The 53,985-nt window shown below is 71.5% G+C and carries 60 protein-coding genes, 1 pseudogene and 1 riboswitch; of the genes and pseudogenes, 30 read left to right on the forward strand and 31 right to left on the reverse strand.

Annotation, left to right across the window (positions count from 1 at the left end):
• The 4 genes and pseudogenes from AF1_RS12115 to AF1_RS12125 all read right to left on the reverse strand — a co-directional run.
• Positions 1–602 (reverse strand): annotated as a pseudogene (locus tag AF1_RS12115) (MFS transporter); the annotation flags it as partial.
• Positions 599–751, reverse strand: a complete 153-nt coding sequence (locus AF1_RS34260; protein WP_157419172.1) for a hypothetical protein — start codon at positions 749–751, stop codon at positions 599–601. The gene AF1_RS34260 and the pseudogene AF1_RS12115, both read right to left, overlap by 4 nt.
• Positions 752–767: 16 nt before the next feature.
• Positions 768–1,163 (reverse strand): hypothetical protein, encoded by a 396-nt coding sequence (locus AF1_RS12120; RefSeq protein ID WP_067796785.1) that lies wholly within the window; start codon positions 1,161–1,163, stop codon positions 768–770.
• A 72-nt stretch (positions 1,164–1,235) separates the two neighbouring features.
• Positions 1,236–2,987, reverse strand: a complete 1,752-nt coding sequence (locus AF1_RS12125) for a DUF2207 domain-containing protein (protein ID WP_067796788.1) — start codon at positions 2,985–2,987, stop codon at positions 1,236–1,238.
• 216 nt (positions 2,988–3,203) lie between these two features.
• On the opposite strand from AF1_RS12125, the gene AF1_RS12130 reads away from it, so the two are divergent.
• From AF1_RS12130 to AF1_RS12150, 5 genes are all read left to right on the forward strand, one after another.
• Positions 3,204–4,088: a neutral zinc metallopeptidase gene (locus AF1_RS12130; protein WP_067796791.1), complete on the forward strand. Its 885-nt coding sequence runs from the start codon at positions 3,204–3,206 to the stop codon at positions 4,086–4,088.
• Between the two features lie 168 nt (positions 4,089–4,256).
• Positions 4,257–4,688 (forward strand): helix-turn-helix domain-containing protein, encoded by a 432-nt coding sequence (locus AF1_RS12135; RefSeq protein WP_067796794.1) that lies wholly within the window; start codon positions 4,257–4,259, stop codon positions 4,686–4,688.
• Positions 4,685–5,116, forward strand: a complete 432-nt coding sequence (locus AF1_RS12140; RefSeq protein ID WP_067796797.1) for a hypothetical protein — start codon at positions 4,685–4,687, stop codon at positions 5,114–5,116. Before AF1_RS12135 ends, AF1_RS12140 begins: the two co-directional genes overlap by 4 nt.
• A 164-nt stretch (positions 5,117–5,280) precedes the next feature.
• Positions 5,281–5,646, forward strand: a complete 366-nt coding sequence (locus AF1_RS12145) for a DUF2516 family protein (RefSeq protein ID WP_242608584.1) — start codon at positions 5,281–5,283, stop codon at positions 5,644–5,646.
• Between the two features lie 16 nt (positions 5,647–5,662).
• Complete coding sequence (locus AF1_RS12150) at positions 5,663–6,397, forward strand: alanyl-tRNA editing protein (protein ID WP_067796800.1); 735 nt, start codon at positions 5,663–5,665, stop codon at positions 6,395–6,397.
• Between the two features lie 67 nt (positions 6,398–6,464).
• Here the strand turns inward: AF1_RS12150 and AF1_RS12155 are convergent, their stop codons facing one another.
• Entirely contained in the window at positions 6,465–7,106 is a 642-nt protein-coding gene (locus AF1_RS12155; protein WP_067796804.1) for a TetR family transcriptional regulator, read from the reverse strand.
• A 71-nt stretch (positions 7,107–7,177) separates the two neighbouring features.
• On the opposite strand from AF1_RS12155, the gene AF1_RS12160 reads away from it, so the two are divergent.
• Positions 7,178–9,493: an MMPL family transporter gene (locus AF1_RS12160; protein WP_084262811.1), complete on the forward strand. Its 2,316-nt coding sequence runs from the start codon at positions 7,178–7,180 to the stop codon at positions 9,491–9,493.
• A 12-nt stretch (positions 9,494–9,505) separates the two neighbouring features.
• Here the strand turns inward: AF1_RS12160 and AF1_RS12165 are convergent, their stop codons facing one another.
• From AF1_RS12165 to AF1_RS12180, 4 genes are read right to left on the reverse strand one after another with little or no spacing between them, the layout of a single operon-like run.
• On the reverse strand, positions 9,506–10,063 hold the full coding sequence (locus AF1_RS12165) for a hypothetical protein (protein ID WP_067796809.1): 558 nt from the start codon (positions 10,061–10,063) through the stop codon (positions 9,506–9,508).
• 40 nt (positions 10,064–10,103) lie between these two features.
• The gene (locus AF1_RS12170) at positions 10,104–10,493 is read right to left on the reverse strand and encodes a hypothetical protein (protein ID WP_067796812.1); all 390 of its coding nucleotides are present in this window, start codon (positions 10,491–10,493) and stop codon (positions 10,104–10,106) included.
• Complete coding sequence (locus AF1_RS12175; RefSeq protein WP_067796816.1) at positions 10,490–10,729, reverse strand: ribbon-helix-helix domain-containing protein; 240 nt, start codon at positions 10,727–10,729, stop codon at positions 10,490–10,492. The genes AF1_RS12170 and AF1_RS12175 overlap by 4 nt, the downstream gene beginning before the upstream one ends.
• A 40-nt stretch (positions 10,730–10,769) precedes the next feature.
• Complete coding sequence (locus AF1_RS12180; protein WP_067796820.1) at positions 10,770–11,093, reverse strand: hypothetical protein; 324 nt, start codon at positions 11,091–11,093, stop codon at positions 10,770–10,772.
• Positions 11,094–11,278: 185 nt separating this feature from the next.
• Between AF1_RS12180 and AF1_RS12185 the strand changes: the two genes are divergently transcribed.
• Positions 11,279–12,118 carry an SMP-30/gluconolactonase/LRE family protein gene (locus AF1_RS12185; RefSeq protein WP_067796943.1) on the forward strand — a complete coding sequence of 280 codons (840 nt, stop codon included), beginning with the start codon at positions 11,279–11,281 and terminating at the stop codon, positions 12,116–12,118.
• Between the two features lie 138 nt (positions 12,119–12,256).
• A riboswitch (cobalamin riboswitch) is annotated at positions 12,257–12,450 on the forward strand.
• Positions 12,451–12,484: 34 nt separating this feature from the next.
• Complete coding sequence (gene bluB / locus AF1_RS12190) at positions 12,485–13,099, forward strand: 5,6-dimethylbenzimidazole synthase (protein WP_067796945.1); 615 nt, start codon at positions 12,485–12,487, stop codon at positions 13,097–13,099.
• On the opposite strand, the gene AF1_RS12195 is transcribed toward bluB, so the two are convergent.
• The gene (locus AF1_RS12195; RefSeq protein WP_131732337.1) at positions 13,008–14,195 is read right to left on the reverse strand and encodes a glycosyltransferase 87 family protein; all 1,188 of its coding nucleotides are present in this window, start codon (positions 14,193–14,195) and stop codon (positions 13,008–13,010) included. The two genes, bluB and AF1_RS12195, sit on opposite strands and share 92 nt — an antisense overlap.
• Before the next feature lie 133 nt (positions 14,196–14,328).
• Here AF1_RS12195 and AF1_RS12200 point away from each other — a divergent pair, with 133 nt between their 5' ends.
• From AF1_RS12200 to AF1_RS12215, 4 genes are read left to right on the forward strand one after another with little or no spacing between them, the layout of a single operon-like run.
• Positions 14,329–15,444, forward strand: a complete 1,116-nt coding sequence (locus AF1_RS12200) for a sensor histidine kinase (RefSeq protein ID WP_067796826.1) — start codon at positions 14,329–14,331, stop codon at positions 15,442–15,444.
• Complete coding sequence (locus tag AF1_RS12205) at positions 15,441–16,100, forward strand: response regulator (RefSeq protein ID WP_067796828.1); 660 nt, start codon at positions 15,441–15,443, stop codon at positions 16,098–16,100. Before AF1_RS12200 ends, AF1_RS12205 begins: the two co-directional genes overlap by 4 nt.
• A gap of 38 nt (positions 16,101–16,138) precedes the next feature.
• Positions 16,139–16,522: a BlaI/MecI/CopY family transcriptional regulator gene (locus tag AF1_RS12210; protein ID WP_084262814.1), complete on the forward strand. Its 384-nt coding sequence runs from the start codon at positions 16,139–16,141 to the stop codon at positions 16,520–16,522.
• Positions 16,519–17,427 (forward strand): M56 family metallopeptidase, encoded by a 909-nt coding sequence (locus AF1_RS12215; RefSeq protein WP_067796834.1) that lies wholly within the window; start codon positions 16,519–16,521, stop codon positions 17,425–17,427. Before AF1_RS12210 ends, AF1_RS12215 begins: the two co-directional genes overlap by 4 nt.
• Here the strand turns inward: AF1_RS12215 and AF1_RS12220 are convergent.
• Entirely contained in the window at positions 17,384–18,865 is a 1,482-nt protein-coding gene (locus AF1_RS12220) for a DHA2 family efflux MFS transporter permease subunit (RefSeq protein WP_242608583.1), read from the reverse strand. The two genes, AF1_RS12215 and AF1_RS12220, sit on opposite strands and share 44 nt — an antisense overlap.
• 48 nt (positions 18,866–18,913) lie before the next feature.
• On the reverse strand, positions 18,914–19,402 hold the full coding sequence (locus AF1_RS12225; protein ID WP_067796840.1) for a MarR family winged helix-turn-helix transcriptional regulator: 489 nt from the start codon (positions 19,400–19,402) through the stop codon (positions 18,914–18,916).
• A 222-nt stretch (positions 19,403–19,624) separates the two neighbouring features.
• Between AF1_RS12225 and trpS the strand changes: the two genes are divergently transcribed.
• A complete protein-coding gene (gene trpS, locus AF1_RS12230; protein ID WP_067796843.1) occupies positions 19,625–20,656 on the forward strand; it encodes a tryptophan--tRNA ligase in 1,032 nt (343 codons plus the stop codon).
• Here trpS and AF1_RS12235 read toward each other — a convergent pair.
• Positions 20,653–21,270 (reverse strand): TetR/AcrR family transcriptional regulator, encoded by a 618-nt coding sequence (locus tag AF1_RS12235; protein ID WP_067796845.1) that lies wholly within the window; start codon positions 21,268–21,270, stop codon positions 20,653–20,655. The genes trpS and AF1_RS12235 overlap by 4 nt on opposite strands.
• Before the next feature lie 91 nt (positions 21,271–21,361).
• Positions 21,362–22,174: a class I SAM-dependent methyltransferase gene (locus AF1_RS12240; protein WP_067796848.1), complete on the reverse strand. Its 813-nt coding sequence runs from the start codon at positions 22,172–22,174 to the stop codon at positions 21,362–21,364.
• A gap of 559 nt (positions 22,175–22,733) precedes the next feature.
• Between AF1_RS12240 and AF1_RS12245 the strand changes: the two genes are divergently transcribed.
• Positions 22,734–23,825, forward strand: coding sequence for a winged helix DNA-binding domain-containing protein (locus AF1_RS12245; RefSeq protein WP_067796851.1), 1,092 nt, complete (start codon positions 22,734–22,736; stop codon positions 23,823–23,825).
• A gap of 49 nt (positions 23,826–23,874) precedes the next feature.
• Here AF1_RS12245 and AF1_RS12250 read toward each other — a convergent pair whose 3' ends face one another.
• On the reverse strand, positions 23,875–24,741 hold the full coding sequence (locus tag AF1_RS12250; protein WP_067796854.1) for an NAD-dependent epimerase/dehydratase family protein: 867 nt from the start codon (positions 24,739–24,741) through the stop codon (positions 23,875–23,877).
• Between the two features lie 237 nt (positions 24,742–24,978).
• Here AF1_RS12250 and AF1_RS12255 point away from each other — a divergent pair, with 237 nt between their 5' ends.
• On the forward strand, positions 24,979–25,491 hold the full coding sequence (locus AF1_RS12255) for an O-acetyl-ADP-ribose deacetylase (RefSeq protein ID WP_067796856.1): 513 nt from the start codon (positions 24,979–24,981) through the stop codon (positions 25,489–25,491).
• 45 nt (positions 25,492–25,536) lie between these two features.
• On the opposite strand, the gene AF1_RS12260 is transcribed toward AF1_RS12255, so the two are convergent.
• The 3 genes from AF1_RS12260 to AF1_RS12270 all read right to left on the reverse strand — a co-directional run bounded on the left by AF1_RS12260 (position 25,537) and on the right by AF1_RS12270 (position 28,506).
• Positions 25,537–25,998, reverse strand: coding sequence for a universal stress protein (locus AF1_RS12260; RefSeq protein ID WP_067796859.1), 462 nt, complete (start codon positions 25,996–25,998; stop codon positions 25,537–25,539).
• Positions 25,999–26,060: 62 nt separating this feature from the next.
• Positions 26,061–26,849 (reverse strand): TIGR03084 family metal-binding protein, encoded by a 789-nt coding sequence (locus AF1_RS12265; protein WP_067796862.1) that lies wholly within the window; start codon positions 26,847–26,849, stop codon positions 26,061–26,063.
• A 55-nt stretch (positions 26,850–26,904) separates the two neighbouring features.
• On the reverse strand, positions 26,905–28,506 hold the full coding sequence (locus AF1_RS12270) for an AMP-binding protein (RefSeq protein ID WP_067796865.1): 1,602 nt from the start codon (positions 28,504–28,506) through the stop codon (positions 26,905–26,907).
• Positions 28,507–28,631: 125 nt separating this feature from the next.
• Between AF1_RS12270 and AF1_RS12275 the strand changes: the two genes are divergently transcribed.
• Entirely contained in the window at positions 28,632–29,489 is an 858-nt protein-coding gene (locus AF1_RS12275) for a methylase (RefSeq protein WP_067796868.1), read from the forward strand.
• A 4-nt stretch (positions 29,490–29,493) separates the two neighbouring features.
• On the opposite strand, the gene AF1_RS12280 is transcribed toward AF1_RS12275, so the two are convergent.
• Positions 29,494–30,252, reverse strand: a complete 759-nt coding sequence (locus AF1_RS12280) for an SDR family NAD(P)-dependent oxidoreductase (protein ID WP_067796871.1) — start codon at positions 30,250–30,252, stop codon at positions 29,494–29,496.
• A 134-nt stretch (positions 30,253–30,386) separates the two neighbouring features.
• On the opposite strand from AF1_RS12280, the gene mshA reads away from it, so the two are divergent.
• From mshA to AF1_RS12295, 3 genes are read left to right on the forward strand one after another with little or no spacing between them, the layout of a single operon-like run.
• Entirely contained in the window at positions 30,387–31,697 is a 1,311-nt protein-coding gene (gene mshA, locus AF1_RS12285; protein WP_067796874.1) for a D-inositol-3-phosphate glycosyltransferase, read from the forward strand.
• A complete protein-coding gene (locus AF1_RS12290; protein ID WP_067796877.1) occupies positions 31,694–32,212 on the forward strand; it encodes a type III secretion system chaperone family protein in 519 nt (172 codons plus the stop codon). Before mshA ends, AF1_RS12290 begins: the two co-directional genes overlap by 4 nt.
• A gap of 29 nt (positions 32,213–32,241) precedes the next feature.
• Positions 32,242–33,069 carry a phosphoglyceromutase gene (locus tag AF1_RS12295; RefSeq protein ID WP_067796880.1) on the forward strand — a complete coding sequence of 276 codons (828 nt, stop codon included), beginning with the start codon at positions 32,242–32,244 and terminating at the stop codon, positions 33,067–33,069.
• Positions 33,070–33,156: 87 nt separating this feature from the next.
• Here AF1_RS12295 and AF1_RS12300 read toward each other — a convergent pair whose 3' ends face one another.
• Positions 33,157–34,245, reverse strand: a complete 1,089-nt coding sequence (locus AF1_RS12300) for a beta propeller repeat protein (RefSeq protein WP_207393924.1) — start codon at positions 34,243–34,245, stop codon at positions 33,157–33,159.
• A 59-nt stretch (positions 34,246–34,304) separates the two neighbouring features.
• The gene (gene phoU / locus AF1_RS12305; protein ID WP_067796883.1) at positions 34,305–34,967 is read right to left on the reverse strand and encodes a phosphate signaling complex protein PhoU; all 663 of its coding nucleotides are present in this window, start codon (positions 34,965–34,967) and stop codon (positions 34,305–34,307) included.
• Positions 34,968–35,143: 176 nt separating this feature from the next.
• On the opposite strand from phoU, the gene AF1_RS12310 reads away from it, so the two are divergent.
• A complete protein-coding gene (locus tag AF1_RS12310; protein ID WP_067796886.1) occupies positions 35,144–36,349 on the forward strand; it encodes a sensor histidine kinase in 1,206 nt (401 codons plus the stop codon).
• The gene (locus tag AF1_RS12315; protein WP_067796889.1) at positions 36,346–37,026 is read left to right on the forward strand and encodes a response regulator transcription factor; all 681 of its coding nucleotides are present in this window, start codon (positions 36,346–36,348) and stop codon (positions 37,024–37,026) included. Before AF1_RS12310 ends, AF1_RS12315 begins: the two co-directional genes overlap by 4 nt.
• Before the next feature lie 70 nt (positions 37,027–37,096).
• Here AF1_RS12315 and AF1_RS12320 read toward each other — a convergent pair whose 3' ends face one another.
• Positions 37,097–37,963, reverse strand: coding sequence for a hypothetical protein (locus tag AF1_RS12320; protein WP_131732336.1), 867 nt, complete (start codon positions 37,961–37,963; stop codon positions 37,097–37,099).
• A 131-nt stretch (positions 37,964–38,094) separates the two neighbouring features.
• Positions 38,095–38,868, reverse strand: coding sequence for a hypothetical protein (locus AF1_RS34265; protein WP_067796894.1), 774 nt, complete (start codon positions 38,866–38,868; stop codon positions 38,095–38,097).
• A 349-nt stretch (positions 38,869–39,217) separates the two neighbouring features.
• On the opposite strand from AF1_RS34265, the gene AF1_RS12330 reads away from it, so the two are divergent.
• Both AF1_RS12330 and ispF read left to right on the forward strand, forming a co-directional pair.
• A complete protein-coding gene (locus tag AF1_RS12330; RefSeq protein ID WP_067634555.1) occupies positions 39,218–39,700 on the forward strand; it encodes a CarD family transcriptional regulator in 483 nt (160 codons plus the stop codon).
• A 34-nt stretch (positions 39,701–39,734) separates the two neighbouring features.
• Positions 39,735–40,196, forward strand: a complete 462-nt coding sequence (gene ispF / locus AF1_RS12335; RefSeq protein WP_067796896.1) for a 2-C-methyl-D-erythritol 2,4-cyclodiphosphate synthase — start codon at positions 39,735–39,737, stop codon at positions 40,194–40,196.
• A 44-nt stretch (positions 40,197–40,240) separates the two neighbouring features.
• On the opposite strand, the gene AF1_RS12340 is transcribed toward ispF, so the two are convergent.
• Positions 40,241–41,302, reverse strand: coding sequence for a DUF2637 domain-containing protein (locus tag AF1_RS12340; protein WP_067796899.1), 1,062 nt, complete (start codon positions 41,300–41,302; stop codon positions 40,241–40,243).
• A gap of 214 nt (positions 41,303–41,516) precedes the next feature.
• On the opposite strand from AF1_RS12340, the gene AF1_RS12345 reads away from it, so the two are divergent.
• The 6 genes from AF1_RS12345 to AF1_RS12370 all read left to right on the forward strand — a co-directional run bounded on the left by AF1_RS12345 (position 41,517) and on the right by AF1_RS12370 (position 47,409).
• Positions 41,517–42,254 (forward strand): DUF6585 family protein, encoded by a 738-nt coding sequence (locus AF1_RS12345; protein WP_067796902.1) that lies wholly within the window; start codon positions 41,517–41,519, stop codon positions 42,252–42,254.
• Between the two features lie 100 nt (positions 42,255–42,354).
• The gene (locus AF1_RS12350; protein WP_207393933.1) at positions 42,355–42,711 is read left to right on the forward strand and encodes a YciI family protein; all 357 of its coding nucleotides are present in this window, start codon (positions 42,355–42,357) and stop codon (positions 42,709–42,711) included.
• The gene (locus tag AF1_RS12355; RefSeq protein ID WP_067796908.1) at positions 42,708–43,961 is read left to right on the forward strand and encodes an RNA polymerase sigma factor; all 1,254 of its coding nucleotides are present in this window, start codon (positions 42,708–42,710) and stop codon (positions 43,959–43,961) included. The genes AF1_RS12350 and AF1_RS12355 overlap by 4 nt, the downstream gene beginning before the upstream one ends.
• Before the next feature lie 63 nt (positions 43,962–44,024).
• Positions 44,025–45,419: a cysteine--tRNA ligase gene (cysS, locus tag AF1_RS12360; RefSeq protein ID WP_067796911.1), complete on the forward strand. Its 1,395-nt coding sequence runs from the start codon at positions 44,025–44,027 to the stop codon at positions 45,417–45,419.
• Between the two features lie 124 nt (positions 45,420–45,543).
• A complete protein-coding gene (rlmB, locus tag AF1_RS12365; protein ID WP_067796913.1) occupies positions 45,544–46,461 on the forward strand; it encodes a 23S rRNA (guanosine(2251)-2'-O)-methyltransferase RlmB in 918 nt (305 codons plus the stop codon).
• Between the two features lie 63 nt (positions 46,462–46,524).
• The gene (locus AF1_RS12370) at positions 46,525–47,409 is read left to right on the forward strand and encodes an EamA family transporter (RefSeq protein WP_067796916.1); all 885 of its coding nucleotides are present in this window, start codon (positions 46,525–46,527) and stop codon (positions 47,407–47,409) included.
• 71 nt (positions 47,410–47,480) lie between these two features.
• Here the strand turns inward: AF1_RS12370 and AF1_RS12375 are convergent, their stop codons facing one another.
• The 4 genes from AF1_RS12375 to AF1_RS12390 form a co-directional block, all read right to left on the reverse strand.
• Positions 47,481–48,653, reverse strand: coding sequence for an RNA polymerase sigma factor (locus AF1_RS12375; RefSeq protein ID WP_067796919.1), 1,173 nt, complete (start codon positions 48,651–48,653; stop codon positions 47,481–47,483).
• Positions 48,650–48,997 carry a YciI family protein gene (locus AF1_RS12380; RefSeq protein WP_067796922.1) on the reverse strand — a complete coding sequence of 116 codons (348 nt, stop codon included), beginning with the start codon at positions 48,995–48,997 and terminating at the stop codon, positions 48,650–48,652. Before AF1_RS12380 ends, AF1_RS12375 begins: the two co-directional genes overlap by 4 nt.
• Positions 48,994–49,569, reverse strand: a complete 576-nt coding sequence (locus AF1_RS12385) for a dihydrofolate reductase family protein (RefSeq protein WP_067796925.1) — start codon at positions 49,567–49,569, stop codon at positions 48,994–48,996. Before AF1_RS12385 ends, AF1_RS12380 begins: the two co-directional genes overlap by 4 nt.
• A 99-nt stretch (positions 49,570–49,668) precedes the next feature.
• Positions 49,669–50,220, reverse strand: a complete 552-nt coding sequence (locus AF1_RS12390) for a Type 1 glutamine amidotransferase-like domain-containing protein (RefSeq protein WP_067796928.1) — start codon at positions 50,218–50,220, stop codon at positions 49,669–49,671.
• Positions 50,221–50,670: 450 nt separating this feature from the next.
• Here AF1_RS12390 and AF1_RS12395 point away from each other — a divergent pair, with 450 nt between their 5' ends.
• Positions 50,671–51,360 carry a hypothetical protein gene (locus AF1_RS12395; protein ID WP_131732334.1) on the forward strand — a complete coding sequence of 230 codons (690 nt, stop codon included), beginning with the start codon at positions 50,671–50,673 and terminating at the stop codon, positions 51,358–51,360.
• 272 nt (positions 51,361–51,632) lie between these two features.
• Here the strand turns inward: AF1_RS12395 and AF1_RS34270 are convergent, their stop codons facing one another.
• The 3 genes from AF1_RS34270 to AF1_RS12400 all read right to left on the reverse strand — a co-directional run bounded on the left by AF1_RS34270 (position 51,633) and on the right by AF1_RS12400 (position 53,438).
• On the reverse strand, positions 51,633–51,845 hold the full coding sequence (locus AF1_RS34270; RefSeq protein WP_131732333.1) for a hypothetical protein: 213 nt from the start codon (positions 51,843–51,845) through the stop codon (positions 51,633–51,635).
• A gap of 429 nt (positions 51,846–52,274) precedes the next feature.
• Positions 52,275–52,595, reverse strand: coding sequence for a hypothetical protein (locus AF1_RS34275; RefSeq protein WP_131732332.1), 321 nt, complete (start codon positions 52,593–52,595; stop codon positions 52,275–52,277).
• 570 nt (positions 52,596–53,165) lie between these two features.
• Positions 53,166–53,438, reverse strand: a complete 273-nt coding sequence (locus AF1_RS12400; protein WP_131732331.1) for a hypothetical protein — start codon at positions 53,436–53,438, stop codon at positions 53,166–53,168.
• Positions 53,439–53,985: the final 547 nt, after the last annotated feature.

Below are 53,985 nucleotides of genomic sequence, written 5' to 3' on the forward strand. Positions count from 1 at the left end.
GGGGCCGCCGGGGGCGGCGCCGACCGGGCCGCGTGCGCCGCGCGCCGAGCCCGCGGCACCCACAGCAGCCCGGCGAGCGCCGCCGGAATCGTGAGCAGGCCGAGCGGCAGCCGCCACGTCGCGCCGAAGAGGTGCTCGACCGGCACGGCGACCCCGGACGACAGGGCCGCCCCGCCCGTCACCGCGACCGTGTAGACGGCCGTCACCGTGGTGATCCTGGCCGGATGGTCCCGCTTGATGATCGAGGGCATCGCGATGTTGCCGATGCTGATCGCGATGCCGGCGACCAGCGACCCGGCGAACAGCGTGACCGGGCCGTCCAGCAGCCGCAGCGCCAGCCCGGCCACGAGCAGCGCCATCGCGCCGACCAGCAGTGTCTCGCCGCGGGGGGCGCGCGGCAGGAACGCCGCGACGAGCCCGTAGGAGCCGAAGAAGGCGAGCGGAAGCGTGGTCAGCGCGCCCGCCGCCGTCCCGGACAGGTCGAACGCGTCGCTGATCTCGGTCAGCAGCGGCCCGACCGCCGCGACCGCCGGCCGCAGGTTGACCGCCACCAGGACGATCATCAGCAGCGAGCCGGCCACCCCGGCACGCCGTGCGGTCACCGCGCGTCCTCCTCACCGGGCGCCTCCTCCGGCCGCGCCGGGCCTGTGTCCGTGCGCCGCCGCGCCGCGAGGCGGGCCACCCGGACATCGTAGGCGAGCCGCATCCTCAGCACCCCGGCGTGCGACAGCGCCCGGTTCGTCTCCCGCACCGCCGTGTCAGATGCGTCAGCGGGGCTTACGGAGGCCGAACAGGCGTCTCCGCGGTCTCCCGGTCGCTCCCGCGGCCACCTCGGCCGCCCTGCGCGCCTCGGCCTCCTCCTCGCGCTCCTTCTCGCGGACGGCCTGCTCACCGGCGCGTCCGTACTCCACGCGTGCCGTGACCTCGCGATGCGTCACCGAGGGCGCCGGGTCGCGGCGCGACCGCTGGGACGGGCTGCCCTTGATGATGCCGCCCTGGACGGGCCCGCGGTTCGGGAGGCCGCCCCTCGGCATCCGGCCGCGCGGGCGCCTGCGGGACGCCGTCAACGTGACCACGACCCAGAAGACGACGGCCAGGAAGATGAGGGCCGGGCCGATGGCCATGAAATAGGCGTCCCCGAGGCGGGTGGAGCTGGCGAGCATGAGGCGACACCTCCTCGCCCCAGCCCTACCCGGTGCCGCGCCGTTAACCGCCCGGCGACCGCGCGGCGCCGGTCACATGCCGCGCGACTGGGAGATGGACCCCGACGTGGCTAGCGTGAACGTCCGCATCGACTCAGCGAACTTGGACAGGTCCCATTCGGCCGGGCCCTCGTACCAGTAGAGGTTGTCGGCGCCCTCGGCCCGCTCGCCCGCGTCCTTCACCGTCTCCGCCCACTTCGGGACGGTGTCGAATATGACCGCGTACGGCAGGAAACGGGAGAACAGCGCGATCCGCTGGCGGGAGGCGATGGTGTCGCCGTCCGGGATGGCGCCGCGCTCCAGGAACGCGCGGAAACCGATCGTGTGCGCGAGGACGGTGGCGCCGCGCGCGGTCTTCGCCGGCATGTACTGCCCGCCGTAGGCCAGCGCCGCGCCCGCGATGATCAATGCGAGGCCGGCGAGCGCCCACTCGGTGGTGAGGGCGAGCGCGACTGTCGCCGCGATGCCGAGCACCGTCACCAGGATGCCCGTGACCGTCCAGCGGGACCGGACGGTGTCGGGACGCCGCGCGAACCAGCCCTGCTTCACCACGTCGTCGTACATCGCGGACCTGACCTGCGCCAGCTTCGTCGCGAACGTTCCGCCGAGCTCCGACAGCTTGACCGCGTCGCGGCCGGTGCCGTCCGGGGCGGTGAGCAGCGCGTCCAGCAGGATCCGCTCGTAGGGGAGCAGGTCGGTCTGCGGGCGGTCGAGGCGGCGCAGCGTCCAGTCCAGGCGGCCGGTGACGGCCCTGTCCTCCTCCTCGATCAGCAGGTAGCCGCGCACGGCGAGGTCGACGATCGTCGCGGTCACGTCGATCACGTCGGCCTGCTCGTCGATCAGCGTGCCGATCTGGCCGGGCCGCACCCCGTCCGGCGGCTCGAACTCCGCCCCGGCGATCGGCGCCTGGTCGCCCTCGGCTGCCTTCTTGCCGACGACCCGGGCGTCCCGCCCGCGCAGCAGGTAGAGGACGGCGACGCCGCCGACCAGCAGCACCAGCAGGCCGGCGAGCGCGGCCCCGGTGACGGCGTTGACGGAGAACGCGGTCGCGACCGTGTGGCGGCGCTCGTAGATCGCGCGGCCCCCGGTCGTGCCGGCGGGCAGGCCCGCGACGACGGTCAGGTACTCGCCCGGCAGCATCCCCTGCTGGGCGTAGACGCCCTGCGTGTGCGTGTGGTTCGTGTAGTACTGGGTGCAGCCGATCATGCTGCCGATCGGGCCGGTGAAGCAGTTGACGCTGCGGATCATCGCACCGGCGTCCACGGTCGCCTTCGCCTCGTCCACCGGGACCTTCCAGCCGCCGACCACCGGCCAGCGCAGCTCCTCCGACGCCCCCATCTGGGTGATCGCGCCGCGCAGGTCGTACTGCAGCACGACCGTGCGGTCACCGGTCAGGTTCTTGGCGCCGGTCACCTTCACGGTCGTCCTGGTGCCCCCGCTGGACGCGGCGACCTGTGTCGGCCCGCCGTCCGGGCTGGACGCGCGCAGGTCCGTGAGCTTGTAGACGCGGTCCTCGGACAGGCTCTCGTGGCTGCGGGTGGGGAACGTCCGCTCGAAGCCCCTGTGCCCGGCGAACCGGTAGACGATCGTCTCCTTCACCTTGGTCGTACCGCCTTGACCCGCGGTGAGGACGACCTCGTCCTTGAGAACCCGCTCCGCCGCGGCGGTCCCCGCCGACGCCGCGGAAGGGGTGGCCGTCACCGGCAGCAGGGCCACGGCCGACACCGCGGCCGACATCGTCAGGGCAACCGGCCGGAACCGGAACAACGCCGCAAGAGCAGACATGGCCGCAAATAGTATCGGCAACGCGTGCGATGATTCTGCGCTATGGCAGGTCATTACCCCCCGCCGCCTCCTCCGCCGCGGCCTCCGGCACCGCCCTACGGCGGGCCTCCCCACGGTGGTCCCCCGTACGGAGGGCCGCCCTACGGGGCCCCGCCCCCGCGCGGGGCGGGTTACGGGCCCCCTGCCTACGGGCAGCCGCAGTACCGGTATGTCCCGATGCGGCCACCGCCGAGGCGCAGCGCCGGCGGGACGATCGCGGGCATCTTCGGCGGGCTGACCGCGCTCGTCGTCCTCGCCATCCTGGGGTTCTCCGCGCTCGGCGGGATGCAGACCGCGGCCGGCGGCACGCGGACGCCCACCTCGTCCGGCGGCGCCGCGGTGTCGCCGAAGGAGAAGGCCACCAACAACAGGCTGTACAAGACGGGCCCGCTGACCTCGGTGAGCTGCCGGCTGCCGGGCATCCTGCCGTCCACCGAGTCGATGCGCGGCTTCATGGACACGCTGAGCGACTGCCTCGACCAGGCGTGGACGCAGCAGTTCAGGAAGGCCGGGATCGCGTTCGACAAGCCCGACCGGGTGTTCTGGACCGAGCCCGGACGCAGCCCGTGCGGCAGCTACCCGGCGCCCGGCGCCTCCGCGTTCTACTGCCCGGCGAACAACACGATGTACGTCGGGCTCCGGCACGTCGTGGAGACCTCGGGCGGCGAGCCGCTGTCCCACTACGCCGTGTACGCACGGGTGATCGCGCACGAGTACGGGCACCACGTCCAGGACCGCGCCGGAATCCTCCTCTACGGGGACCGGCAGATCGAGACCGGCGACACCGCGACGCGCAACGCCGCGAGCCGCCGCATCGAACTGCAGGCGCAGTGCTTCGCCGGCGCGTTCCTCGGCTCGGAACGCGCCACGCTGCCGATGACGCGCGAGCAGTACGTCGCGATGATCGTGGACGTCCGGGGCCGCGGCGAGGACCGCAAGCCGCCGGACGAGCGCGACCACGGCTCGGGCAACCACTACGCGGGCTGGGTGGTCGCCGGCTTCGACGGACGCGACCTCACCGTCTGCAACACCTGGATCGCGCCGCCTGCCAAGGTGAGCTGAGCGCTGCGCGAACTCGCGGCTGAGCACCCGTCTTCGTGACCTGCGGCCCGGCGCCGTCCACCCGGACGGTGCCGGGCTTTTTCGACCTTTCCAGCATGTGAGGCGACTCACCGCGAAGTGCTAGCTGGCCTGCTTGCAATTGCAAGCATCATGACGCAGTGTGGAGGTATGGCAAGTTCGAAGGTCGGCTCCATCGGGGAGTACATCCGGGAACAGCGGACGCGCGCGAAGATCTCGCTGCGCCAGCTCGCGGACGTCTCGGGGATCTCCAATCCGTACCTGAGCCAGATCGAGCGCGGCCTGCGCAAGCCGAGCGCCGAGATCCTGCAGCAGATCGCCAAGGGGCTGCGGATCTCCGCCGAGGCGCTGTACGTGCAGGCGGGCATCCTTGAGGATCGCGAGGCCGACACCGACGTCCAGGCCGCGGTCCGGGCCGACCTCCTGCTCACCGAACGGCAGAAGCAGGTCCTGCTCGACATCTACGCGTCGTTCCTCAAGGAGAACGAGGCCACCGGCGTGCTCGCCACCGAGCCCGCCGGCGCAGCCGGCGCAGAACCGCAAGCGCCACACGAACAGAACGGAAAGGATGAGGTCGGATGACGCTGGCCAACAACCTCCGAGAGAACAAGGCCGTCTACGCCGTGGCCGGCGCGGGCGACTTCGCGGTGGAGAAGCTCCGTGAGGTCCCCGGGCAGGTGGACCGCTACCGCGAGCAGGTCCGCGAGACCGTGCAGCGCTACCGGGGCGAGGTCACCCGGTACCAGGAGCGCGTGGACGCCAAGGACCTGCCGGGCGCGGCCGTCGCCTACGCCACGCACTTCGGCACCCGTGCCGTCGAGTTCATCGACGAGCTCGCCGAGCGCGGCAAGAAGGTCGTCAACCGGCAGGCCGTCGAGATCGCCGAGATCACCGACACCGAGTCCAAGCCGGCCACGAGGACCCGCACCCCGCAGCCGCGTAAGAGGACCACGTCCACGACCGCGACCGCGACCGCGCGGCGGCAGACCCGGACCACCGCCAAGAAGTGACGCCGTGGGCCGCCGAAGGAGCTCGGCCGGGAACACCCGGCCGGGCTCCTTCGTCTGTTCCAACAGGCTGCCCAGGCGGACGGTGCGCATAGGGTTGGGGCAGCAAGACGCCGTGTGAGCGACAAGGGGTCGCCGTCCGAGACGAGCAGGAGCGCTGATCGCCGATGTCGGGCTTCAACGTGCTGGACTACTTCTTCTGGCTGCTGCTGATCATCGCGTTCGCGATGGAGGCGTGGGCGCTGATCGACTCGCTGACCGTGCCCGTCGGCGCGTACTCGGCCGCCGGCAAGCAGAGCAAGAAGCTCTGGATGATCATCTTGATCGTCGCCACCGTCGTCGGCGGCGCCTACGCGGTCGCGCCGGCCGCGCTCGGCGCCAGCCCCATCGCGCTGCTGCTCGGCATCCTCCCGGTCGCCGCGTTCATCGCCGCGGCCGTCTATCTGGCGGACGTCCGTCCGGCCGTCGGTCCGTACAAGAAGAACAACGGCGGGCGCGGCGGCTCCCGATCGGGACCCTACGGCCCCTGGTGACCCCTAGTGTGAGGTCATGAGCACGGAGACCCTCGGACGCACCACCCGGCTGGAACTGGGCGACCAGGCACTGCGGGAATGGGAGGCCGTCGTCCTCGACGCCGGACCGGACGGCATCGTCCTCGACCGGTCGGCCTTCTACCCGGGCGGCGGCGGCCAGCCCCCGGACCACGGCGTCCTGCTCTGGCAGGGTGTGCAGACCCGCATCGGCGGCGTTCGCAAGGGCGACGACCTGGCGCTCATCCCCGTTGAGGGCGACCCGCTGCCGCCCGCCGGCACCGTCGTGCGGGGCGCGGTGGAGGACGAGCGCCGCACCGCCCTCATGCGCACCCATTCCGGCCTGCACCTGCTGTGCGGGGTGGTGTTCCGCGACTACGGCTGCCTCGTCACCGGCGGGAACATGGAGCCGCTGACCGCCCGCATGGACTTCGACCTGCGCGAGGTCCCGCCCGGCTTCAAGCAGGCCGTCGAGGACGCCTGCAACGCCGAGGTCGAGGCCGACCGCCGCATCGACGTCAAGACCCTGCCGCGCGCCGAGGCGTTCGAGATCCCCGACATCATCCGGACCGCGACGAACCTGGTGCCGCCCGAGGTGCAGGACGTCCGCATCGTCGACATCGTCGGCCTCGACACCCAGGCCGACGGCGGCACCCACGTGGGCTCCACCAAGCAGATCGGCCGCATCACGGTCGCCAAGGTCGAGAACAAGGGCCGCGGCTTCCGCCGCCTCCGCATCAAGATCAGCGACTAGCGGACCGGGCACCGGCGCGGCGGGCGCCTCCGCCGTGCCGGTGCCCGGCGGTCCAGGGACGGGCGGTCTAGGGGGACGGGCGGGACAGGGCGTCCACGGAGACGAGGCCGTGTTCGACGATGTCCACGGCGCGGTCGAGGGCCGTCCGCATCGAGAGAGGGTCGTAGCCCTCGCGGCGGCAGTGCGCGACGACCGCCTGCATGCCGCCGATCGCTATGCCGGACGCGGCCACGGCGTCGATCTCCGAAATGTCGGGGCAGAGGTCGCGTAGCAGCGCTTCGATCGCTTCCTGGGCGCCCGTCATCCGCTGGAGCGCGCGGGCCCGCAGGCCGGGACGTTCCAGGACGAGCGCGACCTGCACGGCCCCGTACTCGCGGTGCTCCGCCACGACCGCGTTGAGGACGTCCACGATGCTGCGCCGGATCGTCTCCATCGGCGTCTCGCCGGGGGTGCGGCGCAGCCGCTCGGCGACCTCGGCGAGCCGGTCGTCGATCTCGGCGAAGACCACGTCCTCCTTGGACGGGAAGTAGCTGAAGAACGTGCGGGGCGACACGTCCGCGGCGGCGGCGATGTCGGCGATCGTCGTCTCCTCGTAGCCGCGCTCGGCGAACAGGCGGAGCGCGGCGGTCGCGATGGCCTGCCGGGTGCGCCGCTTCTTGCGTTCCCGCAGGCCCGTCGGCACCTCCGGCCGCTCCGCCTCGTCGTCCATGTGACGGACGTTACCATGTCTGCAAAGTTGCATCTATTGCAAATATGCAGCGATAGGTGTTCTCTGCGACCATGGCGCGATTTCTGGACGCACTGGGGCGTCTCTGCGTGCGGAGGCGGCGCACGGTCTTCGAACTGTGGGTCGCCGTCATACTGGGCGCGGGGGTCCTCGGCATCATGCACGGGGGCATGTTCGTCCAGCAGAGCACGCTGCCCGGCACCGAGACGCAGCGCGCCATCGACGCGCTCGGCCAGGACTTCCCGGCGATGACCGGGCCCACCGCGACCGTGGTCTTCCACGAGACGCCGCAGGCCGGCCCGGCGGACTGGCGGGTCGCGCTCACGATCGGCCAGTCGATCGAGAACATCGCCAAGCTGAAGCGGGTCGCGTTCGTCGAGAACCCCTATGTCCCGGGCATGGGCGGGTTGAAGGACGACAACGCGGTCGTCGTCCGGCTCAACTTCACCGGGACGATGAGCGATGTCGGCCCCGCCGACCTCGACGCGCTGAACCGGGCCGTCGAGCCGGCCCGGATGGCCGGGCTGGAGGTGAAGTTCGGCGGCATCGTCGCAATGATCCTCAACCAGCCGAAGGGCGGGCCGCAGGAGGGCGTCGGGATCATCCTGGCGCTGGTGGTGCTGCTGCTGGCGTTCGGGTCGTTCCTCGCGGCGGGCATCCCGATCCTGGTGTCGCTGTGCGGGATGGCCGTCGCCTATTCGCTGATCCATTTCTCGGCGTCGCTGTTCCAGATCGCGCCGACCGCGCCGATGGTCGCCGCCATGCTCGGCATCGGCGCCGGAATCGACTACGCGCTGTTCATCGTCACCCGCTACCGGCAGCAGCTCGCCGAGGGCGACGACGTCGAGACCGCGGTCGGCCGGGCCATGGCGCATTCGGGGCACGCCGTGGTCTTCGCGGGCGGCACCGTCGTGTTCGCGATCTGCGGGCTGTTCCTGTCCGGGATCGAGTTCATCGGACGCATCGGAATCGCCACCGCGCTGGCCGTCGCGATCATGGTCGTGGCCGCGCTGACGCTGCTGCCCGCCGTTCTCGGCGCGCTCGGGCACCGCATCGACCGGTACCGGCTGCCGCGCGTCCGCCCCGACCGGAGTTCGCATCGCTGGACGGCGTGGGGGCGCCATGTGGACCGGCACGCCTGGCCTTACGCGATCGTCGCCACGCTCGTCCTGCTGGCGCTGTCCGTTCCGACGCTCAGCCTGCGGTTCGGCGTGATGGCGGACAGCATGTCGTCCCCGAAGATGGAGGCGCGGCAGGCCTACGACATCGTCGCCCGCGAGTTCGGCGCCGGTCACTACAGCCCGTTCGTCGTCGTCGCGAAAGTGCCCGGCGAGGAGAAGCGCGTCAAGCCGAAGCGGGTGGTGCCGACGGTGGACGGCCAGGAAGGGCTGTCGGGCCTGACGGGGCCCGCCGCCGTGGCCGCGCCCAGCCCGTCTCCCCGGCCCGCCCGCCCCAAAGGCGCACCGGATCCGGACAAGAAGCCCGACAAGGACGCGCTCCTCATCGGCCGGCAATTGCAGCAGCGCCTGTCCGAGGCGCCCGGCGTCGTTTTCGTCGGCGAACCGGTGGTGACCGGGAAGACGGCGGTCCTGCAGGTCGTCCCCCGCGACGCCCCGCACGCGCAGTCGACCACCGACCTCGTCCACCACCTGCGGGACGTGGAGATCCGCGCGGTCCGCGACGCGCACCCGGGCACCGAGATCTACCTGGGCGGCGAGAACCCCGCGATCATCGACCTGGCCACCACGGTCGGCGACCGGATGCTCACCGTCGTCGTGGCGGTCGTGGGCGTCGCCCTGCTGCTGCTCGTGATCGCGTTCCGGTCGGTGGTCGTCCCGGTGAAGGCCGCGCTGATGAACCTGCTGTCGATCGGCGCCTCGTTCGGCGTCGTCACCGCCGTCTTCCAGTGGGGCTGGGGCGTCGAGCTGTTCGGCGTCGACCAGGCCATCCCGATCATGTCGTTCATCCCGCTGTTCATGTTCGCCCTGATCTTCGGGCTGTCCATGGACTACGAGGTCTTCCTGCTCTCCCGGATCAAGGAGGAGTACGAGCGGACGGGGGACCCGCACGAGTCCGTGGTGACCGGTATCGGGGCCACCGCGCGGCTCATCACCTCCGCCGCGCTCATCATGATCTTCGTGTTCGCGAGCTTCGTCCCGCAGCCGGACCCGACGGTGAAGATGATGGCGCTCGGCCTCGCGGTCGCCGTCGCGATGGACGCCACGATCGTCCGGCTCGTCCTCGTCCCGGCCCTGATGAGCCTGCTGGGCCACGCCAACTGGTGGTGGCCGGGCCGCGGCCGCCCGGTCGCGCCCCCGCCGCCTCCGGAACCGGTCAGCGAACAACTGGAACTGGAGCTGACGAGCTGACCGCGAGAGGGCTCACCGGTCGACGTCGTGAGCCTCGGCGTGCTCGCGCCGGACCGTGGCGGACCGGCCGGTCGCCGTCTCGCGGAACACCGTGTCGACGGTCTTCATGCGTATTTCTTCCAGGACCGCGACCTGCGCATCCGCGCGCTCCAGCAGAGTGCGCAGCCGGCCGGCGTCCAGCCCCGGTTCCTGGTCGGCGAGGGCGAGCAGGGTGCGCCACCCGGCGGCCTTGCCCTCGACGGCCAGGCGCAGCATTTCCACTTCCACGAGATCGCTCAGGGGCGAGCGGCTGAGCAGCCGGCCGTTGAGCTTCAGCCGGCCCGCCTTCTCGGCTCCCCATGCCACCAGGCTCTTGGCCCGGTTGACCGGCAGCTCCAGCGACCGCATGATCGCCAGCAGGGCCCCGCGGTCGGCGGCGATGTCGTCCGCCAGCCGTCTCAGGCGCTCGGCGTCGCCGGAGTCGCGGTGCGCCCGCGCGACCCGGCGGGCCAGTTCCACCCCGCCGGCCGCCCCGGTCAGATGGTCGTTCAGATAGATGCGCAGCAATCCGCGGTCGTCACTTGTCGGCATCTGTCTCTGGTACCCCGAGCCGGCCGCGTAAACGGCGCTTTTACGGGATCTGCTCGACCCGGACGCCGGGGACGGCCTCGTAGACGTCGGGATCGGCGGTGATCAGCGGCCAGCGCCGCCAGCGGGCGGACCACGCGGCCTGCGCCGCGTCGATCCCCAGGTTGGGGATCGTGGTGACGAGGAGGCCGGTCTGCTGCGCGATCACGTGGTCGAGGTCGTCCACGTGCACGACCTGCATGCCGGGCAGCCGCTCCAGGACGGTGCGGCCGTGGTCCGGGACGATCTGCCACGCGCGGGCGAGCGCGGTGGCGGGGATGACGATGGTCGCGTGCTGCGCGATGGACGCGCGGAGCCGGGCACGGACATAGATGGTCTTGCCGGTGGCGAGGTCCAGGAGGGCGGTCGCGTCGAAGACGTGACCGGTGATCACGCGACGTCCCTGCGGTCCGGCGTGCCGCGTTCGACGAGACGGTTCACCATCGCCTGCTCGTCGGGGCTCGGCGGGCCGAACAGGTCGTCGATCGTGGAGGCGTCCCGCAGGTAGGCCAGCTTGAGGCGCGCCCCGTCCGCGAGGAACCCGGACACCGAGGCGATCTTCTTGTCCTCGGCGAGCCCCTGCAACGTGGCGGCAAGCTCGTCAGGGAGCGTGATGTTGAGTCTCGCCATGGGCCACACGATACACACTCGACCGCCCTCCAGTGTGTATTCAGGTGGGGGAGGCTCCGGGACGGAGGGTCGCGAGCGTCCGGGCCGGCCAGTCCCGCTCGGCGGTGGACGTCACCCGGGCGATGTGCTGGATGCCCGCCTGGAACGGCGATGCGAGCTCGTCATGGCGGAGCGCCCGGCCGTCTCCGGCGAAGAATCCGCGTTGCGGGTCGTCGAGGAAGTCGAGGCGCCGCTGGAGGACCGCGGACCGGCCCTCGGCCGACGGCAGCAGATGCGGGAAGGCCAGCAGGACGAAGTGCCGGTTGCGGTCGGAGATCTCCAGGTCGTCCGGCGCGGTGAGCCGCCGCAGCTCGTAGGCGTGCATGTCACGTTCGGCCAGGAAGCCGAGGATCGCGAGTTCGAGTATGGCCCGTACCTCCCCGATTCGAGGTACTCAGAAAGCGGCACTCCGCTTTGCGGCCCGGTTTCCGTCGATCCAGCCGGTCGCCGTTCGTATGGAGGATGGGACGGCCGGCACCGGGCCGGCGTCCGAGACGGGTGGTGATGACGATGGGCGAGGTCAGAACGCTGCTGGACGGCCGGGGACTGGTCGAGTCGCCGCGCTGGCACGGGGACCGGCTGTACTTCTCCGACTGGTCCGCGGGCGAGGTCGTCGCCGTCGGCCTGGACGGTGCCGCCGAAGTGGTCGCGCGGGTGAGGTCGCTGCCGCTGTGCACGGCATGGCTCGACGACCGGCTCATGATCGTCTCGTCGGCGGACGGGCGGCTGCTGCGCCGTGACCCCGATGGAACCCTGGTCGCCCACGCCGAACTCGGCCCATCCGGCTGGAACGACGTCGTCGCCGACGGCCGCGGCGGCCTCTACGTCAACGCCGTCGGCTTCGACCCGATGTCCGGTGAAGTGTCCAAGCCCGGGTCCGTCTCTCTGGTCGCGGACGGCTCGGTACGCCAGGTGGCGGACGACATCGCGTTCCCCAACGGAATGGCGGTGACGCCCGACAAGTCCACACTGATCGTCGCGGACTCCTACCGCCACAATCTCGTGGCCTTCGACATCGACGCGGACGGCGGGCTGTCGGGCCGCCGGGTCTGGGCCGATCTGGGGGAGGCCGCCGCCCCGGACGGCATCTGCGTGGACGCGGAGGACGCGGTCTGGTACGCCGACGTCCCCAACCGGCGCTGCGTGCGCGTCGCGGAGGGCGGCGAGATCCTGCAAACCGTCCACCTGGACCGCGGCGGCTTCGCCTGCGCGCTGGGCGGCCCGGACGGCAGGACGCTGTTCATCACCGCCGCCGAATGGCGCGGCATGACCGAGACCGAACCGGTCGCACCCGGCTCCGGCCGGATCCTCGCCACCGAAGTGGACGTCCCGGGCGCCGGCCGGCGGTAAGGACACCCGCCACCGATGACGAGCCCACGCGCCCGAACGGCCGATCACGTATGCCGGCGGATGCTCGGCTCGCTCGTGGTCGTCGGGGACGGTGACCGCCGTGGTGTTCGAAGATCAGCGGGGCGGTAGAGTCGCGGGTGGCATGAACTGACGCGGGGTGCCCCATGTGGGGAGAATCGGGAAGCCGGTGGAATTCCGGCACGGGCCCGCCGCGGTGACCGGGGAGCTGCCACCCAGGCGCGTTCGCGCAGCCACTGGCCGTCCGGCCGGGAAGGCGGGTGGTCGAGCGTCGATCCGGAAGTCCGAAGACCGGCCTCGCTCCGAACGGCCGCCGTTCACGGCGGCCCGATGCAGCGGGAGCCTGCCGTGAACGTCTATGACGCCATCCACCGCCGCCGTGACGTGCGCGCCGAATTCACCGGCGCGCCGATCCCGCCGGACGTCCTCGACCGGGTCCTGGAGGCCGCGCACGCCGCGCCCAGTGTCGGGCTGTCGCAGCCATGGGATTTCATCCTCGTGGGCGACTCCGCCGCCCGGCGCGCGTTCTACGACCACGTCCAGTCGGAACGCGCCGCCTTCGCCGCCACCCTGACGGGCGCCGCCGCCGAACGCTTCGCGCGGATCAAGATCGACGGGATTCTGGAGTCCAGCCTGTCGATCGTGGTCACCTACGATCCCGAACGCGGCGGCCCGGCGGTCCTGGGCAGGCACGCGATCGCCGACGCGGGGCTGTACTCGGTCTGCCTGGCCATCCAGAATCTGTGGCTCGCCGCCACCGTGGAGAACCTCGGCGTCGGGTGGGTGTCGTTCTATCGGGAACCGTACCTGCGCGACCTGCTCGGCATTCCCGAGGCCATCCGTCCGGTCGCCTGGCTCTGCCTCGGCCCGGTCACCCGTCTCCAATCCGCTCCGGATCTCGAACGGCACGGCTGGCGCCGGCGCCGTCCGCTGGACGCAGCCGTCCACCACGACCGCTGGTGAGAACGTACGGGGTGTTCCGAAGGCGGACGGCCATGTGGACGAGGAAGAACACGCCGGCCAGCAGGTAGCAGTTCGCGACGGGGGTCAGCAGGATGTGGAAGCCGTATTCGAGCGGGTGGCCGTTATGGGGCGTCCACCACAGCGGAGACAGTGCGAACAGGATGTAGCCGGCCAGGGCGGTCTTCCGGTTGTTGTTGCGGATCAGGACCGCCAGTGCCGGGACGATCCATGCCCAGTGGTGCGCCCAGGAGATGGGGGAGACCAGCAGGCCGGTCGCGCCTGTGACGGCTGTCGCGCTCAGCCAGTCGCCTCGCCTTGCCCATAGGGCGGCGACCGTGAGGCCGAAGACGCCGATGGTCAGCGGAATGGCGGTGTACCAGTCGCCCACCTCGCCCGTCCCCCGCAATATGCGGGTCAGCGCGCCGTACGGGGATTGGTTGCTGATGTACGGGACGCCCACGCGTGACGTGTCGTAGAACGTGCGCAGCCAATAGAGGCGGGACGCGTCCGGGGCGATGAAGCAGGCGAGCAGGGTGCAGACGGCGAAGGTCGCGGTCGCCGTGAAAGCGTCCCTCGTCCGCCGCGTCACCAGGAGCAGGACGACGAAGACGGCCGGGGTCAGCTTGATCGCGGTCGCGATGCCGATGCCGATTCCGGCGGGACGGCCGAGGGCGACGCGGTGCATGTCCGCGAGGACGAGGGCGAGCAGGAACAGGTTGACCTGGCCGAGGAAGAACGAGTGCCAGATCGGTTCGAGGAGCAGCCCCGCCGCCACGACGGCGGCCAGGGAAGCGCGGCGGCCCGTGAGTTTCAGCGTCGTCCGGCAGGCCCATGCGAAGGCCGCCAGCGAGGCCAGTTGCCACAGCATCCGGGCCGGTCGGAGCGGCAACGCGGACAGCGGAGTGAACAACGCGGCCATGAAAGGCGTGTTGGTGAACCAGTGGTCGGCGAGCTGCTCCTCGTAGAGCCTCGCGTCATCTGTTACGGCGTGCCCGCCCAGCCAGTAGATATGGAAATCCAGCGAGTCGTAGATAATGGAGAAAAGAACGATTCCAAGGATTTCGAGAGCCAGAACCAATGACACCCAGCGCTTCATGCGGATAACGGTGTCGGGCGCCACGCTCAACGGTCATCGGACCGCCGGCCACATTCCTGACGGCCGCTTGTAGCCCGGAGAATTACGCCTCTGGGCCAATGTGCCGGCGGGGGAGGGCGGTTACGCTCGCCGCATGGTCGCGCAACCGCTGAGCCGGGTACGCCACGTCTCGTGGAGGGTCCTCACCTGGGGCGGGGCCGCCCTCTACCCGGTCGTCGTCTACGTCGGGTTGCCGAACGGGCTCCTCGACGTGGAATTCCTTGCGGTGGTCGTGCTGACGGTGCTCGTCATGACGCTGCTGCGGCGCAATCCGCTGCCGGCCTTCGCGGTCCTGCTCCTCACGTGGACCGCTCCCTTGGCCGTGATGCCCAACCTGGCGATCGGCGGCCTGCAACTGGTCTTCACCGATCTCGCCGTCGGCCGCATCGCGGCCGGGTATCCGCGCCGGGTCTCGATCACCGTCGCCGTTATCGCCGGCCTGGTGCAGGCGGCCGCGGTGCTGGTCTTCCTCACCTGGATGTACATCCCGGACGTGTCCTTCTTCATCACGATCGTCCTGGCGTTGGCCGTCTCGTGGATGGTGGGGAACAGCGTCCGGGTGCGCCGCCTGCACGCCCGGGCGCTGCACGAGCAGGCGATCGCCGAGGAGCGGCTCCGGATAGCGCGGGAACTGCACGACATGGTCGCCCACAGCATCGGGATCATCGCCATCCAGGCCGGGGTGGGCGGACGGGTGATCGAGACCCAGCCGGCGGAGGCCCGTAACGCGCTGGCCGCGATCGAGGCCACCAGCCGCGACACCCTGTCCGGGTTGCGCAGGATGGTCACCGCGCTCCGCAAGGACGACCCGGGCAAGGCGCCCCTGGGGCCCATGCCCGGCCTGGACGATCTGGACCGGCTCGCCGAGGCGACGAACGACGCCGGGGTTCGCGTGGACGTCCGTATCGAAGGTGAGCCGAGGCCCCTGCCGCCGGACATCGACCTGTCCGCATACCGGATCGTGCAAGAGGCGGTCACGAACGTCGTCCGGCACGCGGACATCGACCACTGCCAGGTGACCGTCGACTACCGGGACCGGGAACTCCTCCTAGAGGTCGCGGACGACGGGCATGGCGGCGTGGTCGGTACCGGGTACGGCATCGTCGGGATGCGGGAGCGGGTCGAGCTGCTCGGCGGCGAGTTCACCGCCGGGCCGCGTCCCGGCGGCGGGTTCGGGGTGGCGGCGCGCATCCCGCTGGCGGGACGATGACGGTCCGCGTCGTCCTCGCCGACGACCAGCCGCTGATCCGCGCCGGGCTGCGCGTCCTCATCGCCGACACCCCCGACCTGGAGATCGTCGGCGAGGCCGGGACGGGCGCCGAAGCGGTCGCGCTGGTCGAGGACGTCCGGCCCGACGTGGTCGTGATGGACATCCGCATGCCCGACATGGACGGTATAGAGGCCACCCGGCGCATCACCACCGCCCGCGTCATCATGCTGACCACGTTCGACGATGACGACTACGTCTACGGCTCGCTCAGGGCGGGCGCCAGCGGATTCCTCGTCAAGGACATGGCGCTGGAGGAGATCCTCGCGGCGATCCGCGTCGTCGCGGGCGGAGACGCCCTGATCGCGCCCGGCGTCACCAGACGGCTGATCGAGGAGTTCGCCGCCCGCCCGGCACCACGGCCCGAAGCCAGACCGGTGGGCGGCGTCACCGACCGTGAACGCGAGGTCCTGACCCTGGTGGGGCGCGGCCTGAACAACCGGGAGATCGCCGAAGAGCTTTACATCAGCGTCGCCACCGCCAAGGCGCACGTGGCCCGGCTGCTCACCAAGCTCGGCGCCCGCGACCGCGTCCAGCTCGTCATCCTCGCCTACGAACTGGGTCTGGTCACGCCCCCTACAGGAGGTAGTACTACCTGACGTGGTGACCTCCATTTCGGTCGGTTAACCTTGAGGGCGTGAAGGGTCTGGGAGAGCTTGAACGCACGGTCATGGAGGTTCTGTGGGCGCGGGAGGACGCCGGTCACCCGGCGGCGACCGCTCGTGAGGTGAGCCGCGCGCTCGCCGGCGACCGGGACCTCGCGCACACCACGGTCATGACCGTGCTGGACAGGCTCGCCAAGAAGGACTTCCTCGCACGCGAGCGCGACGGCCGCGCCTGGCGCTACCACCCGGTCGCGAGCCGCGAGATGTACGTGACCGAGCTGATGCTGGGCGCCCTGAACGAGACGGGCGACCGTGACGCGGCGCTCGCGCACTTCGTCCGGTCCGTCTCGCGGGACGAGATCGACGTGATCCGGGAAACCCTCGCGGCCCTCACGAGCAAGGAACCACCCGCATGACCGGCACCGCCCTGCTCGCATTGATCTCTCTCGGGTCCGTCGGCGGGGCGCACCTCCTGTCCCGTGCCCGGTGGACGTGGCGGATGCCGCGCATCGGGATCGCCCTCTGGCAGGCGATCGGCCTGTGCTGGGGCGTCGCCACGATCGGCGCCCTGCTCGGGCTCGCTCTCCTCCCGTACCGCAAGGGCGTCCTCGGCGGGCTGCCCGGCCTGTACGGCGACCAGGGCGCCCGGCTCAACGCCATGCAGGTGACGGCGCTGCTCGGCGCCATCGGCCTCGCGGCCGTGCTGCTGGTCATGCTGATGTTCGCGATCGTCCGGGTCGTCCGGGCCCGGCGGCGGCACCGGGCGCTGCTCGCGCTGGTGTCGCGCAGCGACTCCTCCATGCCCGGCACGCTCGTCCTCGACCATCCCGGCGCCGCCGCGTACTGCGTGCCGGGCGTCCGCTCCTCCAAGGTCGTCGTCAGCGCCGGGACGCTGGAACTGCTCGACCGCGGTGAACTGGCCGCGGTCCTCGCGCATGAGCGCGCCCACGCCCGCGAGCGCCATGACCTGGTGCTGCTGCCGTTCGCGTCGCTGCGCCAGGTGTTCCCGCAGTTCCACCTGGTCGGGCGGTGCCTGGACGCGGTCGAGCTGCTGATCGAGATGGCCGCCGACGACCGGGCCAGGCACGGCCGCCCGCCGCGTGAGCTGGCGACCGCGCTGCTGCGGTTCGCCGCCGCCCGCCCGGCCGCCGCCCCGTCCGGGACGCTCGGTGTCGCGACGCACGGCGACATTCCGGTGATGGCGCGGGTGAACCGGCTGCTGGAGCCGCAGCCGCTGTCCCGCAGGCTCCGCTTCGCCGCGGCCGTCGCCATCCCGGTCATCGCCGGGCTTCCGCTGCTTCTTCTCGTCCTGCCGCACTAGCCGGAGCCGGAGCCGGAGCGGCCGGGGCCGGGCGGCGCAGCACGAGCAGCGACACCGCGAACGCGGCGATCAGCAGGCCCGCCGACACGCCGAACGCCAGGTGGTAGCCGCCGGCGAGGGCGGCCGCCGTGTCCCGTCCGTCCGCGCGGAGGGCTTCGGTGCGGGATGCGGCCAGCGTGGTCAGGACCGCGACGCCCAGGGCCATCCCCACCTGCTGGACGGTGTTGAACAGCCCGGACGCGAGCCCCGCGTCCTGCGGCCGGGCGCTCGACATGCCGAGCCCGGTCAGCGACGGCAGCACCAGCCCGCCCCCGGCGGCCAGCACGAACACCGGCAGCAGGTCGGTGACGTAGTCGGCGTCCACCGGGATGGTCGTGAGCCACCCCATCCCGGCGATCAGGAGCACCAGCCCGATCATCAGCACGGACCGCTCACCCAGCCGGTTCGACAGCCGCGCCGACACCAGCAGCGACACCGCGCCGATCGCCACGGCCGCCGGGAGCATCGCAAGGCCGGTGTCCAGCGCGCCGTACCCGAGGACCTGCTGCATGTAGAGGGCGACGATCACCTGGAACGCGAACATCGCCGCCAGGGTGAGGAGCTGGACGGCGTAGGCGCCGGCCACGTTGCGGGAGCGCAGGATCCGCAGCGGCATCAGCGGTGTCGCGGCCCGCGCCTGCCGGACGGCGAACCCGGCGAGCAGCAGTGCCGACACCCCGCCGAGGCCCAGGGTGTGCGGCGAGAGCCAGCCGTGGGCCTCGACCTTGACGATCGTGTAGATGCCGAGCATCAGCCCGGAGGTGACGAGCAGGGCGCCCGCGACGTCCGCGCCGGCGGCCAGGCCGAGGCCGCGGTCGCGGGGCAGCGCCGGGAGGGCCAGCACGACCGTGGCGAGGCCGATCGGCACGTTGATGAGGAAGATCCAGTGCCAGCTCAGCGCGTCGGTGAGCACGCCGCCGAGCACCTGGCCGATGGACGCGCCCGCCGCGCCGGTGAAGCTGAAGATCCCGAGGGCCGTCGTCCGCTCGCGGGCGTCGGTGAACAGCGTCACGAGGATGCCGAGCACGACCGCCGCGGTCAGCGCGCTGCCGACGCCCTGCAGGAGGCGGGCGGCGATCAGCACGCCGGACGTGGTGGCCGCGCCCGCCAGCAGGGACGCGGCCGTGAACACCGCGTTCCCGGTGAGGAACAGGGCTTTGCGGCCGACGAGGTCGCCGAGCCGTCCGGCGAGGAGCAGCAGGCCGCCGAACGGGACCAGGTAGGCGTTCATCACCCAGCTGAGGGCGGCGGGGGAGAAGCCGAGGTCGTCCTGGATGGCGGGGGCCGCGACGGTCACGATGCTGCCGTCCAGGATCGTCATCAGCATCGCCGTGGACAGCACGCCGAGTGCCGCCCAGCGGGATCGCAGTGGGGAGGGTGAGGTCATCTCCTGTGTCATAGGAGAGACCGTAACAGATAGTTTTGTTGGAGACGATCCTTGACGGACTTATTTTGTGCGCTGCCGGACGCGGCGGGCCGGCTGCCCGCTCACCACCGGGGTCCCCAGATGGCCGTTGACCAGGGTGTTCAGGGCGCGCAGCAGCGTCTCGCGCTCGTCGGGAGGCAGCGAGCCGAGCGCCGCCGCGTGGACGCCGTCCACGATCTCCTGGCTGCGGGCTGCGACCCGTGCGCCCTCCTCGGTGACCGCGATGATCCGGGCCCGCCGGTCCCGCGACGACGGGCGGCGCTCGGCGAGACCGGCCTTCTCCAGCGCGTCGACCGTGACGACCATCGTCGTCTTGTCCATGTCGCCGATCTCGGCGAGCTGGATCTGGGTGCGCTCCTCCTCCAGGGCGTGGACGAGGACGCAGTGCATGCGCGGCGTCAGCCCGATCTCGGCGAGCGCCGCCGTCATGCGGGTCCGCAGCACGTAGCCGGTGCGGTCGAGCAGGAACGACAGGTCGGGTTGCCTGCGTCCGGGGGCCATCGAGGTCATGCGTCCAGCCTATCCGTTTGGTTCCGTTCTGGATTATCTAGAAGCCTTCGCGTTCCGTCGTCTATCCTTGGAGCGTGAGCCGTATCGCATGTCCGAACTGGTGGCCGTCCTAGGACGGCCGGCAATCGCGCATGCATCGGGCCGTCCGCTGGACGGCCCTTTCTCCTTCTCGGCAACGAGGGCGCCCGGCGGGCCGGCCGGACCGAGCCGAGGAGAGACCCCATGCAGACCACACCCGACACCCGCAGCCGTGAGCTGGAGGAACGCATCGCCGCCGATCCCGGCGCGTTCCGGATCCTGACCGGCGACCGGCCCACCGGGCCGCTGCATCTCGGCCACTACTTCGGCACCCTCGCCAACCGCGTGCGGCTGCAGAAGGCCGGGGTCGAACTCTTCGTCCTGGTCGCCGACTACCAGGTGCTCACCGACCGGGACGTCGCCGACCACCTGTCCGAGCACGTCGAAGGGCTGGTCGCCGACTATCTGGCCGTCGGGGTCGATCCGTCCGCGGCGACGATCTTCCGGCACAGCGCCGTCCCCGCGCTGAACCAGCTGATGCTGCCGTTCCTGTCGCTGGTGTCGGTCGCGGAGCTGAGCCGCAACCCGACCGTGAAGGACGAGATCGCGACATCCCGGCAGGCGTCGGTCAGCGGGCTGATGTTCACCTATCCCGTCCATCAGGCCGCCGACATCCTGTTCTGCAAGGCGAACCTCGTCCCCGTCGGCAAGGACCAGCTCCCGCACCAGGAGATCACCCGCACGATCGCGCGCCGCTTCAACGAACGCTACGGCCCGGTCTTCCCGGTGCCGGACGCGCTGCTGTCCGCCGCGCCGAGCCTCCTCGGCGTCGACGGCCTCAAGATGAGCAAGAGCCGTGGCAACGCCATCACCCTGTCCGCCGGGCCGGACGAGACCGCCCGGCTGATCAGGCGGGCGGTGACCGACCCGGACCGGCACATCACCTACGAGCCCGAGACCCGTCCGCAGGTGTCCAACCTGGTGCTGCTCGCCGCGCTCTGCCAGGAGCGTGACCCGCACTCCGTCGCCGCGGAGGTCGGGGACGGCGGCGCCGCCGCGCTGAAGAAGGTCGTGACGGACTCGGTCAACGAATTCCTCCGCCCGCTCCGCGCCCGCCGCGCCGAACTCATCGCCGACCGGACGTACCTGCGCCGGGTCCTCGCCGAGGGCAACGCCCGCGCCAACGCCGTCGCGGACCGCACGCTGGACGAGGTCAGGTCGGCGATGGAGTCCTAACGCGGGCCGATGCCGCGCAGGACGACCGCCACCAGCTCGTCCACGGCGTCCAGGGGCACGCGGTGCGCGAGGTTCTCGCCCTGGAACAGCACCGACAGCACCGGCTCGTGGCAGGCACCGACGATCATGGAGGTGGCGGCGTCCACCGGCGCGTCCGGGGCGAGGCGGCCGAGGTCGCGTTCGGCCCGCAGGTAGCGGGCGAGCCGGGTGCGCCAGTCCTCCTCGCCGCCGCTCAGCGCCGCGAACCGGGCGAGGACCTCGGGCCGCGCGATCAGGCCGGCGAGCGCGGGCAGCAGCCCGTTGTGCAGGGTCAGGCCGTAGGCGACATACGCCCGCAGGTTCTCCTCGATCGTCGCGGTGCCGGGTTCGGGCAGCGGGCCGAGCGTGCTCGCCACCGACTCGGCGCGGGCCCGCAGCGCGTGCGCGAGCAGGTCCTCCTTGTCGGCGAAGTGGTTGTAGAGGACGCCGTCGGCGACGCCGGCCTCCCGCGCGATCGCCCGGACGGTCAGGCCGGCCGTCCCGCGCTCGGCCATCATCCGCTCGGCCGTGGCGATCAGGTGCTCGCGCAGGGTCCGGTCGCCGGTGCGCACCGCTGCCGCTTTTCGAGGTGACATCACCTCGAATCGTATTCGCCCGGCTCGAATCCGCGGGCGGCGAACTCCGGCGGGAACCCGGAACCGGCGGCTCCGTGTCCGCCGGCCCGGTTCATCTCCGTGCCCGCACCAGCCGGGCGACGCTGTGCAGGCGGACGGCGCCGTCCCGCTCGAACCGGCCCATCGCCTCGGTCAGCGTGTCGAGCAGCTCGCCGCTCGCGCCGTAGTTGTGGCGGATGGGGCCCCAGCCGGCGAAGAACTCCGCCGCGTCCCGTGCGTCCCGTCCCCAGATCTGCTCGGTCTCCACCAGGTTCGTGTGGACGTCCCGGAACCCGGCCGCCTCCAGGATCTCCTGGACGCGGCCGGGGTCGGCCAGCGACAGCGGCCCCCGGTGCCCGATCGGGGGCTCCGCGAGCGGTGGCAGCGCCGAGATCACCGTGCCGAGGTCGGACTGCGCCGGCGGTGTCATCGCGAGGAACGCCAGCCGCCCGCCGTCGCGCAGCGCCCGCCGGACGTTGCCGAACGCGGCGACCGGATCGGCGAAGAACATGACCCCGAACCGGCTCATCGCCGCGTCGAAGGCGCCCTCGGGGAAGGGGTGGATCTGCACGTCGCCCCGCTCGAACGTCACGTTCGTGACGTCCTCCTCCTTGGCGAGGGTCCGGGCGCGGTCGAGCATCGGCGCGGACAGGTCAACGCCCGTCGCGCCGCCGAGCCGTGCCCGGAGTGCCGCGAGCCGGGTGACCTGGCCGTTGCCGCAGCCGAGGTCGAGGACGCGGTCACGCGGCCCGATCGCCGCCGCGTCCAGCAGGGACTCGTTGTATCCCCCGTTGACGGCGTCGTAGCGGTCGTAGTGCCCGGCCCAGTGCTCGCCCTCATAGCCGTTCCATGCCTCGGCCTGATGGGTGTTGACGATGTCCGCCATGTCTTCTCCTTGATGTGAACGCACGTTCATGAACGTACGTTCATGCAGGGTCGCCCGTCAAGGCCGTGATGAGCGTATGCGGGAGGTCGGCGTGCTGCGGTCCGGGATCGAGGTTGCCTGCCTAAGGGCAGGGGATTCCGGCCGTCGCCGGCCGGGTTTCCCGCTTCGTCGCCGTCTGCCCGCCGGGCTCGCGCCGTTCGGGTCTTACGCCGGCTCCACAGGCCGATGCCGCCGGCCCGGCGGCCAGAACGTTCTTCGCGGTGTTGACGTCCCGGTCATGCCGGGCGCCGCACCCGCCGCATTCCCATTCCCGCACGGGGATGGGATAGAAACGGTACCGAAACGCCCGCTTCACCTGCCGCGCCTGCACCCTAACGGGTTCTCTGTGAATGAAGGAGGGAGCGGCGTTCCTCCCTCCTGAAGGCGGAGAGGAAACGCCGCAATCCGATGAACCGGCCGCAGTACCGATATCTCCCCCTGATGCTGAACGCCCCGCACCCCCCAGCCGGGGAAGAGCTTCCGGGGCCCGCGCCCGCCGGGGAGGAGTTGCGGGGCCGGTATGACGGCTGAATTGGGGCGCCGGGCGCTGAACCGGGCGCTGCTCGCGCGGCAGATGCTGCTGGAGCGGCACGCGATGCCGGTGCTGGACGCGATCGAGCATCTCGTCGGGATGCAGGCGCAGGCCCCGAACCCGCCGCACATCGGGCTGTGGAGCCGGCTCGCGGACTTCGCGTTCGCCGACGTCGGCGCGCTGCTGACCGATCGCCGTGCGATCCGGATCGTGCTGATGCGCGGGACGCTCCACCTGGTCAGCGCGCGTGACGCCCGCGCGCTGCGTCCGCTCACCCAGGTGGTCCTCGACAACCACCTGAAGGGGCGGGCGCGGGAACTCGGCGGCGTCGACCTCGACGCCGTCACCGCCGACGCCCGCGCCCTGCTGGCGGACGAACCGCGCTCCGACAGGGAACTCCGGGCGCTGCTGGCCGAACGGTGGCCGGATGAGGACGCCGAACTCCTCAACTGGGCGGTCCGCTGTCGCCTGCCGCTGGTGCAGGTGCCGCCGCGCGGTGTGTGGGGCGCCTCGGGGGTGGCCAGGCACACGACGCTCGACACATGGCTGGACGGCCGGGCGGCGCCCGCGCTGTCGCTGGACGAGGTGGTGCTGCGTTACCTGCGCGCGTTCGGGCCGGCGAGCGTCCAGGACGTCCAGCAATGGTCGGGTCTCACGCGCCTCGGCGAGGTCGTGGAGCGGCTTCGCCCCGGGCTGCTGGAGTTCCGCGACGAGAACGGCCGCACCCTCTACGACGTGCCGGACGCGCCGCGCCCCGACCCCGGCGCCCCGGCGCCCGTCCGGTTCGTCCCGGACTTCGACAACCTGCTGCTCTCGCACGCCGACCGGGCCCGGATCATCACCGAGGAGCACCGCAAGCGCATCTTCACCGTCAACGGCATCATCCGCGCGACGTTCCTCGTGGACGGCTTCGTCCACGGCATGTGGAAGATCGAGAAGAAGCGCGGCGAGGCGAGGCTGCGCATCGACTCCTTCGGCCCGATCCCGAAGCGGGAGCGCGCCGCCCTGGAAGAGGAGGGCGTGCGCCTCCTCGCGGCGGCCCACCCCGGGGCCGGGTCACACGTCGTCGAGTTCCGCTAGCCCGGCCGGATGATTGTCGAGTTCCGTCCGGATCCGGGTGGTTCGAGGGTCAGTTGGAGGGGACGGGGCCGTCCACCCCCGCCTCCATCTGCGCGAAGCCGGCACGCCACGACGCGACCTGCGGCTTCCACCCGAGGCCCAGCGCCTTCGCGTTGGACACCGGGCGGCCCGTCGCCGCGGCGTGCCTGCCGGCGCTGCCCGGCGTGGGCGCGCCGAGGGCCGCGCTGTAGACCGGCAGCCAGTCCGCCGTGGTCGCCGGCTCGTCGTCGACGATGTTGACGGCCCCGGCGGGCCAGTCCAGCGCCGCGAGCGCCGCCGACGCGGCGTCGTCGGCGTGCACGAACGACGTCCACGACGGCGTGGGGCGCAGGCTGCCCGCGCGCACCCGCTCGGCGATGGCGCCGTCCGGCGCGTACCACGTCCCGGGGCCGTAGAGCGCCCCGTAGCGCAGCACCACGCCGTGCGGCATCTCGCCGACGGCCTCCTCCAGCGCCGCGACGCCCTCGTACGGGAGCAGCGAGGAGTCGAGCGGGTCGGTCTCGACGGCCGCCGTGTCGCCCGGCACGTACAGCCACGCGATGCTCTGCGCGATCATCGTCTCGACGCCCGCGGCCTTGGCGGCGTCCACCAGGTTGCGGGTGCCGGCGATCCGCAGCCGCGAGTTGGCGGCGAAGTCCTCTTCGCTGAGGTCGGTGAGCTGGTGGATCACGATGTCCGGACGTACCTGCGCGACGGCCTTGCGCACCGCCGGGCCGTGGAGCATGTCCACGACGACGGGCGTGGCGCCGAGGTCGCCGAGCAGCCCGGTGCGTTCGGTCCGGCGCGTCGTCCCCGCGACCTCATGGCCCGCCTGGACGAGCAGCGGGATCAGCCGGCGACCGACGACTCCGGTCGCTCCGGCGAGGAGAATCTTCAAGGGAGTACCTCCGCGACTGTCACGCCTTGTGAGATCGTCTGTCTGGACTGCGCCTGGCGTTTCGGCATGGTAACCCCCCTGTGCCCGGCCGGACGAAGTCGGACGAGCCGCGCCGTCCCCCCGGGCCTCGTCCGCCCATGAGCGTACCGTCGGGAATCGGTCGAACGCGTTTCACGTCCGGCGCGGGTGAGAATTCTTGTCATCTGACGGGGTCCGGCCATCGTGGAGGGCGCGCACATGAAGATCACTCTCGTCCGGGGCGACATCACCGAGCAGGAGGTCGACGCGGTCGTGAACGCGGCCAACTCGTCGCTGCTGGGCGGGGGCGGGGTGGACGGCGCGATCCACCGCCGCGGCGGCCCCGAGATCCTGGCCGAGTGCCGCAGGCTGCGCGCCTCCCACTACGGTGGCGGCCTGCCGGCCGGCCAGGCGGTCGCGACGGCGGCCGGGCGGCTGGCCGCCCGCTGGGTCATCCACACCGTCGGGCCGGTGTACTCCTCGGCCGAGGACCGCTCCGGCCAGTTGAGCTCCTGCTACCGCGAGTCCCTGCGGGTGGCGGACGAACTGGGCGCCGGCTCGATCGCCTTCCCGGCGGTGTCGGCGGGCATCTACGGCTGGCCCATGGACGACGCCGCCCGCATCGCCGTCGGCACCGTCCGCTCCACCGCGACCCAGGTCGCCGACGCTCGCTTCGTGCTCTTCACCGAGGACGGCTACGGCGCCTTCGCACGCGCCCTGGGCATGGCCTGATCGTGTCAGGGGGGCGCCCCGCACGCCCCCCGCAAGGGGCACCGGTCAATCCTCCTTGGGCGGCGGCACCACCAGGACCGGACGGTGCGCATGGTGCAGGACGCGGGTCGAGACGCTGCCCAGGATCACCGACCGGGCACCCGCCAGACCGCGGGAACCGGTGACGACCAAGGACGCGTTCAACTCGTCCGCGACGTCCACGATGGCGGCCCACACCGGCCCGCCGCCGCGCTCGGCCCGCGTCGTCACCTCGGTCGACCCGGCGGCCAGCGCGATCTCCGCGCCCCTGCCCGCGAGCTGCTCGGCCTGCTTCTCCTCCTCGTACTTGTCACCGGGCGCCTCCGCGGTGACCGGGGTCGCGGTGGCCAGCGGCGCCCAGGTGATCTGCGTCAGCAGCGGCTCCCACACCGTCATGATCACGGTCGGCTCGGGCCTGAGGTGCCGTGCCGCGTACTCCACCGCGCTCCGCGCGTCGTCAGAACCGTCGAAGGCAATCAGAATCGTCATATCGAAGACCTCTCCAAGATCGTCCCGGCCGAATCCGAATCCGCTGATCAGTGGCCGATCTCTCAGGCGGACGCGGGGGCGCGGCCGGTGCCGGGCGGGCCGGCGAAGGCCTGGGCGATGTCCAGCCAGCGGCCGGCGTCCGGGCCGGTGGCGACGAGGCCGAGGTCGGCGCGGTGGCGGCGCTGGGTGACGGCGTGGCAGAAGTCGCGCGCGGGGCCGGTCACGGACTGGCGCGCCTCCGGCGGGCCCCACGTCCACTCCTCGCCGCCGGGACCGCGCAGGACGACGCGGAACTCCTCGGCCGGCGGCTCCAGGCCCCGGGTGCGGAACGCGAAGTCGCGGGTGCGGACGCCGATGTGCGCGACGTGGCGGAGCCGGTGCGTGGGCTCGCGGGTTTCGCCGACCGCGTCGGCGATGTCCTCGCCGTGCGCCCATGTTTCCATCAGGCGCGCGGTGGTCATGGACGCGGGGCTCATCGGCGGGCCGAACCAGGGGAGGCGGGTGCCCGGCGGGACGGCGGCGAGGGCGCCCGCCATGCGGCGGCGTCCGTCGCGCCAGCGCGCGAGAAGGCCGGCCGGGTCCTCCTCGGCGCCTTCCCGCGCGCCCGCCTCGACGTAGCCGCCGGGATCGGCCAGCGCCCGCTCGACGAGTTTCGCGAATGCGGCGGCATCGGTGGCCGCGACGACGGCCTGGTGGTCCGTCCAGGCGAGATGGGCGATCTGGTGGGCGATCGTCCAGCCTTCGGCCGGGGTGGGATCCGCCCAGCGCGCGGCGGGCAGCGGGGCGACCAGGGCGTCGACGGAGTCGCCCTCGGCGGCGAGGTCGGCGAGCAGGCTGTGCAGGTCGGGCATGCCGCAAGGATCTCGCGCGGCGGGTGCCGCCGTACAGAGCCGAACCGAATTTCGTTCAGGTCAGCAGTGCGCGGGCGGCCGCGTAGTCGGCCTTGCCGTTGGGGAGGCGGAGGGACGCGCCGGTGCGCACGAACGCCTTCGGGATCTTGTAGCGGGCCAGGTGGGCGGCGCAGCCCGCGCGCAGCTCGTCGTCGGGCGGGGCGCCGGCGGGGGTGATCACCGCGACGATCTCGGTGCCCCAGCGCCGGCTCGGCCGGCCGACGACCAGCGCGTCCGCGACGCCCGGCAGCCCGCGCAGCACGGTCTCGACCTCCTCCGCGAACACCTTCTCGCCGCCCGTGTTGATCGTCGTGGCCTCGCGTCCGTGCACCTCGACGGTGCCGTCCGCGAGCAGCCGCGCCCGGTCGCCCGCCACGACCAGCCGTTCGCCGTCCACGGTGCGGAACGTGGACGCGGTCTTCACCGGGTCGCCGAGGTAGCCGAGCGGGATCGAGCCGCCGCCCTTGGCCAGCCAGCCCAGTTCGTCCTCGCCGGGCGTGAGCCGCCGGGACCGGTCGGCGGACAGGACGGCCGTGCCGGGCACGGCGGCGAACGCCGTCGCGGACGAGCCGCTCCGGGTCACCTGGAACCCGGACTCGGAGGAGCCGAGAACGTCCACGATCCGCGCGTGCGGCAGGAGTTCCAGCATCCGCGCCTGCACGCCGGGGCTGATCGCGGCGGCGGAGTTCACGAACGTGCGGAGCGAGCCGAGGTCGTGGGGACGGGCCTCCAGCGCCGCGACGATCGGCCGGGCGAACGCGTCCCCGACCAGCGGCATCCGGGTGATGCGCGCGCGCTCGGCGGTGGCCATCAGGTCGGCGGCGTCCAGGCCGTCCACCCGGTCGGGGAACACCACGCAGCCGCCGCCGCACCAGCCGCCGAGCGCCGACCATGTGCCCGCGCCGTGCATGAGCGGCGGGCCGACGAGGACCCGGACATCGCCGCGCACCGCCCGCTCCACGGCCTCGCCGAGATCGATGATCGGCGCGCCGTCGCGGCGCCGGAGCCCGAGCGGGCCGAGCATCAGGTCGCCGATCCGCCACAGCACGCCCTTCGGCATGCCCGTGGTGCCGCCGGTGTAGAGGATGTGCAGGTCGCGGGCGTCGGGGCGCAGCGGCAGGGGATCGGGCGACGCCTTGGCGAGGGCGTCCTCGTAGTCGAGAGCGCCGGGCAGGAGGGCGGCGCCGGACCCGTCCGCCACCTGGAGGAGCAGGGGCGGCCGGGGGAGCCGCTCGACGACGCGTCCGATCGCGTCCGCGAAACGCGCGTGGTAGAGCACGGCGGCCGGGCGGGCGTCGCCGAACAGGTGGGCGAGTTCGCCGTCCACGTACCGGTAGTTGACGTTGAACGGGGCGACCCGCGCCTTGTGCGCGCCTACCAGGCCCTCCAGGTATTCCGGGCCGTTGTGCAGGTAGAGGGCGAGGTGGTCGTGCGGTGACTCCCATGGCTCGCACGCCGCGCCGTGCAGGCCGAGGCCGTGCCCGTGCAGGACGTTCGCCAGCCGCCGCGTCCGGTCGGTGATCTCGCGCCAGGTCATCCGGCGGTCGCGCCACACCAGGCACTCGCGGTCGGGGACGGCGGCGGCGATGGCCTCGTGCAGGGTCGCCAGATCGAGCATCGGCACTCCTCGGGAGACGGCGTCGGCAGCACCGTAACCGAGAACTTACCGAATCTGGTTCTGGGTGGCTCGGATGGAGCCGGAAGACGTACGGGGCATAGCGGGCGACAAGGAACAATTACCGCGTGCCCCCAGCCCACAAGCCGCGGGGGGAGGTCACCCGCGGCACCACCGCTCCCAACCGGCTGCGCCGCATCGACCGCTGGATCGCCGCCACCCAGGCCGTCCCGCTGCGCTCGGACCCGCGTCCGCTGGCCGTCGACCTCGGCTATGGCGCGTCCCCGATCACCACCGTCGAGCTCTACACCCGGCTCCGTCCCGTCTCGCCCGGCCTGGAGATCGTCGGCATCGAGATAGAGCCCGCGAGGGTCGCCGCCGGCCATGCCTTCCTGGCCTCGCTGAACGTGGCCGCCGGGGGCCCCGGAGCGTCCGCCGGGCGGCCGTACGAGGGGCTGTCGTTCCGGCGCGGCGGGTTCGAGCTGCCGGTTCCACGTCCGCCCGTGCTGGTCAGAGCGTTCAACGTCCTACGGCAGTACGAGGAGCCGGCGGCCTGGCGCGCCTGGGACGATCTGCGCGCGCGCCTGGCGCCCTCGGGCGTACTCGTCGAGGGGACGTGCGACGAGATCGGGCGCCGCGCGGTCTGGGTCACCCTCACCAAGGACGGCCCCCAGACCATCACGTTCGCGGCTCATCTGGGCTCGCTGGAGCGCCCGTCCGTGCTGGCGGAACGGCTGCCGAAGACGCTGATCCACCGGAACCTCCCCGGCGAACCCGTCCACGCGCTGCTGACCGCGTTCGACCGGTGCTGGGCCATGGCCGCGCCGCACTCTGCGTTCGGCCCACGTGCGCGCTGGGTCGAGGCCGTGTCGCTGCTGGCGCGAACCCACCCCGTCCTGACCCGTCCTCCGTACGGTGGACGGAACCGCTGGCGCCTCGGTGAGGTGACCCTCCCCTGGACGGCGGTCGCGCCCCGCCGCCGGTGAAGCCCTACTCGCGATGAAGCTTGTGGGGGGCGGCCTGCACGCGCGGCTGGACGTCGATGCGGTCGATGTTGACGTGCGGCGGACGGGTGACGGCCCAGGCCACGCAGTCGGCGATGTCCTCGGCGACCAGCGGTTCCGGGACGCCCTCGTACGGCTTGGCGGCCTTCTCCGCGTCCCCGCGGAACCGGACCAGCGAGAACTCCTCCGTCTTCACCAGCCCCGGCGCGATCTCGGTGATCCGGACCGGCTCGGCCACCAGTTCCAGCCGCATCACCTCGTTGACCGCGTGGGCCGCGAACTTGGCCGCGTTGTACCCGCCGCCGCCCTCGTACGCGACGTGCGCGGCGAGCGAAGTGATGTTGACCACATGCCCGACGCCGCTCTCGATCAGCTTCGGCAGCACCGCCTTGGTGACCCGGGCGAGCCCGAGGACGTTCGTGTCGTACATCACCTGCCACTCGGCGAGGTCGGCGCTCGCGACCGGGTCGAGGCCGAGCGCGCCGCCGGCGTTGTTGACCAGGACGTGGCAGGTGCCGACCGCCGCCGCGAGCGCGTCCACCGACTCCTGCGACGTCACGTCCAGGGTGAACGGCGCCACCTTGCCCGCGCCCGGCACGGTCTCGGTGATCTCCTTGGCCAGTGCGTCGATCCGGTCGCGGCGCCGCGCGGCGAGCACGACGTTGAACCCCTCCGCCGCCAGGCGCCTCGCCGTGGCGGCCCCGATCCCGCTGCTTGCTCCGGTCACTATCGCGGTCTTACGCATGCGCCCAGCCTCCCAGGTCGGCGGGCGCGGGGCGCCGGTGAGACCGATCACTGTGGCGAGATGTCACGAATGCCGCCCTTGCTGAGGGAACACCTAACACGGTCGATAGGTTGCAACACCGGAGGTGGTGTGCAGTGTCGCGTCGTATCAACCGGGTTGCGACGGTCAGTATTCATACTTCCCCCCTCGACCAACCTGGTACCGGCGACGCGGGCGGCATGAACGTCTACATCGTCGAGGTGGCCAAACGGCTGGCCGCCCGGGGCGTGGAAGTCGACATCTTCACCCGTGCGACCTCGCGGGCCCTGCCCCCGGTCGTGGAACTCGCGCCGGGCGTCCTCGTCCGGAACATCGTCGCCGGGCCGTTCGAGGAACTGGACAAGACCGACCTCTCCCGCCATCTGTGCGGCTTCACCTCCGGGGTCCTGCGGGTCGAGGCGGCCCACGAGCCCGGCCACTACGACCTTCTGCACACGCACTACTGGCTTTCCGGGCAGGCCGGGTGGGCGGTGAAGCAGCGCTGGGGCGTCCCGCTCGTCCACTCCATGCACACGATGGCGAAGGTCAAGAACGCGGCCCTCGCGGGCGACGACAAGCCCGAACCGGCCGAGCGCGTCCTCGGCGAGGAGCAGGTCGCGGCCTCGGCCGACCATCTCATCGCCAACACCGCCAAGGAGGCCCGCGAACTCGTCGGCCTCTACGACGCCGACCCCGCGCGCGTCGCGACCGTCAGCCCCGGCGTCGACCTCTCCCTGTTCCGTCCCGAGTCGCCGCTCCTCGCCCGCGGCGCCGGACTCCTCCCGCATCGCACCGGCCCCGCCCGCCGCCGTCTCGGCCTGCCGCGCGACGCGTACGTGCTGCTGTTCGTCGGCCGGATCCAGCCGCTCAAGGCACCGGACGTCCTGCTGCGCGCCGTCGCCCGCATGCTCGCCGACGACCCGTCGCTGCGCTCGAAGCTCGTCGTCGCCGTCGTCGGCGGACCGTCCGGCTCCGGACGCTGCCGCCCGGAGGGCCTGCAGTCCCTCGCCGCCGACCTCGGCATCTCCGACGTCATGCGCTTCGAGCCGCCGAGCCCGCAGGCGGAGCTGGCCGACTGGTACCGGGCCGCGGACGTCACCGTCGTCCCGTCCCACAGCGAGTCGTTCGGGCTGGTCGCGGTCGAGTCGCAGGCGTGCGGGACGCCCGTCGTCGCGTCCCGCGTCGGCGGCCTGTGCACCGCGGTCGCGGACGGCGAGTCCGGCGTGCTGATCTCCGGCCACGACCCGGCCGACTACGCCGCCGTCCTGCGCCGCCTGCACGCCGAGCCCGGCCTGCACGCGCGGCTCGCCCGCGGCGCCGTCCGGCACGCGGCCGGCTTCGGCTGGGACGCCACCGTCGACCGCCTCCTGGACGTGTATACCGGTGCCATGATGCCCGTTCCCGTGGCCGCGGAGGTCTCAGCATGAGCGAAGCGAACCGTGGAGCAGGTGTGAACCCCGTCGAGACCATCAGGGAGACGCTGAAGGCCGCCGAACTGGAGTTCGACGAGCCGCGCGAGAACGCGTTCTTCGTCAAGCTCCCCGGGCAGCACAAGCTCGCCACCATGACGTGGCTGATCGTCGGCGACCACTCCCTGCACGTCGAGGCGTTCTTCTGCCGCCGCCCCGATGAGAACCACGCCGAGTTCTACCGGTTCCTCCTGGAGAAGAACGGCGGGATGTACGGGGTCGCGTTCGCGCTGGACGACGTCGGCGACGTTCACCTCGTCGGGAGGCTCCCGCTCGCGGCGATCTCCCCGGACGAGATCGACCGCATCCTCGGCTGCGTCCTCACCTACTCCGACGAGAACTTCGACAAGGCCCTCGAACACGGATTCAAGACGTCCATCCAGCGCGAGTGGGACTGGCGGGTCAAGCGCGGCGAGAGCCTCGCCAACCTGCAGGCGTTCGCCTCCTTCGCGGACCCGGCCAACCGCGAGTGACCAGCGCCGGGCCGATAGGCTCTGGTGTCATGGCGACCCTGGTATTGCTCCGGCATGGCGAAAGCGTCTGGAACGCGGAAGGGCTGTTCACCGGCTGGGTGGACGTCGACCTGTCCGCGAAGGGCGAAAGCGAGGCGACCCGCGGCGGCGACCTGCTGCTCGACGCCGACATCACCCCCGACGTGGTGCACACCTCCCTGCTGAAGCGGGCCATCCGCACCGCCAACATCGCCTTGGACGTCGCCGACCTCCTCTGGATCCCCGTCAAGCGCTCCTGGCGGCTGAACGAGCGCCACTACGGCGCCCTCCAGGGCAAGAACAAGGCGCAGACGCGCGAGGAGTTCGGCGAAGAGCAGTTCATGGTCTGGCGCCGCTCTTACGACACCCCGCCGCCGCCCATCAAGGACGACGACCCCCTGTCCCAGGTCAACGACCTCCGGTACGCCGAGCTGCCGTCCGAGCTGATCCCGCGCTCGGAATGCCTCGCCGACGTCGTGGACCGCCTGCTGCCCTACTGGTACGACTCGATCGTCCCGGACCTGGCCGCCGGCAGGACCGTCCTGGTCGCCGCGCACGGCAACTCGCTCCGCGCGCTGGTCAAGCACCTGGACGACGTCTCCGACGAGCAGATCGTCGGCCTGAACATCCCGACCGGCATCCCGCTCGTCTACGAGCTGGACGACGACTTCGCGCCCCTCAAGCGCGGCGGCGAGTACCTCGACCCGGCAGCCGCCAAGGCCGCGATCGAGGCCGTCAAGAACCAGGGCGCCGCCAAGAAGGACGAGCCCAAGGCCCCGGCCCCGCCCGCGAAGGACGCCAAGTCCAAGGACAAGCCGAGGCGAGGCCGCAAGAAGTGACCCGCTGAGGGCCGCAAGAAGTGCCCCAAGGGGAAAGCCCCCGCGCCCTGCGGCGCGGGGGCTGCTGCTACCTGGGAACCGGAAGGGCTACCTGGGGAACCGGACGGTGAGGCGGGCGGCGCGGCCCTTCTCGCCGGCGGCCCAGCAGCCGCCGTCGGACGCGCAGTCCACGGTGTCGAAGCTGCCGCCGTCGAACTGGGTCCATGTGCGGCCGCCGGTGAAGGTGACGTCACTGCCCGTCGGGCCGACGGTGAGCGCGGCCTGGCCCGAGTACCGCGGCCATGTCACTCCCGACCGGAATTCGGCCGGGGGAGTCCGTGCGGGCCGCCAGGTGCGGCCGCCGTCGCTGGTCGTCGCCGCGGCCTGCGGGGACGAGGCGCCGGGGCGGTAGTCGCCGCCGACCACGATGCCGTGCCGGGAGTCGCGGAACGCGACCGCGAACGCGCCCTGGGTCGGGCCGCTGGGCAGCGGCGTGTCGGCGACCGTCCAGGTGAGGCCGCGGTCCCCGGAGTGGAACACGCGCGCCCGGGACCCGCCGCCCGTGGCGAGCCACACATCCCGGGACCCCTGGCCGACCAGGCATTGCCCGCTGGCCGCGAACCCCATCTCGCCCTCCAGCGCCGGCGGCATGCCCTTGGACGGCAGCACGCGCCAGCTACGTCCGCCGTCCCGGGTGGCGATGATCCGGAACTTGCCGTCCACGGGGTCGCTCATGGCCAGCCCGTGCCGGGAGTCGAAGAACGTGACGCAGTCGTAGAACGCCGTGGGCTCGTCGTTCTTGAAGCCGAGCGTCCAGGTGCGGCCGCCGTCCGAGGTCCGGTAGAGGCGGGACGCGTCGCCGCTGCCGATCGCCAGCACGACGGCCCGCCGCGCGTCGAACGCCTCGATGTCGCGGAAGTCCAGGCCCGCGGTGCCGGGCGGGGCGACGTTCTGCCAGGTCCGGCCGCCGTCGGTGGTCCGCAGCACCGTCCCGCCGCTGCCCGAGAGCCAGGCGACGTCGCGGCCGACCGCCGCCAGCCCGCGCAGCCGCGCCTCGGTGCCGGTCGGGGTCAGCCGCCACCCCGGCTTGCCGGTGTCCGCGTTCGCGGTGGCCGGTACGGTGAGTGACGCCGCGACCACGGCGCCGCACACTCCAGCGAACGACAACTTCCGTACGAGTGCCCTCATCAGCATCATGAACCGCCAAGCTAACGAAAGCGGATCATGCCGTCCAGACCCAGGTGGGAAAGCTCTGGTCAGGAAAAATCGTTGATCTCTTCCGGGCGCCGGCCGGTCACCAGATAGACGACGTTCTCCGCCACGTGGACGGCGTGGTCGGCGAAGCGTTCGAAATACCGTCCGGCCAGCGTGATGTCGACGGCCGGTTCGACGCCGTGCTTCCACCTGGGGGACAGCAGGATGTCGAACAGGCGCCGGTGCAGACGGTCCATCTGGTCGTCGTCGGCGTCCAGTTCGAGGCCCCTCTCCACGTCCTGGGCCGCGATGACGCTGCCCGTCTTGGCGATCATGCGTTCGGCGATCTGCCCCATCTCCAGGACGGTGGCCTGCAGCTCCGGCGGGACGGCCGACTCGGGGTGCCGGCGGCGGGCGGTCTTGGCGAGGTGGACGGCGAGGTCGCCCATGCGCTCCAGGTCACCGCTCATCCGCAGCGCGGTGATCAGGGTGCGCAGGTCGCCCGCGACGGGCTGCTGGCGGGCCATCAGGTCGAACACCGTCGCCTCGATGTCCGCGTCGATCTTGTTGACGTGCTCGTCACCGCTGATGACCTCCTCCGCCAGCCGCAGGTCGGCGTCCAGCAGGGCGGTCACCGCACGGGACATCGCGGACCGGACGAGCCGGGTCATCTCCACCAGGCTGTCGGTGAGGGAGTCGAGTTCCTCGTGGTAGGCGTCGCGCAATTGAAGTCCTTCGAGGTGAGCCGGGGGACGGGCGGGAGGGGCGGACTCGCCCACGCCACAGCCTGCCCCGCCGGTATGAACACCTCCCCATGGAAAGGTGAACTTTCGGGGAACGGCCGAGTCCCGACCTGGGCCGTTGGGAAGGGCAGGTCGGAAGGCCGCCTACGATCCGAGGTGTGGAGGTCGAGATTGTCGCGAGCCTCGCCGGGCTCGCCGGGCTCGCGATCGGGCTCACGACTGGATTGGCGGTGCGCGTGAGCGAACGAGCCCATCGGACGGCGGCCCCGGCGACCCCGGTGGGCGCCCTGCCCCCCGGTGTCGCGTCGGTGCTCAGCGTCCTGCGGTCGTCCGCCGTCGTCGTGGACGGCGAGGACCGGGTGCTGCGCGCCAGCTCCGCGGCCCGCGCGTTCGGCCTGGTCAGCGGCGACCGGCTGGTGGTGGACGAGGTCCTCGCCATGACCCGGCTCGTCCGCCGGGACGGGGAGATCCGGGAGAGCGAGATCCAGGTCGGGCCGACGCGGGTGCGGAGCCGGGCGGACGGGCGCTGGTTCGCGGTCCGCGTCGCGCCGCTCGGGTCGCACGGTCTCGTCCTCGTCCTGGCCGAGGACCTCACCGACATGCACCGCACCGAGGCCATCCGCCGCGACTTCGTCGCGAACGTCAGCCATGAGCTGAAGACCCCGGTCGGTGCCCTGTCGCTGCTGGCCGAGACCGTCGAGGGCGCCGCCGACGACCCGGAGGCCGTCCGCCGGTTCGCCGGGCGGATGCAGTACGAGTCGGTGCGGCTGACCAACCTCGTCCAGGACCTGATGACGCTGTCGCGGGTCCAGGGGGACGAGCCCCTGCCCGCCCTGGAGCCGGTCGTGCTGGACGAGGTCATGGCGGAGGCGCTCGAACGCTGCCGGACCAGGGCGTCCGCCAAGGAGATCGAGCTGGCGTCCGGCGGCGAGGAGGGCCTGCGGGTCCGCGCCGACCACGAGCTGCTGGTGACCGCGCTGCGCAACCTCGTCGACAACGCCGTCGCCTACAGCCCCGAGAACACCCGGGTCGTGGTCTCGACCCGGCGGTGCGACGACCGGCATGCCGAGATCAACGTGTCCGACCAGGGCATCGGCATCCCGGAGAGCGAGATCGGCCGGATCTTCGAGCGCTTCTACCGGGTCGACCCGGCGCGCTCCCGGCAGACCGGCGGGACCGGGCTCGGCCTCGCCATCGTCAAGCACGTCACCGGCAAGCACGGCGGCGACGTGACGGTGTGGAGCAAGGAGGGGCACGGGTCGACGTTCACGATCCGGCTCCCGCTGCTCGACGGCCCGTCCCGTCCCGCCGCGGGGACCGCAGGCAAAGACCCAGAGAACACCGCCCGGGAGGCATCACCGTGACCCGTGTGCTCGTCGTGGAAGACGAGGAGTCGTTCAGCGACGCACTGTCGTACAACCTGCGCAAGGAGGGCTTCGAGGTGGCGGTCGCCGCCACCGGCCCCGACGCGCTGGACATCTTCGAGCGGGGCGGTGCCGACCTCGTGCTGCTCGACCTGATGCTGCCGGGGCTGCCCGGCACCGAGGTGTGCCGGGAGCTGCGCGCCAGGTCCAGCGTCCCGGTGATCATGCTGACCGCGAAGGACAGCGAGGTCGACAAGGTCGTCGGGCTGGAACTCGGCGCCGACGACTATGTGACCAAGCCGTTCTCCACCCGGGAGCTGGTCGCCCGGATGCGGGCCGTCCTGCGCCGCCAGGGCGAGGCCGAGGAGCCGGCGCCCGTGGCGCTGGAGGCCGGGCCCGTCCGGATGGACGTGGAACGGCACGTGGTCAGCGTCGGCGGCGAGCCCGTCCAGTTGCCGCTGAAGGAGTTCGAGCTGCTGGAGGTGCTGCTGCGCAACGCCGGCCGCGTCCTGACCCGGATGCAGCTGATCGACCGCGTGTGGGGCGCCGACTACGTGGGCGACACCAAGACGCTGGACGTCCACATCAAGCGGCTCCGGGCCAAGGTCGAGGAGGCGCCGTCCACGCCGCGGCACATCGTCACCGTCCGCGGACTGGGCTACAAGTTCGAGCCCTGACCGGTACGGAGAACGGCCCGTCCGCGGCGGACGGGCCGTTCCTTTCCGCTCGGGGGCAGGCGCCTGCCGGTCAGGCGCCCTGGGTCGGCTCGGTCGTCGGCTCGGCCGCACCGGGAGACGGGCTGTGCGACGGGTTGTGCGAGGGGCTGTGCGACGGGCTCGTCGAGGGGCTCGGGGTGGGGCCGCCGGATGCCGGCCCGGTCGGCGAGGCCAGCGGGTAGGTGAGGAAGTCCCCCTGGTGCGGCACCACGGGAGCCTGGAACTCGACCGTGCCCGCGTGCTCGAACTGCATCCGCACCGGGACGTCGGTTCCGGCGAGCAGGTCCCTGGTGAGCCCGGTCAGCACCACGAGCGGCTGTTCACCGGCCGGCGTCGCCGGAAGGGCGCTCTCCTGCGGGCCGGTCGTGTTGCCGGACGTCGGGGTGCCGGACGTGTTCGGCGTCGCCCCGGTCCCGGTGGGCTCCTGCGTCGGGGTGCCCGTGGGCTGCTTGGTCTTCTTCTCCCCGGACGGCGTGGTCGCGGGGGCCGGGTGCGCCTTGCCGAGCAGCTTGACCGCGCTGCCCGTCCCGTCCGCCGCGGCGGGCGGCAGCGTGATCCCGCCACCCTCGATCCTCGCCTGGCCGAAGACGGGCGAGCTGACCGAGACCAGGCGGTCCTGCCGGCCCTCCACCTGGTTGATCATCACGCCGTAGAGCGGTAGGGACGCGCCCGCCTTGAGCGTCTCACCGGACTGCCCGCCCAGCAGGAACATGTTGCGCAGGTTGATCTGCGCCGCCTCGGCCTTCTTCGTCGGGAGCGACACGTTGACGCCCTCGCTCAGGCGGCTCGGTGCGGCGGACTGGGGTTCCCTGCCGGCGCCGCAACCGGAGATCACCGGCGCGATCGCGACGGCGCCCGCGACGGCGAGCACGACCACTCGACGGCTGTTTCGGATCACGGCGTCGGTCTCCTCGCGAAGTGTCATCAAAGATGTGACATCGAAAAGTTGTGAGAGTGGCGTTGAGATACGCCAGGGGAAGCGTAGCGAGACCCTGCCGCAAGCCCCTCCCCGGGGTCGCCGACACGCCGTCACCCCGACTGGAGCGACTCCACCTTCCCGGTCAGCTCCGGACCCGGCCTGGGCGCGTGCACGACCTCGGTGACGACGCCGTCCGGCTGCACGAACACGGCGGTGAGCCCGGTGCCCGCCGGGCCGGGCGTGCCCGGCCCGGGGGCGTAGGTCCCGGCGAGGACGCCGTCCCGGTCTTCGAGGATCAGCGGCGTCCCGTTATGGGCGGTGCCCGCGCACGCCCTCAGGTCGTTCAGCGACATCGCCTTCTTGCCGCCGGCCGGACGCGGGTCGGCGACGAGCCAGAAGTTCAGCTTGGACTGCTGGGTGCGGCCCGCGAGGTCGGCCACCACGTCCTCGCACCGGTACGCGGGCGGGACGATGCCGATCACGCCGGGACGCAGGTCGCGCAGTGCCGTGGGGGTGCGGTCGCGGGCCACCATCTCGACCCGCTCGTCCGGCAGCAGGCCGCCGATCTCCCCGGGGCTCGCCGACGGCCGGGCCGCGAGCTGCGCACCCGTCGGCCGGGGCGTGGGACGGGGCCCGAACGCCGTCATGAGCACGCCGCTGAGCAGCGCGACCAGCAGCGCCCCCGCGATGATCGGGATCGCGACGCCGAACCGGGCCACCGGCCGGACCAGCCGCCCGACCCGCTCCCGGTGCCGCCTGCGCCGCTCCTCGCGGAGGTAGGCGAGCATGTCGCCTTCGAGTTCGCGGGCGTCGTCGGGCACGACGACGTCAACGGGCGGAAGCCCGTAGTCGTCGGGCTCCGGGTCGCCGCCGTCCGGCCTCACGCGTCACCTCCCCCGGCTCACGTTCCCCGCGGCCGGCCGTCCCATTCAGACGCTTCCGGGCGCTTCGTACCCGCGCCGCCCGGCGTGTTCACATCCAGTATGGAACCCATCCTCGTGGCCGGCGGGCTGGATGCTTGTAACCGGGTGCCCCTTACCGGTAATGGCGTTTCGATGGGAGGCGGGTGATCTAGTGATTACTCTGGGTGTGGAGAACTGGGCGTCGATGCACCGATAAAGGGCTTTGTCAATACCCCAATATGCGGGTTGACCTGCGGATATGTCTGGAAGGCCGGTTCAGGCACGCTCGTTTCCGTGCTACCCTGGTCTTAGCGGAAGGGGTACTTGTCACATGACTTTCCAGGTCGGCGACACCGTCGTCTACCCCCACCATGGGGCTGCTCGGATCGAGGCCATCGAGACTCGCACCATCAAGGGTGAGGACAGGACCTATCTGGTCCTGAAGGTTGACAAGGGCGACCTGACAGTGCGGGTCCCGGTCGAGAACGTCGAGGACGTGGGCGTCCGGGACGTCGTCGGCCAGGAGGGACTTGAAAAGGTGTTCGAGGTGCTTCGCGCACCCTACACCGAAGAGCCCACCAACTGGTCGCGCCGGTACAAGGCGAACCTTGAGAAGCTCGCGTCCGGCGACGTCAACAAGGTCGCCGAGGTCGTTCGCGACCTCTGGCGGCGCGACAGGGAACGCGGTCTGTCGGCCGGCGAGAAGCGGATGCTCGCCAAGGCGCGCCAGATCCTGGTCAGCGAGCTCGCGCTCGCCGAGAAGACCAACGAGGACAAGGCAGAGGCCCTGCTGGACGAGGTTCTGGCCAGCTGAGCGGCCGGCCGAGTTGAGCACACGGCTTCCACGGGTGGGCGTCGGTACCGACGTCCACCCGTTCTCGTCCACCCCGCGCCCCCTCTGGGTCGCGGGCCTCGAATGGCCCGGTGAAGGCCACGGCCTCGCCGGCCACTCCGACGGCGACGTCGCCGCGCACGCCGCCTGCGACGCGCTCCTGTCGGCCTGCGGTCTCGGTGACCTCGGCGCCGTCTTCGGCACCGCCGACCCGCGCTGGTCCGGCGCGTCCGGCGTCGACCTGCTCCGCGAGGTGGCCCGCCTCGTCGATGAGGCGGGTTTCACCATCGGCAACGTGGCCATCCAGATCATCGGCAACCGTCCCAAGATCGGCAAACGCCGCACCGAGGCCGAGAAGACCCTCACCGAGGCCCTTTCCGGCGCCCCGGTGACGATCAGCGCCACCACCACGGACGGCCTGGGCCTGACCGGCCGGGGCGAAGGACTGGCGGCCATGGCCACCGCCCTCGTCATCTAAGGAACAGGGCGCTCACGCCGGGACGAAAGCCCCGGACCGTTCCGCTAGCCGGCGGGCGGCATGGGGCCGCTGCGGAAATTGCCGGACGGCGGCGGATTCCAGTCCTCGGCCGTGGGGTCGCCGGCGTCGGGGTCCTCGGCGCGGTCGGCGGGCGGTGCGTCGTGCAGATCCTCGTCCCCGCCCGGGGGTACCGGCATCACGATGTCGGGACGGGTCGTGGACGCCACCGGACGCTGCTCCGCATCGTCCCGGTCACGGCTCCGGACGAGTTCGACGTCCGTCGGCAGCAGAGCCGGAGCGGAATCGAGCGGCGGACGAGGCTCCGGCAACGTGTCCAGCGGCGGCGCGGGCTCCGACGACAGGCTCCCCCCGTACCCGCCCGGCCCGGGCCGGGATGCCGCGCGCGCGGCGGGCTCGTGTTCGACCGTGTCCTGTTCGTCCGCCTCTTCGCCTGCCTCGTGCTCGGCGGTCTCCTGCGTAGCGGGCCGGTGCGCGCCCCCCACATGCGTATCGGGGCCGTTGGGGTCGAAGGGGAAGGGGATCAGGTCTTCCGGGTCTTCGGGCTCGGCGGGCGGCTCCAGGGCCAGCGGGGGCGCGGCGCGCTCCAGGACCTTCACATGGCCGCGCTGCGTTTCGGCCGGGGCCGCCTCCGCGGCGGCGGGCCGGGCCACGCGGATCTGCTTGAACATCGTCAGCCACAGCCAGATCGCGATCACCAGCATGACGTGCGGCGCCACCGCCACACCGACGCGGACCGGGTCGTCCGGCATCGAGGACAAGCCCCGGACCGAGCGCTGGACGGAGATCGCGGCGCCCCCGGCGACGAGAGCGAGCAGCAGCGTCCAGCGGAGCAGCCGCGTCCACCAGCGGGCGTTGCGGGTGACGGCCAGCGACAGGATCGTCATCGCGACGAGGGTGTCGGCCATCGCCGGGTACAGCGGCGCCCAGCGGCGGCTCACCCCGCCGGTGAGGGCGAGTTCGCGGAGGGCGTCGTAGGTCAGCACGTACGCGCCGCCGGCGAGCGCGGCGACGACGAGGCCGGCGAGGGCGGTGAGCAGCCGCCGCTGCGCCCGGGTGTAGGACGGCCGGGTGGGGTCAGATGGCATGGAGTCTCGTTCCGAGGATGCGCCGATGAGGGTCCTCAGCCGAGATTAACCAGCCGGGACGGCGGCGAACTGCAACTTTGTGGTGATCACTTTGTCGCTCCACACCATAAGTGGGGAGACGTACCGTATGGAGGACGACATCCGAGGGGAGGCCGCGATGCCGTACGGGTGGTCCGGGGACGGAACGCGGGCCCGAACGGCCGGGTAGCGCGGCGTGCCGCTGCCGAGCGATCGGCTGGGCGAGCCGATCCGGACGTTCGACGGCCGGGCCGCGGGCCGCCGCACCTGGGCATGGCTGTGCCTGCTGTGCCTGGCGTCGCTGGCCATGATCCCGGTGGCCGTCGTCTACCTGCACGACCGCGTGTGGTGGGCGGGCGTCCCGGCGCTGCTGCTCGCGATGGGGTACGCGGCGGCCGCCGGCTGGATCGCGGGACGTGACCGTCCGCGCTTCCGCCACCGGGTCGCGCGCCTGCATACGGGCGGCCTGTCCGTCAGCGGGCCGGGCGGCGAGGCCGCCCACACGTGGGACGAATTGGTCTCGGTGACGGTGTCCGGCCGGCACGCCGGCCCGCGCGTCCGGTGGTGCTTCACGATCGTCGCGGACGATGGCGGCGTCCTGCGGCTCGAAGACGACATCCCGGACGTCCGGACCCTCGGGGTGGCGGTCGCCGAAGAGGTGACGGCCCGGATCGTCCCGCGGCACCTGGCGGCGGTGCGGAAGCGGGAGCCCGTGCGGCTCGGCCCGTTCACCCTGGACCTGGACGGCGTCGAGAAGGACGGCGAGCGGCTGCCGTGGAAGGCCGTCCGGGACGTGGCGATCGACAACGGCATGGTGATCGTCCACGCGCACACCGGCCGCATGGACCTGATGGCACTCGCCTCCCGGATGCCGGACGCGCTGGCGTTCACGGCACTGTGCCACCGGCTCAGAAGGCTGGCGGAATCCTCCTGAAGATTTTCTCCCGGGGATGTCGAGGACGCGCCCGCCACTCCGATCCTGCTGTGACGAGCGGCCAACGGGGCCGCGTGAAGAGGAGCACACCGTGAAGTACATGCTGCTGATCTACAACCGTCCCGGCTTCGTGGAGGAACTGACGGAGGCGGAGCGCGAGGCGCTGTTCGGCGAGGTCGACGCGATCATGCGGGAGCTGACCGAGTCGGGGGAGATGGTCGGCGGGAACGCGCTGGCCGACCCGTCCGGGACGAAGACCGTCCGGGGGGTGGACGGGCAGCCGGCCGTGACCGACGGGCCGTTCCTGGAGACCAAGGAGCACTTCGCCGGCTACCTCACCGTCGACTGCGAGTCGCGGGAGCGGGCCGTGGAGATCGCCTCGCGCTGGCCGGACATCCGGTTCGGCGGCCACCTGGAGGTCCGGGCGGTCATGGACGAGGCCGGGACCGAGATGTGAGGACGCCCCCGGCCGTCGAGGACCTGCTGCGCACCCTCGCGCCGCAGGTCCTCGGCACGCTCGTGCGGCGGCACGGCGCGTTCGACGCCTGCGAGGACGCCGTGCAGGAGGCGCTGCTCGCCGCCGCCGTGCAGTGGCCGGGGGACGGCGTTCCGGAGCACCCGCGCGGCTGGCTGCTGACCGTCGCGACGCGGCGGCTCACCGACCGGTGGCGCAGCGAGCGGGCGCGCCGCGACCGTGAGGCCGCCGTGTTCGCCCGGGAGCGGGACGAGCCGGCCCGCCCGGACGAGGACCGGCCGGGCGACCGCGACGACACGCTGACGCTGCTGTTCCTGTGCTGCCATCCGGTGCTGTCGCCGTCCTCGCAGGTCGCGCTGACGCTGCGGGCGGTCGGCGGCCTGAGCACGGCGCAGATCGCGCGAGCGTTCCTGGTCCCGGAGGCGACGATGGCGCAGCGGGTCAGCCGGGCCAAGCAGAAGATCAGGTCGGCCGGGGCGCGGTTCGGGACGCCGCCGCCGGACGAGCGGGCCGAGCGGCTGCGGGCCGTCCTGCACGTCCTGTACCTGATCTTCAACGAGGGGTACACGGCGTCGAGCGGGCCCGAGCTGCGGCGCGCCGACCTCACCGCGGAGGCGATCCGGCTGACCCGGGCGCTGCACCGGCTGCTGCCGGAGGACGGCGAGGCCGCCGGCCTGCTCGCGCTGATGCTGCTGACCGACGCCCGCCGCGCCGCCCGCACCGGGCCCGGCGGGCGGCTGATCCCGCTCGCCGACCAGGACAGGACGCGCTGGAACGCCTCCGCGATCGCCGAGGGCACCGCGCTGATCACCGGCGCGCTCACCTGGTCGCCGCCCGGCCCGTACCAGTTGCAGGCCGCGATCGCCGCCGTCCACGCGGAGGCGCGCCGCCCCGAGGACACCGACTGGCCGCAGATCCTCGCGCTGTACCGGCTGCTGGCGCATCTGGCCCCGAACCCGATGGTCACGCTGAACGAGGCCGTGGCGCTGGCGATGGTGGACGGGCCGGCGGCCGGGCTCGACCTGCTGCGGCCGCTGGACGACGACGCCCGCATGTCCGGACACCACCGGCTCGCCGCCGTCCGCGGGCATCTGCTGGAGATGGCCGGAGAGCCCGGTGCCGCGCGGGAGGCGTACCGGGAGGCGGCCCGGCGCACCACCAGCCTTCCCGAGCGCCGCTACCTGGAGTCCCGCGCCGCCCGCCTCGATGGGGGAAACGATGAAGACGCCTGAGGTTCCCGGTGCGAGCCCGCATTGCGCGCCGCGCGGCCCCGTGTCATCCAATAACCTGAGTTCGTGAGTCTGCGTTTTTACGACACCGGCACCCGTAGCGTCCGCACGTTCGAGCCCCTGGAAGAGGGCCGCGTGGGGATGTACGTGTGCGGTGCGACCCCGCAGGCGTCACCCCACATCGGGCACCTGCGCTCCGGCGTCATCTACGACGTGCTGCTGCGCTGGCTGCGCGCGTCCGGCTACGAGGTGACGTTCGCGCGCAACGTCACCGACGTCGACGACAAGATCATCGCGGTGGCGGCGGAGCGGGACGTCCCGTGGTTCGCGGTCGCCGAGGGCAACCAGCGGGTGTTCACGCAGGGCTACGACCTGCTCGGCTGCCTGCCCCCGACGGTCGAGCCGCGCGCCACCGGGCACGTCCCGGAGATGATCGTGCTGATCCGCCGGCTGGTCGAGAAGGGCCACGCGTACGCGGCGGCCGGCGACGTGTACTTCGACGTGAAGTCGTGGGCGGACGAGTACGGGGCGCTGTCGAACCAGCGGCTGGACAACATGCGGTCCGCCGGCGACACCCCCAACGAGGACGCCAAGCGCGACCCGCGCGACTTCGCGCTCTGGAAGGGGGCCAAGCCGGGCGAGCCGGCCTGGGAGACCCCTTGGGGGGACGGGCGCCCCGGCTGGCATCTCGAATGCTCCGCGATGGCGACGAAGTACCTCGGCGCGACGTTCGACATCCACGGCGGCGGCGTCGACCTGATCTTCCCGCACCACGAGAACGAGATCGCCCAGTCCCGTGCCGCCGGTGACGGCTTCGCCCGCTACTGGCTGCACAACGGGCTCCTCACCGTGGACGGCGAGAAGATGAGCAAGTCGGTCGGCAACGTGGTCCTGCTACCGGATCTGCTGGGCAAGGCTCGTCCCGTAGAGGTGCGCTACTACCTGGCCTCGGCGCACTACCGGTCGCTCATGGACTACACCGATGCCGCCTTGGCCGAGGCCGTCTCCGCCTATCAGCGCATAGAGGGCTTCGTAACGCGGGCCTCGGAGGTGGTGGGCACGGTCCCGCCTTCCTCTGTGCCGGCCGCGTTCGCCGCGGCGATGGACGACGATCTGGGCGTCCCGCAGGCGCTGGCGGTGCTGCACGAGACCGTCCGGGACGGGAACAGCGCCCTTGCGGCCGGCGACCTCGACGCGGTGCGGCGGGGGCTCGCGGACGTGCGGGCGATGGCGGAGGTGCTGGGCATCGATCCGCTGTCGCCGCAGTGGACCCGTGCGGGCGAGGAGGACCTGCGTCCCGTCGTGGACGCGCTCGTCGCCGTCGCGCTGGAGCAGCGGCAGGCGGCGCGCGCGCGCAAGGACTACGCGTCCGCCGACGCGATCCGCGACGGCCTGGCGGAGGCCGGCATCCTCGTCGAGGACACGCCGCAGGGGCCGCGCTGGGAACTCAAGCGCGGCTGAGGGGTCCCGCACTGCGGATAAAATCGGACGTTCGCGGGGGTTCGTTCGCCGTCCCGCTGAGATCTTGAGCCGCCCGGCAGCCGCGAGGGCGCGCACGCAATCGTCGCGAGGGGCATGATCGACAATGGCCAAGCACAAGGGCAAGGGGCCCACTCCCAAGGCCGAGGACCGGCACTGGCACGGCAAGCGCCAGAAGGCCCGTGCCGTCAAGAACGCCAAGCGCACCGGAACGCCGACGCTCGGTCCGGGCGGGCGCGCGAAGGGACCCTCGCCGGACGCCCGTCCCGCCGGGCGTCCCGCCGGCGCGCGGCGCGCGACCGGTGAGGTGCCGGAGCTGGTCACGGGGCGCAACCCGGTCGTCGAGGCGCTGCGCGCGGGCGTCCCGGGCACCGCGCTGTACGTGACGTCCGGGACGGACGAGCGGGTGCGCGAGTCGATCCAGCTGGCCGCCGACCGGGGCGTCCCGCTGCTGGAGACCGGCAAGAACGAGCTGGACCGGCTGACGGACGGCGCCGTCCACCAGGGCATCGCGCTGCAGGTCAGGCCGTACCGGTACGCGCACCCCGACGACCTGCTCAAGGGAACGTCGCCGCTGATCGTCGCGGTGGACGGGGTCACCGACCCGCGCAACCTGGGGGCGATCGTCCGGTCCGCCGCCGCGTTCGGCGCGACCGGTGTCGTCGTGCCGGAGCGGCGTGCCGCCGGGGTCACCGCGGGGGCGTGGAAGTCGTCCGCGGGGACGCTCGCGACCGTCCCCGTCGCGCAGGCCACGAACCTGACGCGGCAGCTCAAGGCGTACCAGAAGGCCGGCTGCTTCGTCGCCGGGCTGGACGCGCGGGGCGGCGTGGCCGTCGCCGACCTGGAGATCGCCTCCGGGCCGTTCGTGCTGGTCGTGGGCTCGGAGGGGAGGGGGCTCGGACGCCTGGTCGCCGACACCTGCGACCTGCTGGTGACGATCCCCATGCCGGGCAGGGCCGAGTCGCTGAACGCCGGGGTCGCCGCGGGCATCGCCCTGTACGAGATCAGCCGGCTCCGCGCCTGAGCACCGATTCGCCTCAACGGAAATAATCTCAACGTTCAGATTATTGACCATGAGGTGAATTCGATGACCGCCGTCGCCGCACCGCGCACGGTGCGCGCCCGCTACGCGTCCGACCTCGCCCTCGCCGCCTTCGCCCCCGCGAGCTGGGGCACCACCTACGTCGTCACCACCACCCTCCTTCCCGCCGACCGCCCGCTGCTGGCCGCCACCCTGCGCGCCCTCCCCGCCGGCCTCGTCCTGCTCGCCGTCACCCGGCGCCTCCCGCGCGGCGGCTGGTGGTGGAGGACGATCGTCCTCGGCATGCTGAACTTCGGCGCGTTCCTCCCGCTGATCTTCTTCGCCGCCTACCGGCTGCCCGGCGGGGTCGCCGCGACGATCGGCTCCGTCCAGCCGCTGGTCGTGGCGCTGCTGTCGCTCGGCGTCCTGCGCGTCCGCCCGGCCCGCCCGGTCCTGTACGCGGCGGTCGCCGGCACCGGCGGCGTCGCGCTGCTGACGCTGACCGCCGACGCCCGCCTGGACCCGCTCGGCATCCTCGCCATGCTCACGGCCACCTCCCTCATGGCCGCCGCGATCGTCCTGGCCAAAAAATGGGGCCGCCCCGAATCGCCGCTGGTCATGGCCGGGTGGCAGCTCACCGTCGGCGGTCTGGTCCTTCTGCCGGTCACCCTCGCCGCCGAGGGCGTCCCGCCGTCCATGACCGGCGAGAACGTGCTGGGCTTCGCCTACCTCGGCATCGTCGGCACCGCGATCGCGTACGCACTGTGGTTCCGCGGCATCGACCGGCTGCCCCCGACGTCGGTGTCCCTGCTCGGCCTGACCAACCCGATGGTCGCCACTCTCGCCGGCCTGGTCATCCTCGGCCAGACGCTCACGGCGTGGCAGATCGTCGGCTTCACCATCGCCCTCGGCGCTCTCGTCGCCGGCCAGACCCTCAACCGGAGGCCGTGAGGAACCTCGCTCCCCGTGCTCGACGCGATATCGCCATCAGCGCGACCAATCCCCTCCCGGCCGCACCCGTTTCACGGTCGCAAACTGAGCAGCCGCTTTTCAAGGAAGGTCATTTCGGCCGGATTATCCGTCCGCTCCAGGGCTCGGCCGTACGCTTCGGCGGCCTCCTCGTCGCGTCCCAGCCGCCTCAGCAGATCGGCGCGGATCGCATGGAACAGGTGGTACCGGCCGAGGTCGAGACCGTCCACCAGGCCCAACGCGGCCCCGGGTCCCTCGACCTCGGCCACCGCCACGGCCCGGTTGAGCGCCACCACCGGACTCGGCGCCACGACCATCAACTGGTCGTACAACCGGAGAATCTGCCCCCACCGCGTATCCCCGGCGGTCGCCGCGGCACTGTGCACCGCATTGACGGCCGCCTGGATCTGATACGGCCCCGGCCGGCCGATCTCCAGACACCGCCGGACGAGCGCCTGCCCCTCCCGCACCAGCCCGCGATCCCACAACCCGCGATCCTGCTCACCGAGCAGAACCAGTTCCCCGTCCACCATCCGGGCGGCCTTACGGGACTCGATGAGAAGCATCAACGCCAGCAGCCCCAGCACTTCGGGCTCGTCCGGCATCAGCTCATGAAGAACCCGCCCCAGCCTGATCGCCTCGGCCGCCAACTCATCCCGACCCCCATACCCCTGATTGAAAACGAGATAGACAACGGCCAGCACCCCGGAAAGCCGCCCCGGCAGATCACCCTCCTCCGGCACCCGATACGGAATCCGCGCGTCCCGTATCTTCCCCTTCGCCCGCACCAGCCGCTGCGCCATCGTCTTCTCCGGCACCAGAAACGCCCGCGCGATCTCCGCCGTGGTCAGCCCGCCCAGCAACCGCAACGTCAACGCCACCCGCGCCTGCAATCCCAGAGCCGGATGGCAGCACGTGAAAATCAGCCGGAGCCGCTCGTCCTGCACGGTCCCCACCTCGACCGGCCCGCCCTCGTCCACCATCGCGGCCTGCGCCTGCTTCCCCGCCCGCGCCGCCTCCCGGCGCACCCGGTCGATCGCCTTGTTCCGTGCCGTCGTGATGACCCACCCGGCCGGGCTGGGCGGCGTCCCCTCCACCGGCCACCTGCGCACCGCCTCGGCGAACGCGTCCTGGACGGCGTCCTCGGCGACGTCGATATCGCCGAAGGCACGGACCAGCACGGCCACCGCCCGCCCGTGCTCCGCCCGGAAGACCTCCTCGATCACACCTCGCCGTGGAACGGCCGCACCTCCATCGGCAACCCCGTCGCCTTGACGAACCTGGCCGCGATCTTGAGCGCCGCGTCCAGATCCTCCACCTGGATGATCGTGATGCCGCCGATGTGCTCCTTGCCCTCCGCCCACGGCCCGTCCGTCGCGATCACCTCATCGTCGCGAAGCCGCACCATCGTGGACGCCTCGGGCCCGTGCAGCCCGTGCCCGAACACCCACGACTCCTCCAGCTCCAGGTCACGCCGAATCTCGAAGATGTCCGCCATTACCTTCTCCAGCACCTCCGGCGGCGGCGGATCGCCCACCGGCTGGATCATGTTGAGCAAGTACAGCTTCATGCCCCCTCCTTCACGTACGTCGCGATCACTACCCCGGTGGTCGTCGTCACCGACTCCACAAGCCGCAACGACGCCTCAACCCCCTCGAACAGCCGCCGACCCGTCCCCAGCACGAGCGGATGGACCATCAGCAGCCACTCGTCCACCAGCCCCCGCCGCATGAGCTCCCGCGCAAGCACCCCGCTCCCCAGCACGGTGAGCCTCGCCACCCCCCTCTTGACCTCCGCCACCTCGGCCACATCGCCGAGCAGCACCGAGTTCTGCCACGGCAACGGCTCCCGCAGCGTCTCCGAAACCACGTACTTCGTGACTCGGTTCAGCGCGTCCGTGTACGGGTTCCCGTCCCTCTGCCGAGGCCAGTACTCGTAGAACTGCTCGTACGTCCGCCGCCCCAACAGCTGCGCTCCGTCCGAGCCCATCCTCTGCCCCAGCACAGAAGCCATGACCTCGTCATTCCCCGCCACAGCCCACCCACCGCGCACGAACCCGTCCCGCGTATCCTCATCAGCCCTCGCCGGCCCCTGCATCACCCCGTCAAGCGACACATGCTCGACCAGAACGACCTTCCCCACAACGCCTCCCCAAGCTCCCGGCCGGCCCACCACCGACCTCACACCCCCTACACGAACGCACCCCCCACAAATCGACACCCCACCCAGAAAAACGCCGGATCAGGATCGCGAAGGCGGGCGCGGCACGGTGACGGCCGACGCCTGCCGCCACCACGTTTCGCCCACCCCGACCACGGCTTCGTCGTCGTTGATCGGCAAGAACTCGCAGCGGTCCCCGTAAGCGGCGATCAGTCGCGCGTACCGTTCCCGCCGACCGCGGTCGGCGTGCACGAGGGGAAAGAATCCGACCAGCCCGAGACCCTCGGTGGTCTCGACCGACCCCGGGTCGTCAGGCCCTCGGTAGAAGGCGAGGTCAGCGGTCGCCAGGGCGGCCCCGGCGGACACACCGGCGTAGGCCAACTCGCCGCCGAGAACAGCTTGCTTGACGATGCGAACGAACCCGCTGCGCTGCGCGTGCTCCAGCAGAAGGATCGGATGACCGCCGGTGACGAAGACGAGCTCACAGCGCTCCACCGCACCGTCCACGTCCGCCGCCCGCGCACCTTCCAGATCGAGGTACTCAACCCGCACCCCGCAGGCCGCCAAGTGCCCCACCACCTCATCGACCCAAGGCGTCAACGGCAACGGGTTGCCCGCCGTGGGCACCACCACAGCCCGCCGTGGCCGGCGAGGAAGCCCTTCCATCCACCCCAGGAGGGCGCCAAGCCCCTGGCTCCCCAAAAACGCCCGCACGACAGCCCCAGCCACAGACCCACCGTAGTGAGCCCTAGGCTCGACAGCGATTCCCCGACCTCGGGCTCCCAAGACCAACAGCAGCCCGCCCCGGCCCGCGGGGGCCTGGCGGCCGCGTGACCCCGCTTCGCACTCGCCCGCCGCCGGTTGCTCTGGGCCCACTAAAAGGCGCCGTTCCGCTGGCAGGGCCTTGCGAAAGCCATGAGCGCCCATCCCCCTGCCCACGTCGATTGACGACTAGGAAGAGGACATCCTCCCAGGGGCGCCTCGCCCGCGTACCCGGCGGCGTGCGTCCAGATAAGGACATGGGGTAATGAACTCACTCTTGGGGTAGTTGGCGCTCAACTCGGACATTCGCATCGTCGTGTCATGGCGCATTACTGCGATGTGGAAACCCAGGAGGGCGGCGGTTGCCGACGCCGGGTCAATGCCGCGACCTGCAAGGACCATGTGAACGGGCCTGTGCCGCGAAAGAGCGGCAGAAGTAATCGGGCGCCCGTTCGGTTACGCAACCTACGCCCCGAAGCACTGCCGCACAAGACGGTGCAGATGGAGGCGGCTCCCGCCGAGAAGGCTTCCATCACCCTTTTGGATGCGGTCACGATCGTTCAGCAACTCCCTGTCGACTGGCGAGGCAAGATCGCGGAACAGTCGGTACGGCTGGTCGGCAGAGAGTTGTGGGGCGACTTCCTGCGGCAGAGAACCGCTGGTCTCTGCCACCCGCTCGCCCGGACGGCACGCGAACTCCTCGCTATCAAGGCGACTGTCGGCCGGCTACCGGGCGAGGCGGCTACTGGCGCCGCACGCCGTGCCGGTGCGCCACCCGCCGTCCAGGCGATGGCCGAACGGTTCGCTTCCGGACTGGGCATCACGACGACGATCGAACAGAAGATCGCCGCCACTGCCCACGCTGTCCGGGTTCTCGGCGTCTTCGTCTGCGTCATCACGGACGCTGTTCCGAGCTGCCAATGCCTCAAGGACCTCGTGGCGGAGAACATGCCCAGAGAGGAGTTCGAGACCAAACTGTGGCACCTCATGGAGCCTCGCCCGCCGACCTAACCTGGCTGTGCGCCAACTCAAGACGCTTCCGAAGCCACGAGGACATCCTGTTTCACCGACTTCTTCGCGCGGAGGATCGATAGGGGCCGCGTGAGACTCCTTTTGGCAATCGGCCCTTCTTGATCGGGAGGGGTTTTAACGTGGGAGTCGGCGAGGGAACTTGAACCCCTGACCTTCTGTTTGCGAGCAAGATCAGCGACGTCCAGGACCGTCCCCACACGCCTCCTGACCAGCGCCGCACCCTCCCGAGGGGCCACATCCGCCCAAGATCATCAAATCCCGTTGTCGGCACTGGCGTTAGCATCCGGCGCGGGAAACTGGGCAATGTATCGCAGAGCCCGCTCCCAGGGATCGAAGGCAAAGAGCGACCGGGGCCGGTGGTGATGGCGTATGCAGAACGTGTCGAGGTCCATATGGATCGGATGCGGCCGCAAGCCGCTCAGCGGTTCGGCGGCGCGTGCGACCCTCAGGAGTTCGGCCTGCAAGGTCCATCCATCATGATCGAATGCCCAGGTGCCGTCCGTGACATAGACGTGGCCGGCGTCCCTCGCCCCTCGTGGCCAGAGCCCGACGGGATGGAACCCGGCGCCCGGGATAGGTCTCCATGAACGCGTACGCGAGGATGTGGCAAGCGCCAGCGGCGAAGAACGCCACGTCATCCCGATTCCAGGAGAGCATTTGATCCCGTCGCTCGGCGCTGGTGCGTCTGAAGCACGCGCTCGGACGGTACACGCCTGGAAGCCTACGGAGCCAAGAACACAATGCCCCAGCCCGCGCACACGTCGCAGATTCGGCATAGGTCCCGGGGTGCTCGTTCACGCGAACGATGCGCAAGGTGTGACAGACGGTCTCGCGCGGACGAGTGCCCCGGCTCGCGGGTCCAAGGGGTGGCGCAGCCCCCTGTTCGAGCCCGCTCAGCCCATGGACGGCACAAGAGTGAGCTTGATGTAGCCCGTGGCCGTCCAGCTTTGCCACATCTGGAACGCGTTGCCCGCTGGCTCAACCCGTATGTGGACGACTTCCCCAGGGGCTGCGGTGAAGGCGAGTCGAGGACTGCCTGACCAGTCGATACGGGCCTGTACCTCATGTGTTCCTGGGGCAATATCGACGCTGACCTCGCCGCCCGGTTTGATCTTTCCGTAGGGAGCGCCATACACGAATAGGCGGTAAGAACGCAGCAAATCCCGCAGGGCTCGCTTCGGCCGTGAGAAGACCACACGAGACGTGTCGGTCATGTCGCCATGGTCGCATATAGGCGGACGGGGCAGGAGGACGACCCTCCTCGTCCCTATGACGTCGGATACCTGGGACGGCTGCCCCGGCCGTCACCTGGTGGGAGAGCTGGCCATGGCCCATGACGAACCCTGAGGGGTGGCCATGGCATTGATGGCCGGGGAAAGATCGCGGCGGCCCGGGACGGGTGGATCTGCTTCGAAGACGAGGCCGGCCGGATCCTGAGACCGCCCAAAGCACGCACCTGGTTCCGCCGCGGCACCACCCCGGTCGCGGCGGTTTCGGGCAGGGGTTCGGGCCGGGTCTCCAGCACCGGGCTGGTGTGTTTCCAACCCGGCCGCCGAGACGTGCCACCCAGGCTGATCTACTGGACCGCCCCGCCGCGAAGCAGGCTGCGCGTTCACCCCACGCCCCGCCCAAGCGCAGACACCTCCCTAAAGCAGCCGCATTGGGCCGCGCAGCCCCCTGGTTCGAGCTCGCTCAATTGGCCTGTCCGCTTGCCGCCACCTTCTGGTCCCGAACCTGTACAGCAACGGATTCGGGTTCCATAGCGTTGGGCTGGGGCAAAGCCGTTACTTCACGGCCGCCTGGGCTGCGGACCAAGCGCGGGCGGTGACGCGTTTCTGGGTGCCGGAGCGGCTGTCCGTCCCAATGAACGCCATGGCCATCACCAACCGGCCAGAGCGGATGTTGATCCAGGTCGTATAGGCAGACATATCCACGTCGGGGAACGTCATCGTGAGTCGACTGCCGGTCAGTTCGGCATCGGATATAGCAGGCAACTGGGACTTGTTCAACGGTTGCGTGCTGACGATCACTGTTCGGCCTTGAATCTTGGTGGTCACCTTGTGTCTGCAGATAGCGGGAACGCTCAAACGAAAACGGGCCATGTCCGTGTTCTCCGGGACCCAGACAAGCGTCTCACCGATTGAGCTCGCCCCAGACCGGTAGATGACCTGGGCCGAGGGTGAATCGCTGATCGTTGCGGGCCATTCGCCTGGAACTCCTCTCCCGCTCTGGCATCGCGCATCGACTCCAGACAATTCAGGCTCGGGCTGTGGACTGTCGCTCTGGAGCAATTCGCCGTACGTCCCGCTGGCTGGACCTGTCACAGGCTGCTGGCCAGACTCTTTTGGGATCAACGCAGCTTGAAGTTGCAGCGGGTCAACGGTCTTGCTGGGGGAAGCCGACGACTGACTATGAGAGGTTGCTGCAGATTTGTTGCGGTCGTTCGAAGGCAACCTTGGGCTGTCATGACCTCCACAGCTGACCACGCTGACGCACAATACGGTCGCGCTGGCGACAAATCGCAAGGAATGCTGCATGAGAGTAGATCCTAAGACGTGGCCAACCACAAGAGGGCGGAGTTTCGTAAGGGTCGTGCTCCGGGTG

The organism is Actinomadura formosensis NBRC 14204 (assembly GCF_001552155.1).
Classification (GTDB): domain Bacteria; phylum Actinomycetota; class Actinomycetes; order Streptosporangiales; family Streptosporangiaceae; genus Spirillospora; species Spirillospora formosensis.

Bases quoted from the DNA above. Each gene is read 5' to 3' on its own strand.
- AF1_RS12205 (WP_067796828.1), top strand. From the start codon at position 15,441: ATGACGGTCCGCGTCGTCCTCGCCGACGACCAGCCGCTGATCCGCGCC.
- AF1_RS12245 (WP_067796851.1), top strand. From the start codon at position 22,734: ATGACGGCTGAATTGGGGCGCCGGGCGCTGAACCGGGCGCTGCTCGCG.
- AF1_RS12380 (WP_067796922.1), bottom strand. From the start codon at position 48,997: ATGAAGCTGTACTTGCTCAACATGATCCAGCCGGTGGGCGATCCGCCG.
- AF1_RS12265 (WP_067796862.1), bottom strand. From the start codon at position 26,849: ATGCCCGACCTGCACAGCCTGCTCGCCGACCTCGCCGCCGAGGGCGAC.
- AF1_RS12395 (WP_131732334.1), top strand. From the start codon at position 50,671: ATGGCGCATTACTGCGATGTGGAAACCCAGGAGGGCGGCGGTTGCCGA.
- AF1_RS12160 (WP_084262811.1), top strand. From the start codon at position 7,178: ATGGCGCGATTTCTGGACGCACTGGGGCGTCTCTGCGTGCGGAGGCGG.
- AF1_RS12155 (WP_067796804.1), bottom strand. From the start codon at position 7,106: ATGGACGACGAGGCGGAGCGGCCGGAGGTGCCGACGGGCCTGCGGGAA.
- AF1_RS12175 (WP_067796816.1), bottom strand. From the start codon at position 10,729: ATGGCGAGACTCAACATCACGCTCCCTGACGAGCTTGCCGCCACGTTG.
- AF1_RS12255 (WP_067796856.1), top strand. From the start codon at position 24,979: ATGAAGATCACTCTCGTCCGGGGCGACATCACCGAGCAGGAGGTCGAC.
- AF1_RS34275 (WP_131732332.1), bottom strand. From the start codon at position 52,595: ATGACCGACACGTCTCGTGTGGTCTTCTCACGGCCGAAGCGAGCCCTG.
- AF1_RS12185 (WP_067796943.1), top strand. From the start codon at position 11,279: ATGGGCGAGGTCAGAACGCTGCTGGACGGCCGGGGACTGGTCGAGTCG.
- AF1_RS12260 (WP_067796859.1), bottom strand. From the start codon at position 25,998: ATGACGATTCTGATTGCCTTCGACGGTTCTGACGACGCGCGGAGCGCG.
- AF1_RS12225 (WP_067796840.1), bottom strand. From the start codon at position 19,402: ATGACCTCGATGGCCCCCGGACGCAGGCAACCCGACCTGTCGTTCCTG.
- AF1_RS12270 (WP_067796865.1), bottom strand. From the start codon at position 28,506: ATGCTCGATCTGGCGACCCTGCACGAGGCCATCGCCGCCGCCGTCCCC.
- AF1_RS12295 (WP_067796880.1), top strand. From the start codon at position 32,242: ATGGCGACCCTGGTATTGCTCCGGCATGGCGAAAGCGTCTGGAACGCG.
- AF1_RS12220 (WP_242608583.1), bottom strand. From the start codon at position 18,865: ATGACACAGGAGATGACCTCACCCTCCCCACTGCGATCCCGCTGGGCG.
- AF1_RS12280 (WP_067796871.1), bottom strand. From the start codon at position 30,252: ATGCGTAAGACCGCGATAGTGACCGGAGCAAGCAGCGGGATCGGGGCC.
- AF1_RS12125 (WP_067796788.1), bottom strand. From the start codon at position 2,987: ATGTCTGCTCTTGCGGCGTTGTTCCGGTTCCGGCCGGTTGCCCTGACG.
- AF1_RS12130 (WP_067796791.1), top strand. From the start codon at position 3,204: ATGCGGCCACCGCCGAGGCGCAGCGCCGGCGGGACGATCGCGGGCATC.
- AF1_RS12200 (WP_067796826.1), top strand. From the start codon at position 14,329: ATGGTCGCGCAACCGCTGAGCCGGGTACGCCACGTCTCGTGGAGGGTC.
- AF1_RS12330 (WP_067634555.1), top strand. From the start codon at position 39,218: ATGACTTTCCAGGTCGGCGACACCGTCGTCTACCCCCACCATGGGGCT.
- AF1_RS12350 (WP_207393933.1), top strand. From the start codon at position 42,355: ATGCTGCTGATCTACAACCGTCCCGGCTTCGTGGAGGAACTGACGGAG.
- AF1_RS12370 (WP_067796916.1), top strand. From the start codon at position 46,525: ATGACCGCCGTCGCCGCACCGCGCACGGTGCGCGCCCGCTACGCGTCC.
- AF1_RS12140 (WP_067796797.1), top strand. From the start codon at position 4,685: ATGACGCTGGCCAACAACCTCCGAGAGAACAAGGCCGTCTACGCCGTG.
- AF1_RS12300 (WP_207393924.1), bottom strand. From the start codon at position 34,245: ATGATGCTGATGAGGGCACTCGTACGGAAGTTGTCGTTCGCTGGAGTG.
- AF1_RS12290 (WP_067796877.1), top strand. From the start codon at position 31,694: ATGAGCGAAGCGAACCGTGGAGCAGGTGTGAACCCCGTCGAGACCATC.
- AF1_RS12120 (WP_067796785.1), bottom strand. From the start codon at position 1,163: ATGCTCGCCAGCTCCACCCGCCTCGGGGACGCCTATTTCATGGCCATC.
- AF1_RS12235 (WP_067796845.1), bottom strand. From the start codon at position 21,270: ATGTCACCTCGAAAAGCGGCAGCGGTGCGCACCGGCGACCGGACCCTG.
- AF1_RS12240 (WP_067796848.1), bottom strand. From the start codon at position 22,174: ATGGCGGACATCGTCAACACCCATCAGGCCGAGGCATGGAACGGCTAT.
- AF1_RS12145 (WP_242608584.1), top strand. From the start codon at position 5,281: ATGTCGGGCTTCAACGTGCTGGACTACTTCTTCTGGCTGCTGCTGATC.
- AF1_RS12165 (WP_067796809.1), bottom strand. From the start codon at position 10,063: ATGCCGACAAGTGACGACCGCGGATTGCTGCGCATCTATCTGAACGAC.
- AF1_RS12195 (WP_131732337.1), bottom strand. From the start codon at position 14,195: ATGAAGCGCTGGGTGTCATTGGTTCTGGCTCTCGAAATCCTTGGAATC.
- trpS (WP_067796843.1), top strand. From the start codon at position 19,625: ATGCAGACCACACCCGACACCCGCAGCCGTGAGCTGGAGGAACGCATC.
- rlmB (WP_067796913.1), top strand. From the start codon at position 45,544: ATGGCCAAGCACAAGGGCAAGGGGCCCACTCCCAAGGCCGAGGACCGG.
- AF1_RS12180 (WP_067796820.1), bottom strand. From the start codon at position 11,093: ATGCACGCCTACGAGCTGCGGCGGCTCACCGCGCCGGACGACCTGGAG.
- AF1_RS12135 (WP_067796794.1), top strand. From the start codon at position 4,257: ATGGCAAGTTCGAAGGTCGGCTCCATCGGGGAGTACATCCGGGAACAG.
- AF1_RS12340 (WP_067796899.1), bottom strand. From the start codon at position 41,302: ATGCCATCTGACCCCACCCGGCCGTCCTACACCCGGGCGCAGCGGCGG.
- AF1_RS12215 (WP_067796834.1), top strand. From the start codon at position 16,519: ATGACCGGCACCGCCCTGCTCGCATTGATCTCTCTCGGGTCCGTCGGC.
- AF1_RS12150 (WP_067796800.1), top strand. From the start codon at position 5,663: ATGAGCACGGAGACCCTCGGACGCACCACCCGGCTGGAACTGGGCGAC.